Below are 57671 nucleotides of genomic sequence, written 5' to 3'. Positions count from 1 at the left end.
TACGATTATTGACGGTGAGACTTTGCGTAAAATCTTCACGCCCGGAGAGCGTCAGGTAGAAACGGTGCCAGTCAGCCTGTTCCTGCGCGTAAAGACCCGTTTGGGTCTCTGTTTCGTTGGTATTGGTCGTGGTGCCGTAAGCTGGCCAGGAAACCGGGTTATAAACCGGATTATACAGGTCGAGAGAGGGCGCCGTCTTCTGCCCACGACGGAACGCCATGAAGTCACTGCGAAAATCCACGCCGGTGAGAAGTTCATGATGAACAGGCCCGGTCCTGAACTTCAGATCAGAACGCGTGTCGAGCGTGACGTTGTTATAATTCGAAGATTGCAGCAGAGCCTGACGCCTCAGGGTTCTCTGGTCCGCAGACAGGGCAACAGCCGTCACGTATCGGTAGGAGGCATCAATATGCGCATAACGCATATTCTGGCTGAGGGTCCAGTTTGGCGTTAGCTGACGTGTAAAGCTGTATCCGATGGACGCCTGACGCTTTGAATAGACGTCGAAGTCCGCATCACTGTTCAGGAAATTGCGTGCAATATATCCATACGGGCTTGCATACAGCGTTCCGTCCGCGGGAAGAAACTGCGACGTGGACCCGCCATCGACCTGCTCATAACTGGCAAGGATCGTAAAATCCGTCTTGCTGTCAGGACGCCAGCTTACCGAAGGCGCAACATAGATCTCGTTGTTCTTGATATTCCTGGCATACGTGTCCGATTTCCGGATCAGTCCATTGAAGCGCCACAGAAGTGTCCTGGAGGCATTGAGCGTTCCCCCGACATCTGCTGCGCCCTGAACACGGTTGTAAGACCCGGTCTGGAACGTCACCTGATTCTGCAGGTTCAGCCGAGGGCGTTTGCTGACAGCATTGATGATCCCGCCCAGTTGCCCCGAACCATACAGCGCAGACGAGGCTCCCCGCAGAACATCCATTTCCTCAAGGCCCCACGGCTCAATGCTGTAGGAAAAGGAAGTCGTGGCGTCGGGAGTCCGTGTTCCATCAAGGTAAATATCCGGAGCGAAGCCACGGATCGTACCAAAATAGCCACGGGGATCGTCCTTGGAGCCGTAATCAGACACACCAGCCGCATACCGGACCGCTTCCCCGATACTCCGGGCGTTCAGCATTGTCATGCGGGCCTGCGTAATGACGGTCAGATTTTGCGGAACATCTTCAAGAGCGGTCGAGGTCTTGGTAGCCGCATTTCCACCTGCGGCGAGCAGCCCCAATCGGTTGGCGCGCACCTGAAGGTGCTCTTCACCAGCCCTGGCAGAGGAATGGATTTCCCTTCCGGTATGCTCGGCCGGGTGTGGCAGCCCCTGATGTGACTGACCTTCATGGGCATGCGGCTGGTGCCGTGGAGGGTCCTGTTCCGGCTCCTGCGCAAAGACCGGCCCCGAAGGCAGCCCAAGCAACACTGTTGCACAGGGAATAAGACACGACCGTACCCGCACCGCGAAATCTCCGAAAAGCGAGCGGTGAGATAACACTAATGATAATTATTCTCAACAAATGAAAAGCAGGAAATTCCGAAAAATCTTCGTAATTTCCATCACTTTTCAAATCATTGCCTACGGCACCGCATTGTAACCAGACGGAAACGCCTGCTTACGCCTCAACCCCCAGCTGTCCCTGGAAGTACAGAAGCGGTGCTTCATCCCGGACGGTGATGCTGGTTGGACGCGCCATGAAGAGCGCATGTGTGCCACCCTGGAACGTCTCCACAAGCTCACAATGCATCTGTACCAGTGCGCCATCAATGAAAGCCGTACCATCTTCTGCCCGTACCACAACGTCTGATCCAAATTTGTCTGCCGTGCGGCTGGCGAACAGCATGGCCACGTCCTTATGGCTGTTGTTCAGAATGCTGAGACCGAAACGGCCTGCCTCAGCAATCGCCTTGTAAGTCGAGCTGCCACGATGCAGGCAGATCAGCAGCAGCAGCGGGTCTAGGGAAACAGATGTCAGGGCGCTGATGGTCGCCCCTTGCTCGCCTTCGCTTCCCTTGGCTGTCACAACAGCCACACCCGTCGCGAAATGGGACATGGCCCGGCGAAAGTCCTGCTCATTCAGTATCGTCATGACAACTCTCCTGCCATCGTCGGAATCCTTGGTTCCGGCACCCTTACAGGAGAACCCTGGTCGTCACCAGAACCTGAACAGCAGGCCCTGCTTCAGAAATGCGCTGTCATGGGATGCGCGCCCATCCGCCCGTTTTCACGATCAAGGGCCGTAATGGCGGCCATATCAGCCTCATCAAGCGAGAAATCGAAAACATCCAGGTTTTCGGCCAAACGCTTAAGATTTGCGGATTTCGGAATCACGATGAACCCGCTTTGCAGATGCCAGCGAATGATGACCTGCGCTGGCGTACGTCCAACATGCCGGGCGATCGCGCCAATCGTCGCATTCTCAAGCAGTTGCCCCTTCCCTAGCGGACGCCACGCTTCCGTACGGATATTATGCTGCTCGTTGAAGGCCCGAACCGCCTTCTGCTGAAAGAACGGATGAAGCTCAATCTGATTGACCGCCGGAACTACACCCGTTGCATCCATGATGCGCGCCAGGTGCTCAGGCTCGAAATTCGACACACCGATGGACTTGACGCGCCCCTCTTTCTGCAACGCAACAAGTGCTTTCCACGTCTCGACATACTGTCCCTGTTCCGGCATGGGCCAGTGAATGAGATACATGTCCAGAACCGGGCGCTTCAGCAGGCGACAGCTCTCTTCATAAGCGCGGATTGTCTTGTCGTATCCCTGTTCGTCATTCCAGACTTTCGTCGTGACAAACACTTCCGGGGAACCGACAAGGCCTTCGCCAACGCCACCCTCGTTCTGATAAAGCCGAGCCGTATCAACAGAGTGGTAGCCGAGCTTTACCGCCTCCCGAACGACATGTGCCGTCTCCTCAGGGGGTGTCTTCCAGACACCCAGACCAAGCTGTGGAATAACGCGCCCATCGTTGAGAGTGATACGCGTCTGGTTGTCCATGTAGGAAACCGGATCAGTCATGAAAAGCTCCTCGCCGAGTATCAATGCTCTCTGCCGAACGCCGCCTTACCGATACCGGTTCAGACCTGTTCAAGCAGATGATAGAGCTTGCGGCTCAGTGCATCAGTGCTGAACGGTTTGACCAGCAGCGCGCATCCCGGCTCCAGCAGTCCTTCGTCCAGAATATTCTGCTCAGCATATCCGGTTATGAACAGGACTTTCAAACCCGGAAATTTTTCCCGCATCAGGATCGCAAGCTGCCGCCCGTTCATCCCGCCTGGCATGCCAATATCCGTAATCATCACATCTGGCTGAACGGTCGGCAGACGATCCGTCAAGTCCATCGCTGAAATGGCATCTTCAGCCATCAGGACCCTGGCGCCCAGCTCCGCGACCACGTCACTCACAATCAGCCGGACAGCGTCTTCGTCATCCACGATCATGACCAGCTTTCCGGCCAGCCAGGGTGAACCGCCCGGTTCCGTCACGGGAGTATTTTCGACGGCAGGTATCAACTCAGCCGGCCCATCATATCTCGGCAGAAAGAGACTGACGGAGGTTCCCTCGCCGAGATGGGACCGGATGGACACCCCACCGCCGGACTGACGGGCAAATCCATAGATCATGCTGAGCCCAAGACCCGTACCCTTACCTTGGGGCTTGGTTGTGAAGAAGGGATCAAAAGCCCGTTTGGCTGTTTCGTCGGACATGCCACACCCGTCATCTTCAACCTGAAGCAGCACATAGTCCCCGGGCGGCACGCCGAATTCATGCGCAGCCCCACCTCCCAAGGTGGAATTACTGGTCGAAATCCGGAGCTGATTGCCCTTTTCCTGCATGGCATCACGCGCATTGATACAGATATTCAAAATGGCGTTTTCAAGCTGGTTGGGGTCAATCCGCGTTGTCCAAATTCTGGATGCCAGCTGGAAATCGAGGGAAATGGCCGGCCCGACACTTCCCTGCAACAGGGCTTCCAACCCGCTTACCAGTTCATTGACGTCTGTCGGTACAGGATCGAGCGGCTGACGGCGTGAAAATGCCAGCAGACGATGCGTCAGGGATGAAGCCCGGCGGACGGCTTCCTGCGAGGCTCCGATATAGCGTTCCAGGCCAGTCGTCCGGCCTTGTGACAGACGCATATCCAGCAGTTCGAGACTGCCCCCGATCCCTGCGAGAAGATTATTGAAGTCGTGCGCCAGACCGCCCGTCAGTTGCCCGACAGCCTCCATTTTCTGAGACTGGCGAAGCTGCTCCTCAAGGTCGTTACGCTCGGTAATGTCACGCCCTACGCCATAGATACTGTCGCCTTCATTATTGAAGTTCCAGTTGTAGATCCGCCAGGTACCGTTGCGATGAAGCATACGGACGTCCAGCCCAAGATCAGACCAGGGTGAACCGTGATGAGCCCGATCAAAAGCGTCCCGGACGGCCGCCTGATCGTCGGGATGACACAGCGCATCAATCCGCAGTCCAACCAGCCCTTCCTGCGCGTAACCCAGTGCGCGCAACCAGGAGGGGCTGACAGCAAGGTAATACCCATTGCGGCTGATGATGACGAACAGATCCTTGGCGATCGTCCATAACCGGTCACGTTCCCGCGTCCGCTGGCGGATCCGCTCTTCCAGCATCACGTTCATTTCCCGGAGCTGCTGCTGCGTTTTGGCCTGACGCATGGCAGCATGAGTACGGTCCGCGACAGCACGCGTAAAAACGATTTCCTCCTCCGCCCAGACATGCGGAACGGAGGAATGGACGCACATGACACCAACAAGACGCCCGAACTTGAAAAGCGGAACATTCATCACCGCACGAATATTCATAAGTGCGAACCGTTCCGTGTGGGCCGCCGTCAGCGGATCCTCCTGCACGTCGGATATGGCAACTGTCCGGCCGCGGGCCAGCAACGGACCGTACTCTCCATAGTCACGGAAAGCATGGAATCCCCGGATGGACGCCTGCTGATGCACGTTGGTGCCTTTACCCAGACTGACCGTACGCATCGCGCCGATCAGCAATCCGGTTCCGGCTTCATCAACAGTCCCGTAAGCTGCGCAGGTCACGTTCAGTTCCCGGCACAGGATCTGGGCCGCCACACCTTCCATTTCGTCGGCATTCTCAAGCGCGCGCAGACGATCTCCAAGCTCGACAAGAGCTGTCTGGCGGAGGGACTGCCGTTTACTCTGGTCAATATCGAACACAATGCCAGTAAAGCGGATTGCCCGGCGCTCTTCGTTCAGGTCACAGCGCCCGTTTCCTTCAAACCAGCGCACGCCGGACGGTGTTTGAACACGGAATTCGAATTCACATTTCCCGCCAACACGTACGGAATTCGCGATTGTCTCCGCGACACGCGCCTGATCTTCCGGCTCGATGGCTTCATAGAATGCCGTGACTGGCACACCCTGTTGAAGAGCCTTGGCATCCAGACCCAGTGTTTCTGCCAACCGGGCATCACCGATCACAAGGCCGGAGTTGTCATCCCAGACCCAGGTTCCCGCAATCGCTCCGGCGTCCAGGGCAAGCTTGAGCCGTACCGCAGACTGGTTCACCTCTGTCAGATCACGCCCGATGGCCAGCAGCTTCTGGACCTCTCCATCTTCATCAAAGACGGGGGTGATGGCGACATCCCAGAAACGACGATTGCCACGCATTGTCATGGCATATCCCTGGAAACGCCCTGTCTCACCAGCGATGGCGGCATTTACGGCCAGTACCGCGCGGGCTCGCGCCTGCGACCGCCACAGATCAACCCACGGAATACCGTGCAGAATGATCGGACTATCCAGTTCCATGGCGCGGATGCCGCCTTCGTTGACGAAACGGATGCAGCCTTCGCGGTCCAGAATGTGAATACAGTCTGGGGAACTGGAAAGAAGCAGGCGGGTAAAAGCCTCACTGGACCGCAAGGCTTCCGCTGTCATAGTAGCATTTGACAGATCGACGATGACGCCAACGCAGGACAGATCGTCACCAACTATTTGATCGTCGTCCATCCATGCCCGCATGAGCAGATGCCGAACCATGGTTGGTCCATGCTCGTGAGACACGATAATGCGAAACCGAAACTCGCAGCTTCCTTCCTGGCGGAGTTCTTCCTCTGCCACGGTTTCGTAAGCTTTCCGGTCTTCAGGATGAAGGTGGCTGTAAAAATCTTCCAGCGGTACGCCCATGGCCGTTTGAGCGGGTGAGAGCCCCCAGATCATCGCAAAACGCTCATCACCGGTAACAACGCGTTTCACAAGGCTGGCACGGAAAAAACCCATCTCCGCAGCTTCGGCCATGCGTTTGATGCGGCGCTCCAGCCTCCTGAGCTGATCTGCCATGACAACAGGGGAAAGATCCGGCTCGGGCCTGAAAATATCCCGGGCATACTGCTCACACAATGCCCGCACGCTCTCCAGCCCCTCACCTGTCTGGCGGACGCACAACCACACTTCCGGTGAGCCCGTATGAACAGACAGCCGACAGATTGAAGGAGCTTTCCGGGACGAGGTCAGGGCCTCTAGAAGACGGGCATCACCAGCAGATGCGAGGATCCATTCCTGCGCTTGCGCCTGAGCCACAAGAACAGCAGCCCCTCCGCCAAGAGTAGCGGCGAGCATAAGACAATGGTTGATGGAGGAGGACTGAAAAGCCGAGCGGGTCTGGCGCATTTCCGAAGACAGAAGTTCTTCTTCGTCGGCCAGTCGTCCTTCTTCGCTGCTCATCATGCATTCCCCGGTCACCCTCTGCCCAATAACGAGACAGTACTATTATTCAGCATAGCATCTCTGCAGCGGCTCGTCCCGCTACCGTATGCGCTCTTTTGCAGAACGCTGGTGCGACTTTGCACGGTATCAGGCGTTTTCACCTTCACAAACATTTCACCTAAAGGATATCGCATCATGCTGGGTATTGATCTGAGCGGCCGCACCGCCCTCGTGACCGGCTCCACCGGCGGAATTGGTCTGGCCATTGCCCGCCGCCTGGCAGAAGCCGATGCTACGGTTATTATCAATGGCCGCAAACAGGACACTCTTGATGGAGCACTGGAAACTTTGCGCGCACATGTTCCCGGTGGCAGCTTTCGCAGTGTGGTTGCGGATGTCGGTACGGCAGAAGGCTGCGATGCCCTTGTCTCTGCAGAAAGTCAGGTGGACATTCTCATCAACAATGCCGGTATTTTCGGCCCAAACAATTTCTTCAAAACGACGGATGAAAGCTGGCAGAAGCTCTTTGAAATCAATCTCTTTTCCGGCGTGCGTCTTGCACGAGCCTATATGCCGGGAATGAAAGAGCGTAACTGGGGACGCGTTCTGTTCATTGCGTCTGAATCCGCCCTCAATATTCCCGTTGAAATGATTGATTACGGCGTTAGCAAGACGGCCATGCTGGGGCTGGCCCGTGGACTGGCCAAGGACATGTCCGGCACGAATGTCACCGTCAATTCGATCCTGCCCGGACCGACATTATCGGAAGGCGTTGAAGCCATGCTGAAAGCCCAGAATCCGGACAGCACCCAGCCTGTTACCGAACTGGCATCGGATTTTGTGAAGAAGCATAGACCCAGCAACATTCTTCAGCGCATGGCAACTGTAGATGAGGTGGCGAATATGGTCGTCTATGCGGTCTCTCCCCTCGCGTCTGCGACAACAGGTGCGGCATTGCGTGTGGACGGCGGCACGGTCGATACGATCTGAAGCCCGCAGGCAGCGCGACTGAAAAACCCGGGCCCTGACTGGACCCGGGTTTTTCTGTTTTCAGGCTCAACCGCGTCGGGCAGCGGAGATTTTCTGGTCAGTTCGATACTGGCTGAGTGCATAGACGGACCAGATTGCCGCCGGAATCCACCCGATGACCGTCACCTGAAGGAACAGGCAGATAATCCCCGCGAACGGACGCCCAATGGTGAAGAACTGAAGCCATGGCAATAGCAGTGCCAGAATGAGACGCATAAAATGTTCCTTTCCTTTGACAGGTTGAGCCATTGTTCGCGAGGAGCGCCGCAGATGCAACACCGACCTAGTTTGCGCCCCCGTCCCTGCATTCTCCTTCATCGCGGCAGATCAGTTCCAGCAAAAGTACGGAATGGCCTGTGACGGTGTATTCGAACTTCTGCTCGAAGACCTCTTTTTCGATTTCCGCTCCCGCATCCGGCTGGTTTGTATCCAGCAGAAGCTTCCAGCGACCCTCGTTTGTTTCTGGCAGAATAAAAGGAACGGAATCTTTCCATCCATTGAAGACAATCAGGACCGTTGCATCCGAGCCCCGCCTCACAATGCCGCTTCTCTGACTGCGACCATCTATCATGAGCCCAAAACACTGATCGTGCTGCCAGTCTTCCGGCATCATCAGCCCACCGGTTGCCGTGACCCAGCTTAGCTCCTGAACGTCCAGTTCCTTGTTGTAAGCCTCCGTAAGGAAGCGACTGCGGTGCAGGATCGGATAGCGATGCCGCAGTTCGGTCAGGCGTTTTACAAAAGACTGAAGGCGCCTTCCCTCGTCGCTGATGTCCCAGTGCAGCCAGGAAATTTCACTATCCTGACAATAGGCGTTGTTATTGCCCTGCTGCGTGCGACCAAACTCATCTCCCGCCACAATCATCGGCGTTCCTTGAGACAAAAGCAGAGTAGACAGCATATTCCGGCACTGACGCCAGCGAACGGCATTGATGTCAGGATCGTCCGTTGGGCCCTCCACACCGTAGTTGTAAGACCGGTTGTCTGGCGAACCATCTTTCCCGTCTTCGCCATTCGCTTCGTTATGGCGTTCATTATAGGACACGCAATCCATCAACGTAAAACCATCGTGAGCCGTGACGAAATTCACGCAGGCCCATGTGCGACGCCCGCTGTGGTTAAACCGGTCAGGGCTGGCAAGCAGTCTGGGCGCCAGTTCTGCCGATTTGGCTTTCCCTCGCCAGAAATCGCGTGTCGTATCGCGGAATACATCATTCCATTCCGCCCAGCCCGGCGGGAAATTCCCGACCTGATAACCTCCCGGCCCCACATCCCAAGGTTCGGCAATCAGTTTGACGTGAGACAGTATGGGGTCCTGCTGGCAGACGCGAAGAAACGTGGAATCATTATGGAAGCCGTCTTCTTCACGCGCCAATATCGTTGCAAGATCAAATCTGAACCCATCAACACCCATTTCTTCAACCCAGTATCGCAGGCTATCCGCCACGAACCGGATGCAATTCAGATGGGTCAGGCTGAATGTATTTCCAGTACCCGTTTCGTTTATGTAATGTCTTTTACTATCGGGCATCAGACGATAATAGGAAATATTATCCAGACCACGGAAAGAGAGCGTTGGCCCAAGCTCGTTTCCTTCCGCCGTATGGTTGTAAACAACATCCAGAATGACTTCGAGACCAACCTCGTGACAGGCCCGAACCAGAGCACGAAATTCCTGCGTAGCGCTATACGGATCGGATGCGTAATGGCTTTCCGGTGAAAAAAAGCCGATTGTATTGTATCCCCAGTAGTTGCTCAGGCCCTTATCCGCCAGAAACTTACTATTGACGAAACTCTGCACCGGCAGGAACTCGACCGCTGTTACACCCAGTTCCCGAATGCTTTTCAACAGTTCCGGGTTGGAAAGACCGGCATATGTTCCGCGAAGTTTTTCCGGCACATCCGGGTGCAGTTTCGTATAACCCCTGACATGCATTTCGTAGATGACCGTATCAGTCCATGACGTATTCGGATGGTCGAAAAGCTGAGGCGTTGGATCGATAATGATCGCTTTCGGCACAAAAGGCGCACTGTCCGTAGCGCTAAAACTCAGATCCTTGTCTGCGTGCCCCAATTCATAACCAAAAAGGGAAGGATCCCATTTCAGATCTCCCTGAAACGCTCGAGCGTAAGGATCAAGCAACAGTTTGTTCGGATTGAAACGATGCCCTTCATCAGGCTCGTAAGGACCGTGAACCCTGTACCCGTAAAGCTGTCCGGGTTTGAGGTCCGGAACCCAGCCATGAAAAACATGATCGGTGTATTCCGGAAGGCGGATCCGATCTGTTTCCCTTACACCGTCATCCTCGAAAAGGCAGACTTCAACCGCTTTTGCATGCGCTGAAAAGACTGCGAAATTGACACCGTCATTTTCAAACATGGCCCCCAGACGGTTGGGGCTTCCTTCCTGTAATCCCTTCTGGCGCGAACTGCTCATACTTATTGTTCCAGAAAAGACGCGAGCCGGTTTTCCTGCCCCCTGGCAGAGCCGCGCAGCCTTCAAACCAGTAACGCGGAAAGAGCCTCTGCAAGAGGCGATAACTTATCCGTGATGCCGGTTCCAACACACCCTGTCAGGCGTTGTGCCATCAGAAAGCCAAAATCAGCGAACGTCCGCGAATAAACGGGTCGGACAGCAAGAGGGGGGTGTGCAATGCTCAAGAATACGCCCGTTCCGACAAAACGGGAGTTACAGCTCCTGTCGGTCGCTGCAGAGATGTATCCCTTCGTCAAAACCGGAGGACTGGGAGACGTCGTTGGCTCCCTGCCCCCCGCGCTTGAAAAACATGCCGTCTGCACACGGACCCTTCTGCCCGGCTATCCCTCTGTTCTTCGCGCCCTGTCCGGCAAAATACAAACGGCCCGGATTGATAACGTTCTTGGGCATACTGTTACGGTCTGGCACGGACGAGCAGACAGCAACACCGTGTACGCCCTTGATGTACCCGAACTGTATGACCGGCCAGGAAACCCCTATCTTGATTCCTCCGGACAGCCCTGGAGCGATAACGGCATCCGTTATGCCGTTCTGTGCCGCGTTGCCGCGCTGATTGCCACGGGCCTACTGCCTGAATGGCAACCTGATGCCGTTCTGACTCATGACTGGCACGCCGGACTTGTGGCTCCCTATCTGCATTATATGGAGAAACCTACCCCGCCAGTTGCACATGTCATCCACAATCTGGCGTTTCAGGGGCTGTATCCACGAGAGATGCTCCATCTATTTGGCCTGCCTGACGCGTCTTTCACGCCCGAGCAGATCGAATATCATGGTCAGATCAGCTTCATGAAAGGCGCGCTTCAGCTCTCAGACAGGCTGATCAGTGTCTCTCCAACCTATGTCGAAGAAATCCAGACCCCGGAAGAAGGCATGGGCCTGGATGGCGTGCTCCGTGCGCGTTCGAGCGTTCTCACGGGCATCCTGAATGGCGTGGATCTTCACGAATGGAACCCCATGACAGATTCGTCTGTCTTTTTCCCCTATGCCGTCGGAGACATCATGGCGCGCAGGGCTAACAAGCGTGTCTTTCAGGCGGAATTTGGCCTTCCCCAGAAAGCAGATGCCCTGTTGCTGGGGATGGTCAGTCGCCTCACAACCCAGAAAGGCGCTGATCTTCTCGCACGTGTGGCGCCACGCCTGTTTCAGGAGAATATCCAGCTCGCAGTCGTGGGAACAGGCGATGCAACCATCATGCAGGAGTTTGCAGCTCTTCGGAGCCGCTACCCTGACAACTTCGTCTGTCATCTCCGTTACAGCGAAACGCTTGGGCACCGGCTGCATTCTGCGGTGGACGCCTCGCTGATTCCGTCGCGTTTCGAACCCTGCGGGCTGACGCAGTTTCACGCGCTCCGTTACGGATCAATTCCCATTGCGGCACGCGTTGGAGGTCTGAGCGATACAATCATTGATGCAAATTCCGCTGCGGTCTCGGAAGGCGTGGCGAACGGCATTCTGTTCTCCCCGACGACGGAAGACATGCTGTATCTCGCCATTCGCCGGGCTCAGACACTGTTTCGCCAGAAAGCCGTCTGGGCACGGATGCAGCGCAACGGTGCACTGCATGATGTCTCATGGAATGGAAAAGCCGCTCAATATGCGCAGCTTCTCCAGGAAATGTCCGGATACGAAACAATCATGACCGATACCGGTACTGACATCGCTCCAAGGCGCGCCGATCCCAACTCAGCCCGTCCGCGCCTGTCGCGCCAGGTTGCCCGTATGCCCCGCTCGGCAGCGGGTACGACGACGTCGTCTCTTGTTCCATTTCCACCGCGTACAGGCACCCGCCCCTGAAAGTCTCCTCTATGCTCGCTCGTACGGTCAATTCTGCACTGCAATCCATGATTGACGCTCTTATGAATGGCCAGTGCGGAGACCCTTTCGCACTGTTGGGACGGCACCGTGACAATCGGCAGGACATTGTCAGGGTCTTCTATCCTGATGCCGTGGAAGTTCATCTGATGATGGAGCAGTCGTCCGGGCAAACCATTGAAAAAATCATGCGCCGCATTGATGACCGTGGGCTGTACTCGGCAACACTGCCGCGTTCGGCGCGGTATCATCTTCGCATCCGCTGGGCAGACGCCTGGCAGGAAACTCATGATCCCTACAGCTTTGATCTGCTGCTCGGAGACATGGATCTTTATCTGTTTTCGGAGGGAAAGCATCAGCAGATTGACCGTATGATGGGCGCCATCCCGATGACTGTGGATGGTGTGTCAGGCGTTCGCTTTGCAGTCTGGGCACCCAATGCCCGACGTGTTTCTGTTGTTGGTGATTTCAACATCTGGGATGGCCGAAGACACTGCATGCGTCTCCGTCACGGATCAGGCGTCTGGGAACTTTTCATTCCTGGCGTGCAGGCCGGAGAACGATACAAATACGAAATAGTATCCCATTCCGGAAAAGTGCTTCCTGCCAAGGCTGATCCTTACGCAAAGGCCGCCGAACTGCCGCCTGCAAACGCCTCCGTTATTGCTCCCCCTGATGCGTTCGAGTGGCATGATGACGACTGGATGACCGCTCGCCATATTCGGCAGGCCAGTACGGCCCCTCTTTCAATCTATGAAATTCATGCCCCTTCCTGGCGCCACCCGCAGCACGGTCATGAAATCATCAGTTGGGATGAACTGGGGGATACGCTCATCCCGTATCTTCAGGAACTGGGCTTTACACATCTGGAACTCCTTCCGATAGCGGAATATCCCTATTCCGGCTCCTGGGGATACCAGCCGCTGAGCCTCTATGCCCCGACGGTGCGCCATGGATCGCGTGCGCAATTCGCGCGGTTTGTGGATCGGTGCCATCAGGCAGGTCTGGGCGTCATTATTGACTGGGTTCCTGCGCATTTCCCGGCCGATCAGCACGGTCTCAGCCAGTTCGATGGGACACATCTGTACGAACATGCCGACCCGCAGGAAGGCTATCATCAGGATTGGCACACGCTAATTTACAATTATGGACGCAATGAGGTCTGCGGTTTTCTGGCAGGCAGCGCTCTTCACTGGTTGGAACAGTTCCATATCGACGGTCTGCGCGTCGATGCCGTCGCGTCCATGTTATATCGGGACTACAGCCGCAAAAATGGAGAATGGCGCCCCAACATTCATGGTGGCCGCGAAAATCTCGAAGCCGTCAATTTCCTGCACCATCTCTCTGAAACACTTCATGGCCTGCACCCGGACACACTCCTGATTGCTGAGGAATCAACGTCCTGGCCCGGTGTAACCGCACCAGCGCGGACAGGTGGTCTCGGGTTCGATTACAAGTGGAACATGGGGTGGATGCATGACACGCTGCGCTATATGGAGCGCGATCCGCTCTGGCGGGGATACCATCCCTCGGACCTCACATTCGGCATGGTTTACGCCTATTCTGAGCGCTTTATTTTGCCCCTTTCCCATGATGAGGTTGTTCATGGAAAAGGATCCCTTCTGGCCAAGATGCCCGGGGATGAGTGGCAAAAACACGCCAATCTTCGTGCGTTTTACGCCCTGATGTGGGCCTATCCGGGCCGCAAACTCCTGTTCATGGGAGGGGAACTCGCCCAGCCACAGGAATGGGATCACGAAGGAGAACTCGCCTGGTATCGACTGTCCGACCATTACGGGCGCGGTGTTCATGACACGATCAGCTCTCTGAACAGACTTTATCGGCACCTACCAGCCCTCCACGCCCTTGAGGACAGCTACGAAGGTTTTCGGTGGATCATCGCGGATGACACCCAGAACGCTGTTTTTGCATGGCTCAGACAGGCTCCCGGATCGCCACCAGTTCTGGTTGTCGGAAACATGACACCAGTCCCTCGCATGGACTACCGCATTGGCGTTCCGTGGGGCGGTGTATGGCGGGAATTGCTCAATACCGATGCACAAGCCCTCGGTGGCAGCAATCTTGGCAATCAGGGACAGGTCCATGCGCAGGATATTCCCGCTCATGGCATGGCACAGTCCGTCGTTCTGACACTGCCGCCACTGGCCGTTCTCTATCTTTCTCCCGCCTCCTGAGAAAAAGGGTCTATCCCCATGCCTTCATTCAGGTTCAGGAACCGCTTCGGTGCGGACCTCATCGCTCCGGATCGTACGCGTTTCACGCTCTGGGCACCGTCTTGTGACAGGGTCGTGGTTGAGGTGGAAGACCTTGCGCCCGTCACAATGCGCCGCCATCCAGACGGAACATTTACAGCGGACGTTCCCTGTGGCGCAGGGGCCAGATACTTCTACAGGGTTCGGGATGAAATAACGGTTCCAGACCCTGCCAGCCGTTTTCAGCCCGATGGCGTGCATGGACGCAGCGAGGTTCTGGACCCGGAATCATATGACTGGAAACATCCGGACTGGAAGGGGCGCCCCTGGGAAGAGACGATCATTTACGAGACGCATCTCGGTCTTGAAGGCAATTACGAAGGTATGAAAGGCCGCCTTCAGGAACTGGCCGACCTTGGCATCACAACCGTTCAGTTCATGCCCGTCAACAGTTTCAGCGGGCACTGGAACTGGGGTTATGACGGTGTTCTCGTTTATGCGCCAACACCGGCCTATGGGTCCCCGGATGACCTCAAGGACCTGATCGATCATGCCCATTCACTGGGCCTGATGGTCTTTCTGGATGTGGTCTATAATCACTTCGGCCCCGACGGAAATTACCTTCTGGAATACGCCAAAGGCTTCTTTGACCCGCGCTATGATACGCCGTGGGGCGATGGCATTGATTTCCATAATCCGCTCGTTGCCGACTTCTTCATCGACAATGCTTTGTACTGGCTGATGGAATATCGTTTCGACGGACTACGGATCGACGCGGCATGGGCCATTACGGATCGGAAATGGTTCTATAAACTCCAGAGCCGTATCCACAAAACCATCGAAAAAGGACGTCATGTCCATCTCATTCTTGAGAACGAAAACAACGATGCAGGACTGCTGCGTGACGGTTATTCGGGACAATGGTGCGAGGACTGGCATCACACCCTCACCGTCATGCTCAGCGGTGAAGACAAGGGATTTTTTCTGCCCTTCCATACGGAAACAACCGGCCTTCTCAAGCGGGTTCTAACGGAAGGATTAGCCTGGCAGGGCGAATATTTCCCCCCGCGCAAGAAGCCGCGCGGCACACCCAGCAGCGATCTTTCCCCCACCAAGTTCGTTACGTTTCTCCAGAACCATGATCAGATCGGCAATCGCCCTCTTGGAGAGCGGTTGATTACCCTTTCGGACCCCTCTGCCTTTCGCGCGGCATATGCCCTGCTTCTGCTTTGCCCCATGACGCCGATGCTTTTCCTTGGGGAAGAATGGGGTTCCACAACACCATTCTATTTCTTTTCAGATTTTCATGGCGAAATCGGTCAGAAAGTCGTTCTCGGGCGCGAAGAGCAGTTTGCGGAGTACTGCAACCTGACAGACCCGGAAATCCTCAAGACACTTCCTAGTCCCATAGATCCAAAAACCTTCAGACTGTCCAAACCGGACCGGCTCCAGCGTGAAGGCCCCTCAGGGCAGGCATGGCTGGCAATGACACGGGAACTCCTGTCACTTCGGCACTCGAAAATCACACCCTATCTGAAAGGTGCCTACAGTGCCGGAGCCGATATTCTGGGAGACAAGGCTGTTGTTGCACGCTGGACGCTGGCAAATGGTAGTCTGCTAACCATTGCCGTCAATCTTGGAAAAGAGGGCGTTGCTTTTACAGACCCCGAAACGGTGTTCTACGAGACAGTCCTGAACCGCCACCCCGGAAAACTTCCAGCGGGGAGTCTGGTCGCAGGACTGGATCGCCCTCTTTAAAAAGAGGATCGTCCTTACAGCGGGCGATCGCTCTTGCTGGACGCGGTCTTCTCGCTGAGCCATCCGCCCTGAAATCCTGCGCGTTCCAGACCATCGCGCAGGTATGGGTTCTTTTTCATCACGTCCCATACAAAGCCGCTGCGCCAGTTTTCCAGCATCAGCAGAATAGGCCCCTGATCAATCCCGAGCTGCTGCCCGTCCACCCAGTAGTCGTTCTTGTCCTTGAAGGACGGATTGAAGGAATCCAGGAAGCCATACTGGTTATAGATCCGGCTTCCATAACGCTTGCGCATTTCTTCCAGAGCTGGAAGCGCAATTTCCGGTGCAAAGGCGATGGACCCACCGGCCGCAGTCGGAGCAATGGTGCCGTCATCCAGAATGTAATCCCGTCCGGCCCCACGCGCACTGTACGCCAGATAATGACGGGGCTTACCGTTGTAATCCTGATGGGCATCACCCGGGCCGTCACAGGCCGTCAGACCCCAGATATTCTCACCGTAATCTTTCCAGTCGCCCGGATTGGCCTGTGCATAGGCGCGCTGCGCATACACGGCTTCACGTCCGTTCTGGAAATAATCATCATTATGCTTGCGATTGAAGTCATCCTGAATGCCGCGGAAATCGATCCAGGATTCACTGTACTGATGACCAAACATCGGCGCGAAATTCAGGAGCTGATGTCCCTGGAAGTCACCCCACTGTCCGTCATAAGTTGCAGTCCAGGTCTTCCATGTGTCAGCGGGAAGAGGATGCGTCGGAGAAGCGATAGCCAGAAGGTAGATGATCAGACCTTCATTGTAGCCTTTCCAGTCCGTCGTGATGAAGTTGTTCGGCGGAGACCAGCCCATGCTGAGCCAAGGGCCATGGGCTTTCATCCATGTCCAGTCGATCCGGCGATACAGACGGTCCGCAATATCGCGGATTTCTTTTTCTTTCGCGTTGTCCTGATCATAGTAGGACTGTGCGAACAGAACGCCGCCCATCAGAAGCGTTGTGTCTACGCTCGAAAGTTCAGACCAGTCCGCAACACGCAGGCCCGTATTCGGATCAAGGAAGTGATAGAAAAATCCCTTGTAGCCGGAAGCACCTGAAGCCTTGTCGTTCTGCGGCAGATTGATGAGAAACCTCAGCGTTGTCAGGGTACGATCAATGGCCTGATCGCGTGTAACATAGCCGCGTTCAGCACCGATGCCATAAGCCGTAAGCCCAAACCCCACACTGGCAATGCTGGCCGCACCATTGGGAAGCGGTGAGCGATCCGGTACCAGTCCGTTCTTAGGATTGGCCATGTCCCAGAACCATTGGAACGTCCGGTGCTCCAGGTCTTCCACGAAAGCCTGATCGGTTTTGGTCAGCGCGGCCGGATTGGCTGCCTGAACAGGACCGGTATTCGCGGCAAGCGCAGTTCCTGAAGAGAGGGCAAAATGCACAACCCCTGCCATCGCTCCAGTTCGGAGAAGACGGGAGGAGGAAGCACAGAACCGTTGTCCTGCACGTCGTGCTGTCGAGAGAAACCTGCTGCCTGGCGCAGGCTGCATCCGAAAGTCAGTGCTCATATGGTCACCATAAGCGCAGACGACGTATCACTTGAATGTGGTGTTACATCACAAGATCGTGATGATTTTAACCCGCAGAAAACTGCCGATATTAATGAATATGATGGGTTCCGAAACCTGAGAATCAATACTATTTTGCAAGCTTCCGTTACACGTGCGATTCCCATCCGCCGAGGAAACTCACTCTCCAAGAAACCGGGCTGCAATTTCTGCTGTCACGAAGGCCGCAATCATTTCAGGTCTTTTGTCCCGAACGCCGAAATCCCCGATCGGGCAGACCAGCTTATCAATCTGCTCCTGCGGAATGTCGATCGCCCGGAAAGCGCTTTCAAAACGCTTGCGCTTCGTCCGTGAGCCAATCAGACCCACGTATCGCAAATCGTTTCGTGCCAGTGCTGCGCCCGTAATCAGCGCATCCAGCGTATGGCTCTGTGTCAGAACCAGAACGCCAGACCCGGCAGGCGTCGCCTCAAGAATGGACTCCCAGTCAGACGTAACCTGCGCGTCAACAGTTGGCGGAACCGGCCCGAATTCATCCTGCCGTGCATCAACCCAAACGAGCCTTAACGGCAACAGTGCAAGAGACTTTGCCAGAGCCCGCCCGACATGCCCTGCCCCGAACAGGATCAACTGAGGCAGCCCTTCCCGCTCTGTCCACGCCTCGCGCTCAAGCGCACCCATGTCCACGACACGCTCGATACTGACGGTGACTGCACCGCCACAACACTGGTTGATGGCCGGCCCCAATGGAATATGCCGCTCAAGACGACCTCCGCGCTCCGTCAAAAGAGTACGGGCCTCTGCCATGCAGTCCCACTCCAGACGGCCGCCGCCAATCGTCCCAACCTGCTCGCGCGACGTCACCAGCATGTAGGCCCCGGCTTCACGCGGGGTGGATCCCTTGGCAACCAGAACCGTGATCCTGGCCACCGCCTCCCCCGCATCACGCCAGCGGCGGATGGCTTCCAGCATGGTCAGTCGATCTCGCCACGCAGGCTCATGGCAGTACGCAAAACCTGTTCCGGCGTGGCGGGCGCATCAAGCTGCGGACAGGTCTTGTAGTCATTCAGGCTGGCGAGAGCATCTGAAATGGCCTGAAGGACGGCCACACCATGCACAAACGGTGGCTCTCCTACCGCCTTGGACCGGAAAATCGTCTCCTCCCGGTTCGGCATGTTCTCAAGCAGCTCCACGTTGAAAATACGCGGACGATCGGAACAGGCCGGGATCTTGTAGGTGCTGGGTGCATGTGTCCGCAAACGACCAGCGGGATCCCAGACCAGCTCTTCCATTGTCAGCCAGCCCGCGCCTTGCACGAAGCCCCCTTCGATCTGCCCGACATCAATATCCGGATTCAGGGACTGCCCGGCGTCATGGAGAATATCCACGCGGTCCATGGTGTTCTCACCCGTCAGCAGATCAACGGACACTTCCGCACAGGCCGCGCCATAAGCGAAGTAATAGAACGGACGTCCCCGCCCTGTTGCCGGATCCCAGGAAATCTTGGGCGTTTTGTAAAACCCGTTGGAAGACAGGGAAATACGGGCGAAATAAACCTGCCAGGCCAGTTGCTGAAAGGTCATGACGTCTGACCCGACATGCACGCCATCAGGCAGGAACTGCACGTCTTCCTCAGCGACATTCCACTTCTCGGCAGCAAACGCGATCATGCGACGCTTGATCTTGGTAATGGCATCCAGAACTGCCATGCCGTTCAGATCCGCCCCGGAAGACGCAGCCGTTGCGGATGTGTTGGGAACCTTGCCAGTTGTGGTGGCAGTAATGCGGACCCGGTCGGACGTCAGCCCGAACTCACGCATGGCAATCTGCACCATTTTCGTGTGCAGACCCTGCCCCATTTCGGTCCCGCCATGGTTCACCTGCACGGAACCATCCGTATAGACATGAACCAGTGCACCAGCCTGATTGTAGTGTGTCGCCGTGAAAGAAATGCCGAATTTTACCGGCGTCAGAGCAATCCCGCGCTTGATGTAACGGCTGGTTTTATTGAAAGCGCGGATTTCTTCCTTGCGCTTGGCATAATCACAGCGTCGCACCAGTTCCGTAACGATTTCCCGGCTGATCGAATCTTCCACCGTCATGTGATACGGCGTGATGTTCCGATCTGTCGTTCCATAGAAATTGCGCAGCCGCACCGTAACCGGATCAAGTCCCGTCGCAAATGCAACTTCTTCGATCACGCGCTCTGCCGCGACAATACCCTGCGGGCCACCGAACCCTCGATAGGCCGTATTGGACTGCGTGTTGGTTCGAAGTGGCTCGGAACGAAACCGCACATCCGGATAGAAATACGCGTTGTCTGCATGAAACAGCGCACGATCCACGACAGGACCGGACAGATCGGCGGACCAGCCACAGCGGGCGGCCAGAACCATATCGACTGCCAGAATGTCGCCGTCATCCGTGAAACCGACATCATAATCGACGACGAAATCATGCCGCTTGCCGGTCATCATCATGTCGTCATCACGGTCCAGGCGCATCTTGGCAGCCTGGCCGGTCAGATCAGCCGCAATGGCCGCCAGACAGGCCGCAGCATTGGCTTGTGTTTCCTTACCACCGAAGCCCCCGCCCATCCGGCGCACTTCTGTCGTAACAAGGTGGTGCGGCCGGCCCAGAACGCAGGCGACCAGGTGCTGCGTTTCAGATGGATGCTGCGTGGACGACCAGACACGCATTTCCCCAGCCTCACCCGGCTGAGCCAGAGCGGCCTGCCCTTCAAGATAGAAATGCTCCTGCCCGCCCATCGTAATACGGCCAGACAGACGACGCGGCGCAGCAGACAACCCGGTATCCACATCACCGCGTTTCATGACCAGCGGGCGCCAGACCAGATCGCCACCAGCTTCCCGCGCCTGAGCGACGTTCAGGACGGCAGGCTTTTCTTCATACTCGATCTTCGCAAGCCGGACGGCCTGACGGGCAGCCTGACGGGAGGTCGCCACCACGGCGAACATGGGCTGCCCCCAGTAATAGACATGATCCGTGGCCAGCAGGGGCTCATCATGAGCATGAACCGGGCTGATCTCGTTTTCGCCCGGAACATCCTCGGCCGTCAGAACACGGACCACGCCCGGTGCAGACCGTACGGCGGTCAGATCCATGGAGACGATCCGCGCATGAGCCTTGGTGCTCAGCCCCGGAACAACATGCAACATGCCTTTCGGCTCAGGCATGTCGTCGATGTAATTTGCGCGCCCTGTCACATGCAGCATCGCGCTTTCATGCTTCATGCTGGTTGATGCAGCACCCTGAACCAGCGTCTTGCGAACCTCAGACATGGGCCAGTCCTCCGGTTCGAGCCAGGCGCGCCTGCGGGCCACCGGTTGTTTCTTCAAAGAAACGCGTTAACAGGTTGGCCGCAACCGTGCGGCGGTACCAGTCCGTCGCACGCATGTCGGTCAGTGGCGTGAAGTCCTGTGCGATAGCAGCACGTGCCGCTTCAAGTGCCTCTTCATTCCAAGCACGTCCCAGCAGCGCGGCTTCCGCCTGTTCGGCCCGCTTAGGGGTTGCTGCCATGCCGCCATAAGCCAGACGCACGGACGTGATGATGCCGTCAGCATTCCGCTCCATCATGAAGGCCCCCAGAACAGCGGAAATATCCTGATCGAAGCGTTTGGAAATCTTGTAGGCCCGGAACTGCGCATTCTGCGGAGGAACCGGAATGGTCACGCCTTCCACGAATTCACCCGGACGACGATCCTGTTTTCCATAAGCAATGAAATAGGATTCCAGCGGCAAAGAACGACGCTCATTACCCAGACGCAGATGAAGCGTGGCCCCGGCGGCAATAAACATCGGTGGTCCATCACCAATCGGGGAGCCGTTCGCAATATTTCCACACACCGTCGCGCTATTGCGAACCTGCGTTGAACCAAGACGACGGATCATTTCGCCTGCATCCGGCAGCAGCTCTGCAATGCGGGGTTGCGCTTCCTGATACGTCACGGCGGCTCCGATCGTGAGACCTTGCGCTGTTCGTTCCATCCGGCGAAGTTCTGGCACACGGCCAATGGCCACGACATGCCGAAGCTGCCGCATGCCTTTCGTTACCCACAGGCCAACATCCGTAGCCCCTGCAACGATGGTGGCGTCAGGGTTCTGTTGCAATGTTTCAGCCAGAACATCCACATTTCCCGGTACCGTCAGCGTGCCTTCCGGACCGGAAAGCTGCACGGTTTCACCATCATTCAGTTCAACCAGACGCTCTGAAATGATCTGAACCTGTGCATCAAAACGATCAGGCCCCGCAGTCATGGACTGCTTCATGGCGCGCACGATGGGGGCGTATCCTGTGCAGCGACACAGATTTCCCGCCAGTGCATCATCAATCTTCGCGTCATCATCCGTCGCGCCCGGCGTCTTGCGATAGGCCGCCATGGACATAACGAAACCGGGCGTACAGAAACCGCACTGGGAGCCATGCTGCTCTACCATTGCGGCCTGAACCGGATGTGGCGCATCCGGCGTACCGAGATCTTCAATCGTATAGACCTGCGCCCCATCCAGCATGCTCACGAACTGGATGCACGCATTGACTGCACGCCAGACCAGCCTGCCCTGCTCCAGACGCACAACCAGAACCGTACAGGCACCGCAGTCCCCTTCGTTGCAGCCCTCTTTTGTTCCGGTCCGGCCACGCTCACGCAGCCAGTCCAGCAGCGTCAGCGTCGGAGAGATGCCGGTCAGCGCACAGCGTTCGTCACCAAGATAGAACTGAACGGCCTGTCTCATCACATCTGCCTCCCTGAACGCGAAACCTGCACTGACAAAAGAAAGAATTCTGGATGGACTGGCAAAATGCGACCCTGAAAAAAGCGGGGAATCCCGGATATGGAAAGGGGAAGACTAGCAGACTCGTGCACTATCGCGGGCGTTGCCGTCCAGTACCAAGATACGCATGATGCGTTGCTTTTTCGAGAGCGCACTCAATCGAAAGTCACAATATAAAAACACCCGGCACGATGGCCGGGTGTTTGCGGGGTTCTTGCAACAGAAAAATCAGAACTTTGCTGAGACGGTCCCGAAAAACTGTCGGGGAGCAGCGACGAACAGATTTGCATTGTCGTCCCCGGAGACAGAAGCGGCGCCATATACGCCACCAATATAATCCTGATTGAACAGGTTCGTGACACCAAAAGACGTCTGGAAGTTCTGAACAAACCCGATTTTTCCGAAATCATACGTCGCAGTAAGATTAGAGGTCCAGTATGCGGGAATTTTCTCGTCGTTTGTATAAGTCATGTAACGCGCACTGGTATAAGTCGTATTGAAATTGAACGTCGCACGCTTCCACGTATATGTTACGTTCGCCTTGTACATGAACTTCGGATAATAGACCTGATGATTTCCCTTGATACTGATGTAACTACCATTATAGGGCAGTCTTGAATTTTCATAGGTTGCGTTGTTCCAACTGAAACTGTTGGTAATAGCCAATCCGGAAAAGGGCCGGATCGTACCCGCAACATCGGCCCCATTCATGGTTTCATGACCCACATTCATGAAGGCGCTGTAGGTATTCCCCGTTGAGCCGCTCGTGATACCAGCCAGCCGGTTATAATAATCCGTATGATAAAAATCCGCACTGCCGGAAAAGAAGTGCGAGTTAAAGCGATACCCGACAACGTAATTCCACGTCCGCTCCGGACGCAGCGTCTTCTGGTTTGCGTTAAAAACAGACTGTGCAGAATTATTGGAATTCCCCAACCCACCCCAGGCATTTCCGCTTCCACTCTGCGCGCCATAGTCATAGGCGCGCATGTTCTCGGCAATGTCGAAATAGACTTCGTGCTGGTTCAGGAAATGATAATCGAAATTGAAATGCGGCAGAAACGCATTGGCAGCCGTCAGGCTTCCGGATGCTGGATGGCTGTAATAAACGCCCCAGTCTGAAAGCGTGCTCGAATTATCAATGCTGGTACCACCATGGGTCGTCTGAAGAAGAGACCTGAACCCGGCTGTCACCGTCATTTCAGGAAGAATATGGTATGTGTCCTGCAGGTAGAACTGGAAGGTATTGGTATTGAAAGAGTCTTCCCACCACTTTGTACCGTTCTTGAAGTTTGAAATGGACGAATGTGGTTTATCCACCCCATCCTCATACATTTCCATCGGGTAATTAAAGCGGTCGTTCTCGTACCAGATACCCGTCTTGATATCGTTATGATGGCCGGCCTGAATATCGAAATTCTGCACAAACCCTAGTCGCCGCACATCCGGATGCCCGGTTTCCATGACCATCGGAACCTGAGAGGTGGGCGACGTCAGGAACGGATTGGTCGCACTGTAATCGCCGTTCGAAACATGCGCGTAAGCAATCGTCCTGGAATCCACATTCGGGAAAAGCTTAAAATCTCCCGTAATGGCAGACATGTAATTCCGCTGTGTCTGGGTTCCGTCATAGGCGTAATCGCCAATTTCATCATTGGACAGAATGCCTTCCAGATTGCTCGGGACACCGCCATTCTGGGCGTAGGTCGCGTATTCCTTGGCCAGTTCATAATTCGGTTTGAGATAGGTCGTATTACGCCCCATCTTCTGCCACATGTTTTTGGTCAGGCTGAGGTAATTGTATTGCTCGAAATTTGAATAATCGAAAATGGCTGTAATCTTGCCGCGGTCTCCAACAGGTTGCACCAGCTTGAAATTGGCCTGCTGCTCCTGCTGATCTCCGTAGCCTTTCCAAAGATCCTGTGCTGTGCGGGCATAAGCGGCATAAAATTTCGTCCCGCTTGCATTCAGCACACCACTGTCAGCCCGCGCAAATGTGCGAAAACCGTGGTTGCTGCCGAAGAGCTGGCTGATACGGCCACCAGCCTTGTTTTCCGGATCACTGGAGGTGAACGTAATCGCCCCACCGAGGGTCTGTGCAGACGGTGTATCCAGTGCTCCCGCCCCCTGAGACATAGTCAAGCTCTCGATATTTTCCTGAATTTCCATCTGGTCAACGCCAAGGCCGTTCCAGTTATGAAAGCCTTGGCCGCCCATCGGAATACCGTCCAGGGAAACGCCGAGCTGGGTCTGATTGAAGCCGCGCACATAGAGCGTATTCGCCACAGTATCGAGACCGAAAGCATCATCGGATGCAAAATTAGCGCCCGGCGTGGTCAGGGCCAGCACCTGCATCGGACTTGTACCCGCGACGAAATGGTCCAGCGTCTGGCGGTTGATAACTTCCACCGCACTATGCGGTCCACTCCGATGCGCCCGAACAGTCACGGCTTCCGATCCCGATTGGACGGACGGCTTAGGCCGGCTCGCAGTCGTTTTTGACTGAGGAGATACTTTTTTTGTCGTGGTCGCGTGATGATGCCGGGGGTTCTGGATAGCCGCGCTGGCAGAGCCTGCAATCAGACCAGCCAGAGCAACGCCGGACAGAAGAAGCCGAGATGCTCGGGGCATTGGGATTCCGTTTCATTGGATATCAGACCCGGCATTGGAAAGTTTTTATTCTTAGTGTGTCAATTTTATATCGTATGATTTCTGACTCTGCAGTGCCATCCGTTGCAATTTCGCAACATGGAAAATTATGTCCTTCTGAGAAGGGACGCCAAGGCTGGCCAGAGTTCTGCCTGCTCCACAGCACTCACCGTAAAGCGCAACATGGTGGACGGTGCCTGCGTGGATGAGAAAAGCGTCCCAGGCGCCAGCAGCATCCCAGCCTCAGACGCAGCGCGCGCCACCGCTTCTGAATCTTGCCCACAATCCGCCCAGACAAAAATTCCCGCCGGTGGCAGATACGGTACGTTCAGGCCACAGGCCATCAGCGCATCAACGCACTTCTGCCGCGCCTGATTGACCTTTTGCCGGAGCCTCAGCAGATGCCGCCCGTAATGCCCTTCCCTGAGCAAACGTGTCATGACGTTTTCTCCAAGTTGCGGCGTACAGAGACCTGCCAGAAGCTTGAGATCAATCAGACGGGCCACCAGATCCGGCCTCGCAGCCAGAACGCCAACCCTCAGTCCGGCTGCCAGCGTTTTGGCATACCCGGTGACGAGAATGACGCGTTGCAGACGGTCCATGGAGGCAAGACGAATGGCTGTTCCATCATAGAAATCCGCGTAAGTATCGTCTTCCAGAATCATGAAATCATGCTTCTCGGCGAGACGAAGCACATCATGTGCAGCGGCGGCTCCCAACGTGTAGCCCGTCGGGTTATGGACCACACTGTTGATCAGAAAGAGCTTCGGACGATGCTCCGCAGCCAACTGCTCCAGCATCGCCAGATCCGGACCTTCCCGCCGCCTGGGAACACTGATAATCCGCGCGCCGTAAGCGGCAAGACGCCCGAAAATCAGAGGCCATCCGGGGTCTTCGACCAGAACTGTGTCACCCGGCTGAACCATCATCCGGAGCACAAGATCTATTGCGTGGGTCACACCTGCCGTTGTCATCAGATGATGATCCGGATGCGCCGCTATGCCTTGTGCACCCAACATCGCAGCGATGTGTTTACGCAACTGCGAGCTCCCCTGCGGATGACCATAGTGCAGAAGCCCCTCGACATCTGAACGGGCACTAGCCCGGATGGCACCCGCCACAAGATCAGCATCCAGCCAGTGCGGCGGCAAAACACCTGATGCCGCTGTGAGCTTTACGGACGTTCCGGTTCCAAACATTTCACGCAGGAGCCATGTCACATTAAGCCGGGAGGGCTCTGTCTGCTTCTGCACGACAGCTTCTGCCACCACCGGAAGTTCCACAGGTGGCCGCACGAAGTATCCGGCACCCGGCCGGGACAGGATCAACCCTCGGGCCTGAAGACGTTCATAAGCCTCTATCACCGTATAGCGGCTCAAACCCGCGCTTTCTGCCATTTTACGGACCGACGGCAGGCGACTGCCCGGCCTGAGCATATGCGCGTCGATCCGCCCTGCCAGCTCGGCTTCAAGCTGTTCGACCAGGGTTCTGTCTGCCCCACGAACGGGCTTCCAAACCGGCAGAATTCCGGATGGCGCAACGGAAACTGGCATGGTCAAACCTCCGGTACAGTCTGAAAGAATGCTACCAGATTGTACCGGTACTGTTCCGGTAGCAACTGCCATAGTGCGCAGGACGATCCCGTCTGCAACAGGAAATTCCGTCATGCCGACTTACTGGCAGGCTTTCGCGCCGCTCGTTCTCTTCACGTTTGTCGCCTCCGTAACGCCCGGACCGAACAACATGATGCTGGCCTCTTCAGGGCTGACACATGGCTTTCGGAAAACCATTCCGCATATGCTAGGCGTGGCACTCGGCTTCGTCGTGATGGTGGTTCTGCTCGGGCTGGGCCTGGGAAGCCTGTTTGAACATGCACCATGGTTCTATGTGGCTCTGAAATATGCGAGCGCGGCCTACCTGCTCTGGCTGGCCTGGAAGATTGCCATGTCGTCTTCCACACCAGACGCCAATGGCAGGGGTCAGCCGATCACCTTTCTGCAGGCTGTCGGCTTTCAGTGGGTCAACCCGAAAGCCTGGGTCATGGCTGTGGGAATCATTGCAGCATACGTGCCCAAGGAAGGGTTCTTCTTCAACCTCGCCATTGCTGGTCTGATCTGTGGCCTCGTGAACTTTCCGTCCGTGGCACTCTGGGCCGGATTTGGCGCAGGCATGAGACGCTGGCTGCATCGCCCCCTGCTGCTGAAAAGCTTCAATTACACGATGGCCCTGCTTCTGGTGGCGTCCCTCTATCCGCTGGCGTTCGAAACAGCGTCACACTGACACTCAGGCCACTAGCGGATAATGACACGCTACGCGCCGCCCCGTTCCACAAGGCTGGAGACTGGGGCGGTCCGTCGCACATTTTGGCTGCGCGATCGGGCATCGTGTGTGGAAGCGACATCCTGACGGCGGATTGACCGGGCTGGGAACATCGCCTTTTAACGGCGGCGGCAACGGACGATCCGGGCGCGGAACAGCATCCAGAAGAGCCTTTGTGTAAGGGTGAGCCGGACGATCCAGAACCTCCAGTCCGTCCCCTTCTTCCACGATGCTGCCCAGATACATGACAGCAATCCGGTCCGCCATCTGTCGGACAACGGACAGATCATGGGAAATAAAGACGCACGCCACGCCCAGCGACGCACGCAGATCCCGGAACAAATTTACGATCTGCGCCTGAACCGAAACATCAAGCGCGGAGACAGGCTCGTCCGCAACCAGAAGATCCGGCCCCAATACGAGCGCACGGGCGATATTCAAACGCTGACGTTGGCCACCAGAAAATTCGTGTGGGTATCGGTCGGCCACCGAGCGGGCCAGTCCCACCTGATCCAGCAAGTCATCAACGCGGGCGCGAATGTTCTTGCGACCATGAATCCGGAGGGGTTCGGCGAGAGACTCCCCTACCGTTCGGCGGGGATTAAAGGCCGCAGAGGAGTCCTGAAAGACCATCTGCATCCGGGCACGCCACGGGCGCAATGCACGGTCTGACAGACCAGAAATCCGTTGTCCGTCAAACAGAACCTCGCCCGAGGTGGGATGGGTCAGACCAATCAGCGTACGCCCGAGAGACGACTTGCCACAGCCGGATTCCCCGACAAGCGCCAGAGCCTCCCCCCGATGCACCTGAAGCGATACATCCGAAACAGCGTGCAGCACACGGCCACCGCCCAGTCTGTATTGTTTCTCAAGCCTCCGGGCTTCAAGAAGAACACTCATGCTGCGTACAGGACACATGCCACGCGCCGCCCTTCCTCTGTTTCGATCAATGCCGGACGGACTGCACAGTCTGGCCGCACAAAGCTACATCGCGGGGCAAATACACAGCCGGACGGTCGATTTTCCGGGGTGGGTGGCTGTCCGGGAATGGTTGGAAGCCGCTCAGGCCTTGGCCCTTCCAAGGGTGGGATGGCGGCTAGGAGAGCCTGTGTATAAGGATGCAGTGGACGGTCGAGAACATCCCGCACCGGACCACGCTCCACCACCAGCCCGGAATACATCACCGCAACATGCGTGCAGGCCTGCGCGACCACGCCCATGTCATGGGTAATCAGCATCACGCCTGCGCCCTCATCCCGGATTTCCCGCAAAAGCGTCAGGATCTGGGCCTGCACCGTCACATCGAGGGCCGTTGTGGGCTCATCCGCAATCAGCAAATCGGGAGAACAGGACAGCGCCATGGCAATCATCGCACGCTGCCGCAGCCCCCCTGAAAGCTGGTGGGGATAGCGCTTGGCCGCCATTACCGGGTCGGGCACGCCCATTCGCCCCAGAAGCTGCACCGTCCGGGCGCGCGCTTCGCGTCGACTCAGAGGCTGATGCAGCCGAATCTGCTCATCAATCTGCGCCCCGATGGAACGGACGGGTAGAAAAGCCGTCATGGGGTCCTGAAAGATCATGGCAATCCCTGCGCCACGCAGCTTGCGCATGGATTTGTCAGGCAGACCGACAAGATCCTGTCCGGCAAACACGATCTGACCAGACGCTCGAAGGCCGGGCAAAAGCCCCATGACACTCATTGCCGTCAGACTTTTTCCGGAACCGGATTCCCCGACCACACCCAACGCCTCACCGGCCTGCACCTGAAAGGACACGCCTTCCAGAAGGCGTCGGCCATCCGGCAGATCCAACTTCAGGTTCTGAATATCGAGCAAGGAATCAGCGCCCATGTTGCCCCTCCCGAATGCGCGGATCGAGCAACGTATAAATCCCGTCCACCAGCGCGTTCGCAATCACGACAAAGATCGCGGCGTACATGACCGTTGCCATGATGAGCGGCAGATCGAGGGTAGCGAGGGCCTGATAGGTCAATCGCCCCACGCCCGGCAGGGCAAACACAACTTCCGTCAGGAGTGCGCCACCGCCAAGCAGCTGTGCAAAATCCAGCCCGAAGAGCGACACATAGCTTAACCACGACAAACGCAGCCCGTGCCACAGCCAGACACGAGCAGGTCCTGCCCCCTTGGCCCGAGCGGTACGAATAGAGTCCTCACCCATGGCGGACAGCAGTTCCGAACGAAGGATGCGCGCGTATAATCCCATAAAAGACACAGCGAGTGTCAGAGACGGCAAAAGCAAAGATCGCGCCCAACCGAGCGGGTTTTCCGTGAGCGGCACATAGCCCAATGGTGGCACCCAGCGGAACATCCAGGTGTCATGCCAGCGGCTCTGCGTGAACAGATTCACGACCTCGCCCAGCCAGAAGACCGGCATGGACAAGCCAATCAGCCCCAGCACCATCAGAAACCGGTCCACCCAGCTATCACGCATTACAGCGGAGACAATTCCAATTCCCAAAGATCCAGCTACCCAGAAGAACGCTGCCCAGACCACTAAAGACAGCGTCACGGGAGCGGCAGAAGCGACTTCCGGCACGACCTTCTGACCGTGATTGACGAAAGACGTCAGATCGCGGCTGACGAACAGCTTCTCCATCATGCGCACATACTGAACAGGCAACGGCCGATCGAACCCGTATTCCGCCCGCACGCGTTCCATAACCTGGGGGCTCGCTCCACGCCCGGCGATGCGTGCCGTCGGATCTGCCCCCGGCGTGGCAAAGAAAATGCAAAATACCAGAACGGAAATACCGAAAATGACGAGAGCCATCTGGCCGATACGGGACAGAAGCGCTGCGATCATCGTCCGGCTCCCTTCGGGTCCAGATAATCGCGCAGGGCATTTCCCAGAATGTTCAGGGCCAGCACGGTAATGACGATGGCAACACCTGGAGCAATCGCCACAATCGGGCGCGTATAGAGCAGCCCTTCGCCGTCCTGAATCAATGTTCCCCAAGAAGCCGATGGTGCCTGAACACCGAGCGACAGGAACGACAATGCCGATTCCGCCAAAAGGCAGAGCGCCATGACCAAAGGTGCCAGAACAACCATGGACGGCGCCAGATTGGGCAGGATTTCACGTCGGAGAATACGAAAATCAGACGCCCCCATTCCCCGCGCTGCCATCACAAACTCGGCCCGTGATAAACTCAGGACACGAGCACGCAACGGACGGGCGGCATAAGGCACATAGACCAGCGCAATAATGCCGATGGGAATCAGGAAGCTGTCAGCACCAAGCGTCACGAACCCCAAATGAATCCCGTGGCCGACCGTAACAACGGAAAGGGAAATAGCGAACAGATAAACCGGAATCGCCCAGAGAATATCCAGAAGCCGGGACAGCAGAATATCCACCCATCCCCCAAAATATCCTGCACAGATCCCGATACTGCCCGATAGACACAGACACAAAAACGCCGCGGCGGACGCGATCAGAAGGGAACTTCGCCCCCCATAAAGAAGGCGCGACGCCACATCCCGTCCCTGAGAATCTGCACCCAGACTATAGGCACTCGCAGACCAGTCCGGCCCCAGTGGGGTCAGACCAAGGTGAAGCGGATTGTCATTGGGCTGCATCAGGTCGAGCGTCTGCCCATGACGCACGGTCGTCCCGGCAACGTTGGAAGAAAACGGGTCCACGCCAGCCATACGCGCATAAAGGGGCGCGCACAGGCTTGCCAGAACAACAAGCCCCAGTGCCGCTATGGCGAAGATGACGTCCCTCTTCACCGAAAGGGCACGGACCATTCGCAAAAAACCGTTTTCCCCCACGCGCACTCCCATCCGATGAACTGTTCAGGATTCCGTTCTAGCTGACAGTTCAGGGAAGAGAAGAGCCGTGAGGGAAGAAACGTGAGGTATAAGTTTCAGATCGGCTTCAAAACAGTCCGGGCGTGCTGGGCAACACGTCGCCGCAGGGCAGAAAGATCCGCCACTGTTTCATTATGCAGCGCGCGAACGCTTTCATGGGCTGCATAGAACCGGCGTGCGCCCGTCGTGCTGACAAGAATGGCAACGCCAAGAAAAATACCGTTGATTTCGATAACCGTAGAACCAAGCATGATGTCGAACCTTCAGGTGCCCGACATGTCTGTGCTGTCGGGAAATTACGGAAATAGGGAAAGGGGTTTCCGGGCGGCGGAAACACGGCAGCACGACGGCTGCCAGCTACACATTCGACACATCATGGAGATGCCCTTCTTATGGAGGTCGATGACGCCCCCTATTAGGCAGGAAAGGATCTGAGCGTCAATATACAACTTTTAACAATGAATATTTACGATAGAAATGTTTTATACAACATTACGTTATCGTTGTTTTATTGAGAAATTCCAGTCTGCCCTTTTTCAAGTCCTGTGATACAGAAATGCCATGAACAAAAAGGTCGTGTCTTCCCCCGCTCCGTTTGAAGGTTATGCCGCTCCACGTGGCAGAGTTTACAACTCCTTTCTGGAAACTGTCGGGGGCACGCCGCTCGTCGCCCTCCCCCGTCTGACCGAGCAGGAAAAGCTGCACGGACGGCTGCTTCTCAAGCTTGAATTTTTCAACCCGCTCGGCTCTGTCAAAGACCGCATCGGCGTTGCCATGCTGCGAGACGCGGAAACACGGGGCCTCATTACACCAGGCCGGACCGTTCTTATTGAACCAACCTCCGGCAATACAGGCATTTCCCTTGCTTTTGCCGCCGTGGCGCTAGGCTACCGCCTGATCGTCACCATGCCGGAAAGTGCCTCTACCGAGCGTCGGAAGATGCTGCGCCTGATGGGTGCGACAACAGAACTCACTCCCGCCAATGATGGCATGGCTGGTGCCATCCGTCGCGCGGAAGAACTGATGGAAACACTTCCGGACGCCTGGATGCCGAGCCAGTTCGAGAACGACGCCAACCCTGCTGTTCATGAGCAGACTACAGCGCTCGAAATCTGGAATGATACTGCCGGACAAGTGGATATGGTTGTTGCCGGTCTTGGTACCGGTGGCACGGCGTCCGGCATTGCGCACGGTCTGAAAAAATTCAGCAAGGCCATCAAGGTCATTGGTGTGGAGCCCCGGGAAAGTGCGGTTCTGCATGGCGACGAACCCGGTCCGCACGGCATTCAGGGCATTGGACCGGGCTTCCAACCGGACACTCTGGATCTCCGCGCGCTCGACAGCGTCATTGAAGTTTCGGAGCAGGAATCCCTGACGACGGCTCGGCTCTGTGCCGCCGTTGAAGGTATCCCCATCGGGATTTCCTCCGGTGCAGCCCTTTATGCAGGGATGTCTCTGGCCAAGAAGGCCTCAAGCCGCGGCAAGACCATTGTCGTGATCGCGCCCTCCTTTGCGGAGCGCTATCTCTCCACACAGCTTTTCGACGGGCTGGCATAACAACATTATAATATAGTTGTTTTATTTAATACTGATCTATGTTCGTTATTAATCCAGACATTCAATCCTGATCGGGAATCGTCCGGTCAGGCTTCTGGAGATCACGGGCATGAATCTTTTTTCCGGCCGCGCTACCGCTCTGGACCTTACGGCAAGTGCCCGCGCGCTTTCCTTTCAGCGCTCTTCCGAAGAAACGGTTCTGGCCGCTGAATTTCACCGCATCAAAGAACACTTCACGCCGCTGCTCGTCCCCGGACTTTTCAATTCCGGCCCACATCACTGGCAGACACGCTGGGAGAGCGCATTCGGCCTCTCCCGCCTTCACCAGACGGACTGGGAAAACCCAACACCCGAAGACTGGGACGCAGCCCTGACAAACGCAATCCAGCAGGCAGAAAAGCCCGTTCTTCTGATTGCACACAGTCTGGGTGCAGTTCTGACGGCCCGTTGGCTTGCACACCATGATACGTCCAAAATCGCAGGAGCCTTTCTTGTGGCACCAGCAGATATCGAACATACAGCGCACCCGGAAGCCGCCCGCATCCGCGCTTTCGCGCCCTTACCAGAAGCCCCGTCGCCTGTTCCAATGGCCCTGATGGCCAGCCGGAATGATCCATGGCTTTCCAGCGAACGCGCTCGGATCCTGGCCAACCATTGGCAGGCCGAATTCACGGATGCCGGCCTCACCGGGCATGTCGGCAGCGATGACTTCCTGGGTCTCTGGAGCCACGGCGCCAAGACCCTTGTGTCCTTCGTTCAACGCCGCCTTCAGACGTCCTAGGAGCGCTTTGCTTCAGGCTTCCAACGGTTGAGAAGAAGCGAATTACTTACGACCGAGACCGAGCTCATCGCCATGGCGGCCCCCGCGACAATCGGGTTCAACATTCCCAAAGCCGCCAAAGGCAGACCCAGAAGGTTGTAAATGAACGCGAAGAAGAGGTTCTGACGGATCTTGGAAAGCGTCGCACGAGACAGGGAAATCGCATCCAGAACGCTTGTCAGTTCGCTCTTCATCAGCACGACATCAGCCGTATCAAGTGCAACAGCCGATCCTGCACCAATGGCAAAACCGACATCCGCAGCAGCCAGCGCCGGCGCATCATTGACGCCGTCCCCGACCATCCCGACGACTCGCCCCTCAGCCCGGTAGCGTGCCACACCTTCCGCCTTATGCTGTGGCAGGACGCCAGCCAGATAATCATCCACACCGACCTGCCGCGCCACAACTGCGGCGGTCCGCTCATTATCGCCCGTCAGCATGACAACCTTGATGCCACGCGCCTTGAGGGCCGCAACCGTCGAAACAGCATCAGGCCGCAGGTTGTCTCCCAGAGCAATAATGCCCAGAAGCTGCCCGCCCGTCGCAACAGCAATGACCGTCTGCCCCTCGCTTTCCAGAGCATCCACCGGCAAGGCCGTCAGGTCATATCCGGCTTCGGCGAGATAACGGGGAGAACCGAGCAACGCAGGCTCACCTTCAAGTTGGGCTTCAACGCCCAGACCTGGCACGGCCTTGAACCCGTCAACGCTCAGAATTGTCGCGTGGTGCGCAGCCCCATGATCCACAATCGCACGGGCGAGCGGATGCTCGGAATTCTGTTCCAGCGACGCGGCTACTGCCAGCAGGCGCTCCACTGACACTCCATCAACAGGGTGCAGACAACTCACACCAGGTCGCCCCTGCGTCAGCGTTCCGGTCTTGTCGAGAATGATCGTTGAAAGTTTTTCAGCACGTTCCAGCGCATCAGCATTCCGGAACAGAATCCCGTTCTGCGCGCCTCGCCCGGTGCCCACCATAATGGCCGTCGGGGTCGCAAGCCCCAGCGAGCAAGGACAGGCAATCACCAGCACGGAGACTGCTGAAACCAGGCTCCACGTTGCAGACCCCGTCACAAGCCAGCCGATCAGGAACGTCACAACAGCAAACGCCACGACTGCCGGAACGAAGATCCCGGACACACGATCCGCAAGCCGTTGCACATTGGCTTTCGACCCCTGCGCCTGCTCGACCATACGCACAATCCGCGCCAGCGCCGTATCAGAACCCACACCTGTCGCCTGGACCCGCAGCACGCCATTCGCATTGATCGTGCCGCCAAAGACGTCACTTCCGGTCTGTTTCAGAGACGGTACGCTTTCGCCGGTCAGCATGGCTTCGTTGACGTCCGAAGATCCGTCGAGAACAGTTCCATCCACCGGGATGCTCTCACCGGGTCGGACAACAAACACGTCTCCGACATGCATATCCGCTACCGCCCGATCAACCAGAACGCCATCACGTTCTACATGCGCAGTCTGTGGTTGAAGCTGAAGCAGGCTTTCGATCCCGGCACTCGTGCGGACCTTGGCACGCGTCTCCATCAGCTTGCCCAGCGAAATCAGGGTAATGATCGCGCCACTGGCTTCAAAATAAACCGGCTGATCCAGACGGAACAGGACGACAATCGCGCTGAACAGATACGCAATGCTCGTTCCAAGAACGACCAGCACATCCATATTCGCCGATCCGCCACGCACCGCATTCCAGGCTCGGCGATACAGATGCGCTCCGCAGACGAACTGCACCAGTGTGGCACTGACAAACTGCACGGCCACCGGCACGGTTTCCATTCGCCCCAGCAGCATCCCGAACATTTCAACGAAGAGCGGCAGAGCCAGAATAAACGTCAGCAGGAAGCGGTTACGCTCTTTCCGCCAGACGGCCTCACGCTTTGCTTTCGGATCTTCACGCTGACCGTCATCAAGACGGGTCGCTCCGAAACCCGCTTTCGTAATCTTGGCCGCCAGATCTTCCGGGGTAACAATGCCAGGAATATAGGTGACATGAGCGCGTTCAGCCGCATAATTCACGCTGCCCTGAACGGAGGGCATACGGCTCAGCACTTTCTCAATCCGCGCCGCGCAGGCTGCACAGGTCATGCCAGTAATCGCGAAATCCACACTCTGTTCGTCAACAGAGAAACCGGCCTTACGAACAGCAGCGACAACATTTCCAGCATTTGCTTCCGGTCCGTCCAGATCAACCTGAGCCCGCTCGGAAGCAAAGTTGACAGTCGCATGAACACCGCTCTGCCGGTTTAGCACTTTTTCGATTCTCGCAGCACAGGCTGCGCAAGTCATCCCACCAACTGGAAAACTTATTGTCTGGACCATCTGAACATCTCCTGAGCTGGCGAGAGTCGCGAAACCAGCGGCTCCGGAAAACGAAAGAGGAATATACCCCTATATGGTATTATGAAGAACCTGAATCGTCATGCCCTGCTGGGAAAGAACAGCTTCCCGGTCATGAAATCGCTTCAGGCCTGAATGATGCGCCACACTCATGAGGGTCACGTCCGGCAAAAGCGCAAGAAGGCGCGTATAAAGAAGCGCCTCATTGTCTTCATCGAGCGCTGATGTTGCTTCATCCAGAAAGAGCATCGCAGGCCTGGTCAGAAAAACACGGGCAAAGGCCAGACGCTGCTGCTCGCCAGGGGAAAGCACGTCACTCCATGCAGCTTCGCGGTCCAGCTTTGACACGAGGTCTCCCAGATTAGCGGCCTCCAGAGCAGTCTCACACGCATCCCGTTCATATCGATCAGGCGTAGCCGGATAGCTGAGGGCCTGCCGAAGCGTCCCCGTAGGAACGTAACTTCGTTGCGGCAGAAACATGGCTTCGCGCATGTTAAAGGAAACACTTCCCGCCCCGCAGGTCCAAAGCCCCGCCAATGCTCGTAGAAGCGTACTCTTTCCCGCTCCGGACGCGCCCCCGATTATCAGACGCGCCCCCGTTGGGATTGTCAGATCCCCAACAGTAGCAATCCGCGATCCATCGGCGCGATCAAGAACCAGATCCCTGATCTCGATTTGCCCCTGCTCCACCGGTGTACGGACAATCCCACCTTCGGGGCGTCCCGTCACAACACGCTCGAATTCACTCAGACGCTGAAGGATGGAGCGTAGAGTGGCCAGATCCGTATAGTTTTCGATGAACCATTGCAGGCTTCTGCGCACATTCATGAACGCCGAATTGATTCGGGAATACAGACCAAACGTCAGCGTATGCGCCAGAAGCTTCGGGATCAGCAATGCCCACAGGACGATATTGATCCCGCCCGTATAAAGCTCGACCACGGTATTGGCACGCCACGTATACGTCATCACGCTGCGCCAGTTGGTCGCAATATGGTGCAGACATTCCGAAAGCCGGAAATGCTCTGCACCTTCACCACCATAAAAAGCAATCTGTTCCGAATTCCGGCGCACATCCAGCAGAGCCGCACGCAGATCGGCATCATAATGCTGCTGGCGATAATTGGCACTGACGAGCGGGCCACCTGCTTTTTCCAGAACCAGAGAAATCAGCAGAATGGAAAATGTCGTCCCGAAAAACATGTAGCCCGGAACGACGATGTGCCAGCCTTGCCAGACAAAAGACAACGTGCCGCCAATCGTCCAGAGGACAACCGCGAACGACAGAAAAGTCGTGACCGCCTGGATGGCGTCCAGACCGAGCCGTAATGTCCAGACCGTCATCTGCGCCAGATCATCCGCGATACGCTGATCGGGGTTATCGGCCCGGTTTTCTCCATGTTCCAGATGATAATACGCATCATCGGACAGGTATTTTCGCAGATAGACCCGCGTGTTCCACAGACGCCAGCGCATGGAGAGAACCTGCGTCATGTATTGCTGGATGACGCGCATCCCCGCACTCAACCCCATCATCATGAGATAGATCGGAATAAGCGCGATACAGGCTTCGACTTTATACGCGAACATCGTATCGAAAAACGTCTGGTCCCATTTCCCGAACCAGACAGCAACCTGCACATCCAGAAACGACAGACCGATAATTCCCCCCAGAAGCCCCAGTGCTTTCCACCGATCTTCTGATCGCCAGTAGGGGAGAAGAACCCTCCAGTCCGAAAGGGAATGCTGGGGGGGCGGGTCTTCAGTACGTGCCACGAAGCGTTGCCATGAAACTGCGGGGAGCGGCCGGGAAATTGAGCCGCCAGACGCCACTGGCACGTTCATAATAATAGCGGTTGGTCAGGTTGTAGGTATTAAGCTGAAGCTTAAGATGTTTGTTAAAGCGATATCCGACAACGCTGTCGAGCGTCATGTACCCCCCTTGAACTGTCGTCGCATAACTGCCCCTGAGGTTGCTGTATGCATCCAGTCCAACACCAAAACTCAGCCCTTTCAGACGGCCCTGCTGTGCATTGTAATGCACCCAGGATTTGAACATGTGATGCGGTGAAAAAACGCCCCCGAAATCGGAAACTTTCGGGTTGGAAACCTTGGTATCCAGATATGTGTATCCAACAGACACATCGAGCCCCGGCATGATCTGCCCATCAACCTGCGCTTCCCAGCCCTGCCGGCGAATAGGGCCAGTCGTGATGTAAAAGTTTGTGTGATCGGGATCCTGAACGGGCTGATTGACACTTTCCATGCGGAAAAGTGCAGTCGAAAAATTCAGGCGACCGTGGAAATACTCACCCTTGAAACCTGTCTCGACCTGATTGCCCTGCTGCGGCGTCAGGCCGTCCCCATTGTAGGTCAGACGCCCGACAGAAGGTGTGAAAATACTGGCATAGCTGGCGTACCAGGAAAGGTTGGGTGTGATCTGATAGACCGTCCCCAGATAGGGCGTAAGCTGACCGTGAATATTGGCGGTCGTCTTCCATGGTCCTTCCGGAGAAGGACTGGAAACTCGCGTTTTTTCGGAAAAGCGCGATACACGTCCGCCAAGAATCAGGGACAGATGGCGGATCACTTGAAGCCGAAGCTGTCCGTAGAACCCCCACTGATAGGCGTTGTCATCCGCTCCTTCCGCACCATCCGCAGCATTATAGGTGATGCTGCCCGCAGGGGGCGCCTTCACAACCGCCGTATTATTAATGCTGACATCAGAATACTCCGTATCCGACGTAACAGCACCATACCCAACATGCGTATTATAGGCGTTGTAATTGAAACCCAGAAGCAGGTGATGCGTGCGGTGCAGAAGCCGGAAACTACCTGTGGCATAAACATCGGCTGACCGGGACGTATTGGTTCCGCGATTGGGGAAGGTCCCACCATCCACATAACTTGTCAGGCCCGTCCGCGCATTCGGAAGAGTGTCAGGAGCATTATATGACGTGTTGTAATTCTGGTCATAAAAAGTCCCACGAGCTGTGAGCGCCCAGTCTCCCCAGAGCTTCTGCGTCAGAGACGCAATCGTCTGCTGGGTCATGTAATCACTATATCCCCAGGGTGGCGTTGGATTTGCATCCCTGCCCCCATACCAGAGGGTACGTGTCGTTGTGACTGGCAATCCGTAATACGGTGCGTCAATGTTTTGTTTCTGCGCTGCATGAGAGACCAGAAACGTGGTGGACGGCGTTATATCCCATTCCAGAACACCGTAAGCCTGCCAGCTTCGGTTATGGGCATATTTGTAGAAGTAATCGTTATCCTGAAAGAGATCGGCCGTACGGAAACGCAGTGTTTTGGAGTGGTTCAGCGGAATAGTCAGATCCATATCCGCGCGGTAATTATTAAAGCTGCCAACCGTCGCATTTCCGCTTGCCGCGAAATCCTTCCCGGGCTTCTTCGTAACCTGATTGACCACGCCGCCAGCCCCGCCCGCGCCTTGCAGCAGGCCGGCTGACCCACGCATGACTTCGATCCTCTCATACATGGAAAGATCAAAACTTGCGTTGTTTAGTGTTCCCGCCGCATTGGGCGTTTCATCAATCGAGGTGGTGAGTTGATAGCCGCGTGAATAGAAATTGCTATTGGCCGTCGATCCTGGGAGAACACGGATACCGTTGATCTGACGCATGGCGTCCGTCATCGTCAGCATGTTGGAATCTTCCATCCGCTGCTGTGTGATTACGGAAATCGAGTGCGGAATATCCTTGAGGGCAACAGGCGTTTTCCCCCAGGCTTCCACAGCCGGAGCCGTATAGGAGCGGGACGTTCCATAGACGCGCAGATTTTCCGTGCCACCACTCACAACGGACGTCTCGTCATCATTTCCTGAGGGGCTGGGAGTCGAAGGCTGGGAGAGTGCAGGAAGAGCAGAGGCCTTCCTGCACGTCTGTGCAATTTTGGAACCTGCCCCCTGAACATCATGGCAGCGGGACACTTTCTGACGGCCCTTTTCACCAAACTCTGAGGCCTGTGCATCGGGAATACCCCCCATCACCAAGGTTCCGCAAATCAGGGCTGAACCGGAAACAGAGAAAAGAGCGGACCGCCGCAGCGTGTTTACGCTGTGATGTGTCATGAAACCCGCCCAGAAATGATAAGACTGCCGCATGATCTGTTTCACTTTAAGAATATTATTCTGCGACATGACACCCGGTACTGGTTTCACCTGTTGAACCGGATGCCTGTCTATCGCGCGCCCTCAGGAATGAGAAGGCAGACGCGCGCTATGGAACTGCATCAAAGCCTGTCTCTTCAACGGCTTCGCGCAAACCTGCCACGGTTGTAACAGTCGGATCATAGGCAATCGTCACCTGGCCACCATCCAGAACGACAGCCACGGCGGAAACACCATCGACACCCTCCAGCGCCTCTCGAAGACGCTTCGCACATCCTTCACAAGACATTCCCTCAACCGTCAGATGTGCTGTCTGTGTCATGACTTCTTTGCCCCCGATACCCAAACATTCTTGGAATTCTGCGATTCCATTATACCCCCTTTGGGTATGTACTTTTTCCTTAGGCAATTCAGAGAGAGTTTTGAAATTAAAATCGTTAATGGAACGAATTAAAATTTATATACGGTGGGCGGGTATCCATCAAAAACACCTCTCACCAGAAATCGCTCTTCCATTTATTCCCTGCCCCGGTATAGGATCGAGCCACAAAGCAGACAGAAGAAATCGGCTGTCTGTCTGGAACAGGGATCTGAGATGCTCAGAACGCATACCCGGAGATGGCTTGGTCTGATCGCCTGTCTGCTGATGCAGATCGGAGTGATGGCTGGTGCATTTCCGGCTCATGCCGCAACCCGAGCACACACCATGACCATGGATCACTGTACATCCATGACACAATCCGCTTCCGTCAGTTGTGCCCAGCATGACATGCAGAACATGACGTCAGAGGCTTCGCCCCATCATCATGACAGTCACGGGCAAGGCTGCTGCCATATTCATGCGACGTCAGCAGAGCCCGCACTGGCGCTTGCACATTTGACGCCGCTTTCCACTCAGATCGCCATTTCCGGGCGCTTCGTTCAGTCTGGCCATCCGTCCCTGTCTGGCACAGACTGGATCCCCACCCCCCCTCCCCCCAAATCGCAGCTGTCCTGAAACGTCCCGATCCGTAAGCGTGCGGGCCTGTCATGGGTCTGAATACGCTGCGGCTTTCCTGCACCGTTTCCCGGTTTTCAGCACATGCACAGTTTTTCCAGTCTCGCACGCGGTTTGACGCGTCGTCGCTTCGTCACAAGTCTTGGCGCCGGGGCCTGCCTGAGCGCCCTGCCTCAACAGGCAAAAGCCGAAGGTCGCCCGTCTTCCGGCTGCCTGCCCGCAATGCCGTCCAATACATGGGACCTGGAGGTCAGCCGCACGCATGTTTCCCTGGATGGAAAATCCATGCATGCGCCCAGCATTGGCGGCACTGTCCCTGGTCCCATCCTGCGCTGGAAACAGGGTGAGACCGTCACTCTGAATGTCCGGAATATGCTGGATGAAACAACCTCGATCCACTGGCACGGAATTCGAGTACCAGCGAATATGGACGGCGTACCCGGCCTGAGTTTTGCGGGCATCCCACCCGGCGAAACCTTCACCTATCGCTTTCGTCTGCATCAGAGTGGCACATACTGGTATCACAGCCATTCCAACATGCAGGAAGCGATGGGCCTGTATGGCGCAATCGTCATTGACCCAATCCGTCCTGACCCAAATGTCTGTGACCGGGATTATGTCGTCTTTCTGGGGGAATGGACCGATGTCATGCCCCATGACATCGTGAACAATCTCAAAATGCAGGACGATTATTACGTCTTCCGCCAACGCACGGCTGCGTCCTTCCCGAAAGAAGCCCGGGAAGCCGGAAGCGCCATGGCCGCACTGAAAGACAGGCTCGCCTGGTCCCGGATGAACATGGCGGCGACCGACATCGCGGACGTCTCCGGCGCCATTTACACCTATACGCTCAACGGCCATGCCCCGGACATGAACTGGAACGGTCTGTTCCGCCCCGGCGAGCGCGTGCGTCTGCGGTTCATCAATGGCGCCACCATGACGCTGTTTGACGTCCGTATTCCGGGTCTCGAGATGCTGGTCGTTCAGGCGGATGGAAACGATGTCGAGCCGGTTCCGGTCGATGAATTCCGGATCGGGGTAGCGGAAACCTATGACGTCATCGTGCAGCCAAAGGAAGACCGCGCGTACACAATCTTTGCCCAGAGCGAGGATCGCACAGGCTTTGCCCGCGGAACACTGGCCCCTCGCGTCGGCATGAGCAGTCTGATCCCGCCCATGGACCCCCGCCCTGTCCGCACCATGGTGGATATGGGCATGGGAGAAATGAAGCCGGGCGAAAGCATGGATCACATGTCCATGTCCGGCATGGACATGAAGGGGATGGACCACATGCACATGGCAGGTATGGACATGAGCCATATGGGGCACATGGCCATGCCGCAAATGGAAGTGGACGATCCGGGGCCACCTCCCATCAACGTAGAGAACCAGAACGTCGCCATGATGCCCATGGACCGAACAGGCAGCCCAGGGGACGGACTGGAGAATAACGGCCGTCGTGTCCTGAACTATAAACAGCTTCGTGCCACACGGCCCGGCGCAGACCCGCGCCCACCCTCACGGGAAATCATCCTGCACCTGACCGGCAATATGGAGCGCTATATCTGGGGCTTCAATGGCAGGAAATTCTCGGAATCCGGGCCGATCAAACTGAAAAAGGGCGAACGTGTCCGTTTCACATTAATCAACGACACGATGATGGAACACCCGATCCATCTGCATGGCCTCTGGAGCGAACTGGAGAACGGCCAGGGAGAATACCGCCCTTACAAGCACACCATCATTTCCCAGCCTGGGTCCCGCATGAGCTATCTTGTCACAGCGGATGTCCCCGGCATGTGGGCCTATCACTGTCACCTACTGTACCACATGGATCTTGGCATGTTCCGTACCGTGGTGGTGTCATGAGAGCCGTGTTGGCAACAGTGCTGTTCCTTGTTGGGGCTGGGACAGCGCATGCGAAAGACAGCCCGCAATATCAGGCCGCAGACGCGCCTGTTCCAGGAGCCGTCACGCATCTTGGCAATATCATGCCCGTCATGATGGACCAGAGCAGCTGGTTCCACGGTATTCTTGAACAGGCCGAAGGGCGTTACGCACCATCTGGCACTGATTTCCGCTGGGATGGTGAAGTCTGGTATGGCACGGATTATGACCGCCTCTGGATCAAGTCAGAAGGCACCCTTGAAAAAGGGCGCCTGAGCGACGGCCAGCAGGACATTCTCTACAGCCGCGCCATTTCGACTTACTGGAACCTTCAGGGCGGCGTCCGCGTCGATCTGGATGATGGCCCCACGCGGACCTGGGGCGCCTTCGGCATACAGGGGCTGGCCCTTTACCAGTTCGAGTTTCAGGCCACAGGCTATGTCAGCGATCGGGGACGCTTTGGCGCACGCGTCGAGGGGTCTTATGACTTTCTGCTGACCAACCGGCTCATCCTCCAGCCTCAGGCCGAGTTCAATCTTTACACAAAGTCAGATTCGTCCCGACTGGCAGGTGCTGGCCTGTCGGACGTGGATGCCGGTCTACGGCTGCGTTACGAACTCTGGCGCAAATTCGCCCCTTATGTGGGCGTCACCTATTCCGGCCATCTGACGCAGGCCCGCAGGATTGTGCGCGATCAGGGCGAAAAGCCCGGTTCGGTCCGCTTCAGCCTCGGTATCAGAAGCTGGTTCTGATTTTCATATCTTTCTGGAGTTTTCATCATGACAAAAACCCTCTCCGCTCTTGCAGCCCTGCTCTTTGCAACAGCAGCCCAGGCTGCCCCCGCATCAACGCCCAAGCCGTCCTCAACAACGCCGGCTGACCCGCTTGCAGGCCTGAACATGGATCAGCAGATGGAGCTCTGCGATCGTCTTGAAACATCGAAAAAGCAGAACAAGCCGCTTTCGCCAAAAATGCAGCAGCAGCTTAAGGCGTGTCAGGCCATGAGCATGGAGTCCACACCTGGCCCAGCCCCCGACGCCACACAGGACCGCTAAACCTTTTCTCAAAAAAGAAGAGGCGTCAGCGCATCATCCGGCGTACGACCTGCAAAAGCTCGTCAATCGCCTCTTCGCCCCCATCCTCCTGCACAGCTTTTCTGACGCACCCATTGGCATGCGTGGACAGAATCTGGATGGAGACACCGTCCAGTGCAGACTTGATGGCGGAAATCTGCGTCAGAATATCCACGCAGTAACGGTCATCCTGAATCATGTTCAGAACGCCACCAACCTGGCCTTCAATGCGGCGAATACGGTTCAGAAGTGCCTTTTTCTGCGGCTGTTCAACGCGCTTTTCTCCCGCTGTCTCACTGGTGGCACAGTGAACACACCCTTCTGTCGGAAGTTCGTCATCGTTTGTTGTTACAATACTCATGGGACACAGCTCCTCTGCGGTCATGCCGTAGGGTGCATAGCACCCCTGCGTTCCTTACGGCCATGCCGGAAAAGGCAACACGCCCTGTCACCTCAATCAAACTCTCTTCCTTCCCATTAAAAAGTCCAGAGAAACTGCGGTCAGATCTTAAAAAGGAAGATGTGGATGCAATTAATTCTCATCTCTCTCTTCCCGACTTTGCCCGATGAGCCTATCTAGAGTGCAGTCAGCCTCTCCTGAAGAGCGCTGGTACGCACTGGGATATGAAGCTGATGTGGTATCTGGATACGCTCCCCAAGGGGAATTACGCCATTATTGATCGGGTTGAAGAGCGGACTGCGGCTGATCCGATCAGTGCGCGCCTGTGTGAACTCGGCTTTGTCCCTGGCGAAAGTGTCAAAATCGTCGCGACCGGGCCAGTCGGCGCAGATCCTATTGCTGTCACTCTCGGAACCTCCCGCTTTGCCCTTCGTAAAGGGGAAGCCGCCCGGATCGTTCTCCGACGACCCGTCTGACACGTACCATGGCCTCTCCGACACCGTCGCTTCAGGCAGACTCCACGCTGCACATCGCGTTGGTAGGAAATCCCAACTGCGGCAAAACTTCACTGTTCAACCAGTTAACTGGCAGCCGCCAGAAAGTCGCGAACTACGCTGGTGTGACTGTTGAGCGGAAAGAAGGGTTCTTCTCCACCCCGCAGGGCCGCTCTATCCGTGTTCTGGACCTTCCGGGAGCCTACAGCCTTTCCTCCACCAGCCCTGATGAAGATGTCACGCGAGATGTCTGCCTTGGTCGGCATCGTACGGAGACACGCCCCCAGCTTCTGATTGGCGTTGTCTCTGCGACCAATCTTCGCCTGCACCTGCGTTTTCTGCTGGAACTCCGGGAGCTTGGCGTCCCCATCATTGTTGCCCTCAACATGATGGACGAAGCCAAACGTAACGGCATGTCCATCGACATTGCAGGACTTGAGCGCGATTTGGGCATGCCCATTATTCCTGTTATCAGCCTGCATAAACAGGGTGTTCAACCCCTCCTGGAGGCCTTGGATCGCCCTGTCCCACCACCTCCCGCCCCCTCGCCATCAGGTGCGGATCTTCACGCTGAAGTACGCCGACTGATCCAGACCTATGTCACAGACCGCTCCGCAGGGCAGGAGAGGCTGGTGGATCGTCTTGACCGCTGGTTTCTGCACCCCGTCTGGGGGCCGGTCATTCTGCTCGTTGTTCTGTTCGTCATGTTCCAGACCGTTTTTGCATGGGCCCAGCCCCTCATGGACGCTCTGGAAGGCGGTATAACCATGCTAGGCGAGCTGCTCCTCAGGCCATTGCCTGACGGGGTTTTGAAAAGCCTTCTGGCCGATGGCGTCATTGCTGGTGCAGGCATGGTTATCGTTTTTCTGCCACAGATCCTGATCCTCTTCCTCTGGATTCTGGCGCTGGAGGAATCCGGCTACCTGCCCCGTGCCGCATTTCTACTTGATCGCCTGATGGCTCTTGCCGGGTTGAGCGGACGCTCTTTCATTCCTCTGCTGTCGAGCTTTGCCTGCGCCATTCCCGGCATTATGGCGGCCCGAACCATTCAGAACCCGCGTGACCGGCTGGTAACGATCCTGATCGCTCCATTGATGACGTGTTCGGCACGTCTGCCGGTTTATACGCTTCTGATTGGCGCATTTATTCCACACAAAACCGTTCTGGGAGTTCTGGGGCTTCAGGGACTGGTCCTGTTCGCGCTGTATGCCGTCGCCATTGTGAGCGGTGTGATCGCAGCCCGTATCATGACGCGTGGCGTCAAATCTGAAGAGCATCCGCTGCTTCTGGAACTGCCGCCCTACCGTCGCCCGAACCTGAAAAGTCTGGCGTTAGGGCTCTGGCAGCGCGCGGTCATGTTCCTGTCGCGCGTTGGAACAATCATCGTTTCGCTGAATGTTCTGCTCTGGGGACTGTCCAGCTTTCCGCTTCCCCCGCAAGGGGCTACGGGCGCAGCCATTGATTACAGTCTGGCTGGACGGATTGGCCATCTGATGCTGACAATTTTCGCCCCAATCGGTTTCAACTGGCAGATCTGCGTATCGCTCATTCCGGGCCTAGTGGCCCGTGAAGTTGCAGTGAGCGCGCTGGCGACCGTTTATGCTCTTGGCGTCAGCGAAGATGCAGCTCCCGAAAAGCTTCTTCCCCTCCTGTCCAGCCAATGGAGCATTGCAACTGCATTGTCGCTTCTGGCGTGGTATGTTTACGCACCCCAGTGCATTTCCACCCTGGCTGTCATGCGCCGGGAAACGCGATCGATGAAGATCGTTCTAGGTGCAACCGCCTATCTTTTCGGGTTGGCATATTTCGCCGCATTCGTCGTTTTCCATCTGACCAAAGCCATCACAGGAGAAGCCTGATGATCGAGACTATCATTGCCGTGCTGCTGGTCTCTCTTGCAGCGCTTTACTGGTACACACGCCTTTTCCCGGCGAACTGGGGAAGGCTGAAGCTCTCCCTGGGCCTCCAGAGCCATATTCCCGCCAAGGCACCGTCCAAAGGCTGTGATAACTGTTCTGCTTGTAGTGGCAAGTCCGGCGGCTGCCACTGAAATCGAACCCTAGAAAAGTTTCTGCACTTTTCTGGACAGACGGCATGCGTTCAGTGAATTGCCAGCATGTCAGGTATGACTTTTCACGGAAACTGCAGCGCGAGAGCAGATAGCCAAATTCTGGCTATCTGCTTTATCGTAACCTCAGAAATCTGACTTTTCTTGGCTAGAAATAAACTTCTGAAATCTATCTCAGAGGTCCACCCGCAGTCGGCCACCAACCATTCGGGGCGTTCCCGGAATTCCAAAAATTCCGTTCAACCCTGTCTGACGTGTCACATCATAATGACGGTCCAGAACGTTGTTCGCATAGGCTGAGACAGACCATTTCCCACTTTTCGGCGCAAAGGTCAGACCAACATTCATCAGGAAATATGCGGGCATCCGGTACAGGTTGTTCCCGGGAACATCGACCTGAGACCCACGATAGCTGTAGTCGATGTAAGGCGTGAGCGTCCAATGTGCATCCAGCTTCGCCTTGTAGGATGCCGATCCTTCCAGGGTCAGCTTGGGAATACCCATATCAACACCAGCATAGCTGCGATAAAGCGCCATCAGCTTGCCGGTCTTGACGTAGGTTGCCGCCACAGCGGTTGTATCAATCGCGCTGTAATCATCATAATTTCCGCGCTCATAACCAAAGTGCTGATGCAGCAACAGCCCGGGAATGGGATTGGCATCAATGCCCAGTTCCACGCCCCAGATCCGGCTCTTGGAAATATTTACGTACTGCCCGACTACGCCGTAGTTCGGCACCACCGCCAACCCCGCGACCTGCTGGCCATGATAATCATACCAGAACGCATTGCCATTCACGCGCAGCTTGTGATTCCAGTAGTCGGACTTGAAACCAACCTCATAAGCCAGCAGGGATTCAGGCTTGGTGGGCGTAAGCTGCGAGGCCACAACCGTATTGTTGGCTGTAAATCCGCCTGGCTTGAAGCCTTTCCGGATTGAACCATACAGCATCAGGTTGTCGAGCGCCTGATATTCAAGTCCACCCATCCCGGCAAACTGGTTTGTCAGAGCGCCACGCCGCCCATAATGAGTGTCGTACGGGGTCGGATACACAGCCGTATTATAGCGCATCGTCTGCATGTTATAGAGGTCACGATCGTCGGACTCATGCGTAATTCCGGCCCGCACGTGCAGCCGTTTCGTAACCGTGAAACGCACATGGCCATACTGGCTGAATGCCTGCTGGTCCTGGTTATAACTCGTGCGCTGGATGTAAGGCCGTGAGCCCGAACCGGTATAATCGTTGTAAATCACTGAATGCATCTGCGTGCGGTCATAGTACATGCCCACATCCCATTGCAGCCGGTCATGCGGATTGTGGGATGCCAGCTTCACCTCCTGTGAGAACAGATTGGCATCCGTATTGACGTCATCATCGTAGATTGCGTAGCCCGTGCCATCCAGATCCATCAGATTATGCACATACATCTGCTGAAACGCGGTAATCGTGCTCAGGTCAGCGAACCCCAGAGACCGGGTGAAATTGATACCCGCCCCCCAGAACGTGTTGTTGTAGGACGGCTTGGTGCCTGCCGAATTCCCCGTGAGCTTCAGAAATGCCGGCGTAAAGCCCCAGCCCGTTTTCAGATTGTCCTGATAGGCAGGTGTATTGCGTGCCAGATCCTGGACATTGAAGGCGCCCATCGCCTGTGAATTATCCTGCACCCAGTTGCCACTGAAGACGATGTTCGTCTTGTCATCCGGCTGCCACGCAATCTTGGCACGAAGACCACCTTTGTTGGCGTTTCCCAGGGATTGCCCGGTATTGATGTTCTTCTGAAAGCCACCTCCCTGCTGTGTGAAACCGGCGATACGATACTGGACGTTGGATGACAGCGGCCCGGACACATAGAGATTGGTAATGCTGCGATTATACGTCGCGATGTCTTCGGATGCGCCGTAATGGAAGGTCTTCGTCGGATCCGCCGTCTTGATATTGATTTCACCTGCAGTGACTGTCTGACCATGCGTAAAACCCGACGGACCAGTGTTCACATCCACGCCGGACATATCGAACATCGCCGCACCGGCCATATATCCGATGGGGAGCGCCACGCCGTCCACGTATGTCATCACCGATGGGGTGTTATTGGCGGTAAAATCGTTCAGCCCCACACCGCGCAACGTGAAGTTTACCGCAGAACTTGAACCCTGCGGCTGCACAGTCAAATTAGGTGCCAGGTTCATCAGCCCCTTCACATCTGTCACCTGATGTCGGGCGAGTTCAGTTGCATCAATATGGGTGACAGAAACACCCTGATGCTGTGTCGCCAACGGTCCGAGGGCATTTTTTGTTCGATACACCCGGATTGATTCCGGATCGGAAGAGGGGTTTGCATGTCGAACGCGCGCTTGCGAAACCGCAGAAGAACCATGAGAAGTCGCTGCGCGACTGACAGCAGCACGCCCCTTCGTTCCATGCCCGCTCTTTTCGATCGTGGTGGCTGCAACTGCCGTTATTGGCAACGTCAGGACCAATGCGGTTGTACACAGAAGAATATTGTTTAATCGGAACATTTCAGGTCTCCCCGGAACAACACCGGCTATCAGAGGGTGTAGCAGCCATGCGAAGTGCATGATGGATTTCAGGGCGGGATCCGGACTTCATCAGTCCAGGCATCCCGCAAAATTCTGGAAACTCAGTACGTGCTTTCGATCTCTTCGAGAGAGAGGTTTACGGTCGACGGTCCAAAGACCAGAATGGACAATGCGCCGAAGAGAAGGATCAGAGCCGTCATGCCGAACACGCCCGCAAATCCGGCCTTTGGATACAGCGCTCCAATCAGAAGTGGCGCAGCGATCGCCCCAATACGACCAATTGCTGATGCACTTCCCATTCCCGTCGCACGAAGGGCTGTCGGGAAAATTTCGGGCGTGTAGGCATAAACCCCGGCGAACGTGCCATTCATAAAAAATGACAGCAAAATTCCTGCAATCAGGATACCTGTCGATGACGACACAAGCGCCATACTGGCAGCGCTGATCACGGCAGCCCCCAGATACGTCACGATTGTCGTTTTTCTTCCGAAATATTCGTTACAGAAGCCAGCGCTGAAATAGCCGGGGATCTGCGCTACACAAATGGCAATAGAAAATCCGAAGCTATGCGTAATGGTGAAGCCACGTGCGATGAGCAGCGTCGGCAACCAGGAGAAAAACGCATAATAGCTGAACGTGACGGCCAGCCACAGAACCCAGCTCATCGCCGTGATACGCCATAGCTGGGCACGCCAGAGCCCTACAAATTGTCCCGCAAAAGATGTTTTAATGGATGGGACTGACTCAGCTTCATAGGATGGCGATAGGACGCCAATGTTCTTTTCAATCTTGCAAAGAACAGCATGAGCAGTATCGCCTTGTCCGGTAGCCAGCAGCCATCGTGGGGATTCCGGCAACGCACGGCGCCACCACAACAGCATAACCACCGGACACGCCGTCAAACCTATTGCCCAACGCCATCCATTTTCCGATCCCGGCACCAGCGCGTAGCCCAGCAAGGATGCAGCCACAAATCCAAATGAGAAAAACCCTGCCAGTGCGCCAGTGAAAATTCCGCGATATCGACGCGGTACAAATTCCGAAAGATAAGGAGCGATAATGGCAGATTCAGCGCCCGTTCCAATCCCAGACAAAACACGCGCCAGTACAAAACCATGCCAGGAAACACACAGCGCCGAGATAAGAGACCCAACGCAATAGCAGGCAAGCGCCCACATCATGACAGAGCGCCTTCCCCACCGGTCTGCGACCGCCCCAGCCGTCAACGCGCCAATGAAATATCCAAAAAATGCTCCGCTCCCCAAGAGACCGAGCTGGGCCATGGACAGGCCCCATACATGCTGCAGGGCGGGCATGACGAACGCGAGAATGGCGCCATCAAGCCCGTCGAAGCAGTATCCTGCACCGCCGAGAAGCAGGAGCCTGTAGTGAAAGCTGGAGAATGGGAGACGCTCCAGTCGGTCTGCAATGGACATGTGTTTCTATCCCGGAACGATGTAGAGTGTTGAAGCGCAGTTCTGCCCGGTTACCCTGAACGCCCCGGAATATTCACGGCGACAGGGCAACACAGACGAACCTCGGTAAAGAGCTTCGATATTTCGGAAATGCTTACCCGACGATCAGGTCTTCTTTTCTGTCGGGATATTTCGTGAGCACTTCATACCCGGTTTCCGTCACCAGAACCGTATCTGAGTGGCGATAACCACCTTTACCGTTCAGATAGATGCCTGGCTCGATACTGAAAATCATGCCCGGCTGAATAACGTTGTCTTCGCCCAGCGCCAGGAACGGCGCTTCATGACTTGTCACGCCAAAACTATGTCCGGTGCGATGCAGGGGCGTCTCGTATCCTGCCGCATGAGCAATAGCCTGACAGGCCGCATCAATTTCCGAACCAATAGCGCCAGGTTTGAGCATGTCATACGCCTTGAGGCGCATTTCCATCATCGTATCGAAAGGCCGTTTTGTATCTTCGGGAATGCTGTTGAGGAAAAACGTCCGCTCGATTTCAGCGCCATAACCGTTGATCTTGCCAGCTACCAGCCCCAGAAACGGGCCGCCTGGCTCGCATGTTGCAGTCAGGCAGGAGAAGTTATGCGGATCATCCGTAAAAGCCGGTGGCTGAATGAGACCAGCCGCATGACTGGACATGACATTATACTGCGGTGATTCCGTCAGACAGCGCTGATAAAAGTAAGACGTTACGTCGCCAATGGCATGAGCGACCATTACACCCGGCTTCACTTGCCCTAACATCATCGCCAGCGCTTTTGTCATCACGTCACTTGTCCAGGCAATCCGCGATATTTCGTGCGCTGACTTGACCTCACGGATCTCGTCAATGATGTTCAGAAGCTTAATCGGGTTCCCGATCTGCGCTTGCAGATATGCTGGACAGGCGCCTTCAATCCCGACTGTTCCCTGTGTGGGCAGAGCGTCCGAAAACCGGTCAGACCAGCGTTTTCCGACAACTGCGGGAAACTCAGCATAGTCCAGAAGCGTCAAATCTCCGACCTTGTGACGCAGCACATGCGGGACTTCGAGAACCGGCACAACGAAGAACGTTTCCGTCATCGTCAGAATCAGAACGAACGGGCGTTCATGTACAAAATTCGCGAAATTCGTCAGGTAATAGACATTATCCGGATCGAAAGAGACATAGGCGGTCAGGCCGGCCTGCTCCATCTTTTCACGAACCCGGCGATGACGTTCAGCGATCTCAGGCGCGGAAACCTGTGCAGCGGTGAGAGGCGGCATCGTCATGTTTGACCCTATCTGTCTGGAACCAGCTGCCTTCCCTCCGGGGTGAGCTGCTGGTGAATCTACATAAAAGCAATACAACCTACTTGTTTTATAAGCGTCAAGAAAATTATTCTAAATCTGCAATGACCCTCTTGGAGACAGACTGTTCGTGATCCGCCGCGTCTTCAGGCCGGACGTGCCGCAATCCTCAGAAACTCCGTGCGTGAAAACTGGCGCCACACTTCGAAAGAACGCGCCAGATTCTCCACAGGCACCCCACGCGCGCGCTCGACAGCCAAGCCTCGGAGCAAGGCCGAATTGAGCAGCCGCAGTTCGACAAAGCGCGGATCTGGTGGTGCCATACGCTGCCCGGAAAGCCAGCGGGTCATAAACTGATCAATGCGCTCAAGAACGGGCGCCGTCACAGCTTCCAGATCAGGATCGCTCCGGCGTGCCAGCTCAATTTCCACTGTCGCCAGAAATTCCGGCCCGTCCGTAACCAGCCGCCACATCGTGTCCAGCATGGCATCTACACGCTGCTCAGGTGTGGCCTGCATACTCAGTGCCCGCCGGTAGAGCCGCGCGCGCTTGAGTGCATAATGGCGCAGAACAGTCGCCATAACCTGCGACTTGGTTGGAAAATGATGCTGCAAAGCTCCAAGGCTGACATTTGCCGTCTTGGAAATGCGCTGGATGGTTGTGGCCGCGTACCCTTGGGTCTGCAACAGCATGACCGTCGCCTCCAGAATTTTGGCGCGCGTCGCAGCACTCCGATCAGCTTGGGTGCGCCGACGGGGCAGCAGGAGACTGGAAGGTGAAGGAGCGGTCATAGGCCTTAAGATCAGGGGATCTATCGAACAACACTTTCGATACGGCCCTGATTCTTACAGAAGCAGCCGCAGGTAGGGAATACTCAGCACCAGCACCGTCAGGGAACATCCAATCACCGTCTGGAGACAGTCACCTGGCCACCTGATACACAATATGCGGGCAGTTCGCCCCCATCGACCTGTTTGTGATGTGCCCGACCTCACGACAAAGTCGAGCGTTGCTTTTCAGATGGATTGTGCAGACAGCTTCGCTTTGGCCGCATTAGAAACGGGTCTCCCGGCCAAAATGGGTAAAACCTTATAAAAGATCAGACAACCGCCATCAGCGCTGCGTTACCACCTGCCGCCGTTGTATTAGTGCTGCAAACCCGTTCCTGCACCAACCATTCCATCGGATAGTGACCATGCTCGTCAGGGGTATGGAGACATACGACAGGCCCCTGATCGGACTGAAGCGCAGACAGAACCTGTTTCCTGATCGCCTCGTCTCCGTTGCAAAGCGCGATATCACACTGGGTACTGCCTGATACCGGCAGGACATGCGACAGAAGCCCAACTGGCGGTGGTGGCAAACGACGCCATATTTCTGCAGGAATAGCGCAGACATTTCCAGCGGTCAGAGCATCCGTGACCTGTTGGCACACGTCTTCAAGTGTCGGGCCTGCACAGAGAACTGTCCCACGCGCCGTCAATGTATAGACGTTTTCTTCGCCAACAGGTCCAGGAAGAGTGAGTTGAGCCCCCAGCAGCGTTCCGACACTGGCTTTTGCCCGGAAGTCGGGGACGATTGCCCGGAGCCATTGGCCAGCGGCATTCAAAACAACCGGCAAATCCCGTCTGGAAAACCCTTTGATCTCGGGACGATGTGCGAGAAGACGACGCAGATAAAGCGGTCCACCTGCCTTGGGGCCGGTTCCCGAAAGGCCGTGCCCTCCGAAAGGCTGAACACCGACCACTGCACCCACAAGATTACGATTGATGTAGATATTGCCTGCGTCAGATGCCGCTTTCAGATCCTCGATTGTTTTATCAATCCGCGAATGGACACCAAATGTCAGCGCATATCCCGTGTCATGGATGTTTTTCATCACTTGCGGAAGTTCATCCCGCTGGTAGCGGACAACATGCAGAACCGGGCCGAAGATTTCACGCTGAAGAACTGAAAGACTGTCAATTTCAATCAGTGTCGGCGCGACGAAGGTTCCGTTTTCACAGTCTGCCTCAAGCGGTGACTGATGAATTCTGAAACCTCGCGCACGCAGCTCCTCGATATGACGCAGGATACCAGCCTGCGCCTCAGCACTGATGACCGGGCCAACATCCGTCTCAGGCAGTGAGGGATCACCCGTTCGCAGTTCGTCCATCGCGCCCTTGAGCATGGTGAGGACACGATCTGCGCTGTCGTCCTGAAGGCACAGCACACGCAGAGCACTACAGCGCTGCCCCGCACTGTCAAAAGCGGACGACAGAACGTCTGCAACAACCTGCTCGGAAAGGGCGGAACTGTCCACGACAAGAGCATTCTGGCCGCCCGTTTCCGCAATCAGCGGGACGGGCGAACCATTCGGATTCAGGCGTTGGGAAAGCTGCTTTTCGATCAGCTTGGCAACTTCCGTTGACCCCGTAAACAGGACGCCCGTCACCCGTGGATCTGCGACCAGCGCCGCTCCAATGTCACCTCCCCCCTGCACAAGCTGCACGACCGCTTCGGGGACGCCAGATTCATGCAGACAACGGATCGCTTCCCTGGCAATCAGAGGCGTTTCTTCAGCCGGCTTGGCGAGAACACTGTTGCCGGCAGCGAGGGATGCGGAAACCTGTCCCAGAAAAATGGCAAGCGGGAAATTCCACGGGCTGATACACACCACCGGCCCGAGCGGAACAGCCGTACCGTCAGCAAAGTCACGTCGGATTTGTGCAGCATAATAGCGCAGAAAATCGACCGCTTCCCGGATTTCAGAGACAGCATTCGCAAGAGTCTTGCCCGCCTCCCGGATGATGAGCCCCATCAGACGCGGCATATCGTCTTCGAGATGGCTGGCAGCCTTTTCAAGACACGCCGCGCGCTCTGAAACAGGCGTGTTCTTCCAGACTTCAAAGCCGTCCTGCGCTTTGCGGATCACGTCTTTCACATCCTCAACAGATGTGGCCTGAATAAAGCCGACCTTGTCCTGCCTGTTGGCGGGATTGGTAATAGCCTCTCCTGTCTGCGCGCCAAAAGTCGTTGGAATACTCAGTGTCAGCCCAAGAGCTTTCAGGGTATTTTCATCAGAAAGATCAAGCCCGCGAGAATTCTGGCGCTCGGGCTGGAACATATCCAGAGGGAGCCGAATTGCACCGGCAGGGAGGCTGGCAGCCAATGTGACCGGATCCGTGATCAGTTCCTCGATCGAAATAGCCGGGTCTTGAATACGGTTTACGAAAGACGAATTGGCTCCATTCTCCAGCAGGCGACGCACGAGGTAAGCCAACAGCGTCTCATGCGTCCCCACAGGCGCGTAAACCCGGACAGGTCTGTCCAGCTTCTCAGGGCCAACAACCTCCTTGTAGAGTGTCTCCCCCATGCCGTGCAGGCACTGAAATTCATATGACTCTACGGTGAAGTCAGGGTCGGCAAGGGCATGAATGCTTGCCAGCGTCTGGGCATTATGGGTCGCAAACTGCGGGAAAATAGCATCTGAGGCCGCCAGAAGCTTTTTGGCGCAGGCGATATAGGAGATGTCTGTGTGAACCTTCTGCGTAAAAAGTGGAAAATTCTCCATTCCTTCCACCTGGGCCCGTTTGATCTCGCTGTCCCAGTATGCACCCTTTACCAAACGCACCATCAGGCGATGATTTGTCCGGCGGGCCAGGTCGATGATCCAGTCAAGAACAAACGGCGCGCGCTTCTGGTAGGCTTGGACCACAAAACCAATGCCCTTCCAGTCCTTCAGGGCGTCGTCGTGGCACAGAGCTTCCAGAAGGTCGAGCGACAGCTCAAGCCGTTCCGTTTCTTCAGCATCAATATTGAAACCGATATCGTACTGACAGGCCAGACGCGCGAGTGCTGTAAGACGTGGTCCAAGTTCCGCAAGAACCCGGTCTCTCTGAAGGCGGCTGTAACGCGGATGCAGAGCTGAAAGCTTGACGGAGATTCCCGGTCCCCGATAAACACCAGCGCCAGCTGCCGCTTTGCCAATCGCATGAATGGCCAGTTCATAATCACGGTAATACCGGTCTGCGTCCGCCATGGTCGTGGCAGCTTCACCCAGCATATCGTAGGAATACCGGAAGCCCTTTGCGACCAAAGGCTTGCTGTTTTCTAGAGCATTTTCGATGGTCTGACCGGTAACAAACTGCTCTCCCATCATGCGCATCGCCAGATCCACACCTCTGCGGATTACAGGCTCACCACATCGTCCAATCAGGCCTTTGAGGCTTCTTGGAAGCGTTCTGGTCTGTTCCGCAGACAAAACTTTTCCAGAGACAACCAGCCCCCATGTCGCGGCATTCACGAACAGGGAGGACTTGCGACTGATATGCTCGTGCCACTGGCCACTTCCAATCTTGTCACGGATCAGAGCGTCACGTGTTGGCAGATCGGGGATACGCAGCAGGGCCTCGGCAAGGCACATCAGCGCCACACCTTCCTGCGACGACAAATCATATTCCTGAACCAGATCCTGCACGATACCACTACTGCCGGACTGGCGAAGCGCCTCAACCAGACGGCGTGCTGTCTGGCGTGCCAGCACAGCCTGCTTCTCATCGAGTGCAGCCTCCCGGGACAGCACTTCCACACGACCCGCTTCCGGAACACGGATATGATCGGTAATGGCCTGACGCAGCAGGGAACGCGAAGGAACGGTGGCAGCAAGCGACGCAAAAGATGTGGTCATGAGGGTACCGCTGGTTTGATTGTCCTTCCCAGATATTGAAACGCTCACGAAACAGGGAATGGTATTTTACCAAAGACAACGAATTAAGTTCGGTATATTGATTTTTTGGAAAATTATATTTGCAGGCAGTTTCCTAATGGACGACATGGATCGCAGAATTCTGAGACTTTTGCAGAAAGACGGCCGTATCACAAATCTGGATCTCTCCCGGCAGATCCATCTCAGTCCCGCCGCCACCCTTGAACGCGTCCGTAAGCTGGAACAAAACGGCGTTATTCGGGGCTACATGGCGCGCATCGACCCAGAGACCATCAATCTGGGGCTGCTGGTCTTCATTCAGGTGACGCTGGATCGCACCAGCCCCGATATTTTTGAGTCTTTTTCGAAGGCTCTGAAAACCATTCCGCAGGTCTGCGAATGCTACATGGTGGCGGGAGGTTTTGATTATCTGGTGAAAGCGCGGGTCAAGGACATGGCCGCGTATCGAAATTTCCTTGGAAAGACCCTGACTCGCCTGCCAGGAGTGCGTCAGACCCATACTTATACTGTCATGGAAGAAATAAAATCCGACCCTGAACTTCCCTTGTTCTAAGAACCCTTTTGGAAATTCACGGATGAGCGTTTCGGCTTGCGGGGGATCCTGGCTATCCGGCCCCTCTGCTCTGGCGTCCACACCCAGCGTTTGAATCACATCAGACCGATTTTCCAGACAGGCTCAAAGAGCTTTCTATTAATGGACGACGCCAGCCACTCTAGGCTCAGGACTCATAGCCAGAAGATGACGGTTGCGGCG

General features: G+C 56.0%; 42 protein-coding genes (1 of these 42 running past the window's edge). 15 read left to right on the top strand and 27 right to left on the bottom strand.

Translation table 11 applies throughout. The features are described from left to right. The 4 genes from B7444_RS02985 to B7444_RS02970 form a co-directional block, all read right to left on the bottom strand. Window positions 1-1459, bottom strand: the 5' portion of a protein-coding gene (locus B7444_RS02985) for a TonB-dependent siderophore receptor (RefSeq protein ID WP_231502805.1). Its footprint begins 758 nt before the window's first position; 1459 of the gene's 2217 nt are visible here — the first part of the coding sequence; its start codon is at window positions 1457-1459; its stop codon lies off the left edge, out of view. Between the two features lie 154 nt (window positions 1460-1613). Further along, on the bottom strand, window positions 1614-2087 hold the full coding sequence (locus tag B7444_RS02980; protein WP_007283438.1) for a flavin reductase family protein: 474 nt from the start codon (window positions 2085-2087) through the stop codon (window positions 1614-1616). 92 nt (window positions 2088-2179) lie between these two features. Further along, the gene (locus B7444_RS02975; RefSeq protein ID WP_007283439.1) at window positions 2180-3019 is read right to left on the bottom strand and encodes an aldo/keto reductase; all 840 of its coding nucleotides are present in this window, start codon (window positions 3017-3019) and stop codon (window positions 2180-2182) included. Window positions 3020-3078: 59 nt separating this feature from the next. After that, the gene (locus B7444_RS02970; RefSeq protein ID WP_007283440.1) at window positions 3079-6711 is read right to left on the bottom strand and encodes a PAS domain-containing protein; all 3633 of its coding nucleotides are present in this window, start codon (window positions 6709-6711) and stop codon (window positions 3079-3081) included. Window positions 6712-6885: 174 nt separating this feature from the next. Here B7444_RS02970 and B7444_RS02965 point away from each other — a divergent pair, with 174 nt between their 5' ends. After that, window positions 6886-7680: an SDR family NAD(P)-dependent oxidoreductase gene (locus B7444_RS02965; protein ID WP_186810568.1), complete on the top strand. Its 795-nt coding sequence runs from the start codon at window positions 6886-6888 to the stop codon at window positions 7678-7680. 66 nt (window positions 7681-7746) lie between these two features. On the opposite strand, the gene B7444_RS02960 is transcribed toward B7444_RS02965, so the two are convergent. Continuing rightward, entirely contained in the window at window positions 7747-7935 is a 189-nt protein-coding gene (locus B7444_RS02960; protein ID WP_010503854.1) for a YqaE/Pmp3 family membrane protein, read from the bottom strand. 67 nt (window positions 7936-8002) lie between these two features. Then, a complete protein-coding gene (glgX, locus tag B7444_RS02955; protein WP_007283443.1) occupies window positions 8003-10156 on the bottom strand; it encodes a glycogen debranching protein GlgX in 2154 nt (717 codons plus the stop codon). Between the two features lie 216 nt (window positions 10157-10372). On the opposite strand from glgX, the gene glgA reads away from it, so the two are divergent. Genes glgA through treZ form a run of 3 tightly spaced genes read left to right on the top strand, consistent with a single transcriptional unit; the run spans window position 10373 to window position 16002 of the window. Next, a complete protein-coding gene (gene glgA, locus B7444_RS02950; protein ID WP_007283445.1) occupies window positions 10373-12013 on the top strand; it encodes a glycogen synthase GlgA in 1641 nt (546 codons plus the stop codon). A gap of 11 nt (window positions 12014-12024) precedes the next feature. Next, window positions 12025-14226, top strand: a complete 2202-nt coding sequence (gene glgB, locus B7444_RS02945; RefSeq protein WP_007283446.1) for a 1,4-alpha-glucan branching protein GlgB — start codon at window positions 12025-12027, stop codon at window positions 14224-14226. 18 nt (window positions 14227-14244) lie between these two features. Further along, entirely contained in the window at window positions 14245-16002 is a 1758-nt protein-coding gene (treZ, locus tag B7444_RS02940) for a malto-oligosyltrehalose trehalohydrolase (protein WP_007283447.1), read from the top strand. Window positions 16003-16016: 14 nt separating this feature from the next. Here the strand turns inward: treZ and B7444_RS02935 are convergent, their stop codons facing one another. The 6 genes from B7444_RS02935 to B7444_RS02910 form a co-directional block, all read right to left on the bottom strand. Further along, the gene (locus B7444_RS02935) at window positions 16017-17444 is read right to left on the bottom strand and encodes a glucoamylase family protein (RefSeq protein WP_007283448.1); all 1428 of its coding nucleotides are present in this window, start codon (window positions 17442-17444) and stop codon (window positions 16017-16019) included. Between the two features lie 294 nt (window positions 17445-17738). After that, window positions 17739-18530, bottom strand: a complete 792-nt coding sequence (gene xdhC, locus B7444_RS02930; RefSeq protein ID WP_007283449.1) for a xanthine dehydrogenase accessory protein XdhC — start codon at window positions 18528-18530, stop codon at window positions 17739-17741. 2 nt (window positions 18531-18532) lie between these two features. Beyond that, window positions 18533-20860, bottom strand: a complete 2328-nt coding sequence (gene xdhB / locus B7444_RS02925; protein WP_007283450.1) for a xanthine dehydrogenase molybdopterin binding subunit — start codon at window positions 20858-20860, stop codon at window positions 18533-18535. Continuing rightward, window positions 20853-22313: a xanthine dehydrogenase small subunit gene (gene xdhA / locus B7444_RS02920; protein WP_007283451.1), complete on the bottom strand. Its 1461-nt coding sequence runs from the start codon at window positions 22311-22313 to the stop codon at window positions 20853-20855. Before xdhA ends, xdhB begins: the two co-directional genes overlap by 8 nt. 267 nt (window positions 22314-22580) lie before the next feature. Beyond that, window positions 22581-24983: a TonB-dependent receptor family protein gene (locus B7444_RS02915; protein WP_035729362.1), complete on the bottom strand. Its 2403-nt coding sequence runs from the start codon at window positions 24981-24983 to the stop codon at window positions 22581-22583. 125 nt (window positions 24984-25108) lie between these two features. Continuing rightward, window positions 25109-26554: an aminotransferase-like domain-containing protein gene (locus tag B7444_RS02910; protein WP_007283453.1), complete on the bottom strand. Its 1446-nt coding sequence runs from the start codon at window positions 26552-26554 to the stop codon at window positions 25109-25111. 112 nt (window positions 26555-26666) lie between these two features. On the opposite strand from B7444_RS02910, the gene B7444_RS02905 reads away from it, so the two are divergent. After that, window positions 26667-27281, top strand: a complete 615-nt coding sequence (locus B7444_RS02905; protein WP_035729365.1) for a LysE family translocator — start codon at window positions 26667-26669, stop codon at window positions 27279-27281. A 3-nt stretch (window positions 27282-27284) separates the two neighbouring features. Here the strand turns inward: B7444_RS02905 and B7444_RS02900 are convergent, their stop codons facing one another. From B7444_RS02900 to B7444_RS02880, 5 genes are all read right to left on the bottom strand, one after another. Next, window positions 27285-28220 carry an ABC transporter ATP-binding protein gene (locus B7444_RS02900; RefSeq protein ID WP_007283455.1) on the bottom strand — a complete coding sequence of 312 codons (936 nt, stop codon included), beginning with the start codon at window positions 28218-28220 and terminating at the stop codon, window positions 27285-27287. Further along, window positions 28217-29170 (bottom strand): ABC transporter ATP-binding protein, encoded by a 954-nt coding sequence (locus B7444_RS02895; protein WP_007283456.1) that lies wholly within the window; start codon window positions 29168-29170, stop codon window positions 28217-28219. The genes B7444_RS02900 and B7444_RS02895 overlap by 4 nt, the downstream gene beginning before the upstream one ends. Further along, complete coding sequence (locus tag B7444_RS02890; protein WP_007283457.1) at window positions 29160-30143, bottom strand: ABC transporter permease; 984 nt, start codon at window positions 30141-30143, stop codon at window positions 29160-29162. Before B7444_RS02890 ends, B7444_RS02895 begins: the two co-directional genes overlap by 11 nt. Further along, entirely contained in the window at window positions 30140-31090 is a 951-nt protein-coding gene (locus B7444_RS02885) for an ABC transporter permease (RefSeq protein ID WP_007283458.1), read from the bottom strand. The genes B7444_RS02890 and B7444_RS02885 overlap by 4 nt, the downstream gene beginning before the upstream one ends. Before the next feature lie 119 nt (window positions 31091-31209). Next, window positions 31210-31404, bottom strand: a complete 195-nt coding sequence (locus B7444_RS02880; protein WP_007283459.1) for a hypothetical protein — start codon at window positions 31402-31404, stop codon at window positions 31210-31212. A gap of 310 nt (window positions 31405-31714) precedes the next feature. Here B7444_RS02880 and cysK point away from each other — a divergent pair, with 310 nt between their 5' ends. Next, window positions 31715-32710: a cysteine synthase A gene (cysK, locus tag B7444_RS02870; RefSeq protein WP_007283460.1), complete on the top strand. Its 996-nt coding sequence runs from the start codon at window positions 31715-31717 to the stop codon at window positions 32708-32710. Window positions 32711-32819: 109 nt separating this feature from the next. Beyond that, entirely contained in the window at window positions 32820-33491 is a 672-nt protein-coding gene (locus B7444_RS02865) for an RBBP9/YdeN family alpha/beta hydrolase (protein WP_007283461.1), read from the top strand. Here the strand turns inward: B7444_RS02865 and B7444_RS02860 are convergent. The 4 genes from B7444_RS02860 to B7444_RS02845 form a co-directional block, all read right to left on the bottom strand. Further along, a complete protein-coding gene (locus B7444_RS02860) occupies window positions 33488-35863 on the bottom strand; it encodes a heavy metal translocating P-type ATPase (protein ID WP_035729370.1) in 2376 nt (791 codons plus the stop codon). The genes B7444_RS02865 and B7444_RS02860 overlap by 4 nt on opposite strands. Before the next feature lie 69 nt (window positions 35864-35932). Further along, window positions 35933-37657: an ABC transporter ATP-binding protein/permease gene (locus B7444_RS02855; protein WP_007283463.1), complete on the bottom strand. Its 1725-nt coding sequence runs from the start codon at window positions 37655-37657 to the stop codon at window positions 35933-35935. Continuing rightward, the gene (locus tag B7444_RS02850) at window positions 37644-40040 is read right to left on the bottom strand and encodes a TonB-dependent siderophore receptor (protein ID WP_007283464.1); all 2397 of its coding nucleotides are present in this window, start codon (window positions 40038-40040) and stop codon (window positions 37644-37646) included. The genes B7444_RS02855 and B7444_RS02850 overlap by 14 nt, the downstream gene beginning before the upstream one ends. A 79-nt stretch (window positions 40041-40119) precedes the next feature. Then, a complete protein-coding gene (locus tag B7444_RS02845; RefSeq protein WP_035729378.1) occupies window positions 40120-40332 on the bottom strand; it encodes a heavy-metal-associated domain-containing protein in 213 nt (70 codons plus the stop codon). Between the two features lie 273 nt (window positions 40333-40605). On the opposite strand from B7444_RS02845, the gene B7444_RS02840 reads away from it, so the two are divergent. The 4 genes from B7444_RS02840 to B7444_RS02825 all read left to right on the top strand — a co-directional run bounded on the left by B7444_RS02840 (window position 40606) and on the right by B7444_RS02825 (window position 43949). After that, the gene (locus tag B7444_RS02840) at window positions 40606-41007 is read left to right on the top strand and encodes a hypothetical protein (protein ID WP_007283466.1); all 402 of its coding nucleotides are present in this window, start codon (window positions 40606-40608) and stop codon (window positions 41005-41007) included. A gap of 84 nt (window positions 41008-41091) precedes the next feature. Further along, window positions 41092-42876 (top strand): copper resistance system multicopper oxidase, encoded by a 1785-nt coding sequence (locus B7444_RS02835; protein WP_007283467.1) that lies wholly within the window; start codon window positions 41092-41094, stop codon window positions 42874-42876. Next, window positions 42873-43646, top strand: coding sequence for a copper resistance protein B (locus B7444_RS02830; protein ID WP_186810567.1), 774 nt, complete (start codon window positions 42873-42875; stop codon window positions 43644-43646). The genes B7444_RS02835 and B7444_RS02830 overlap by 4 nt, the downstream gene beginning before the upstream one ends. A 27-nt stretch (window positions 43647-43673) precedes the next feature. Then, window positions 43674-43949 carry a hypothetical protein gene (locus tag B7444_RS02825; protein ID WP_007283469.1) on the top strand — a complete coding sequence of 92 codons (276 nt, stop codon included), beginning with the start codon at window positions 43674-43676 and terminating at the stop codon, window positions 43947-43949. A gap of 25 nt (window positions 43950-43974) precedes the next feature. Here B7444_RS02825 and B7444_RS02820 read toward each other — a convergent pair whose 3' ends face one another. Beyond that, a complete protein-coding gene (locus B7444_RS02820) occupies window positions 43975-44328 on the bottom strand; it encodes a metal-sensitive transcriptional regulator (RefSeq protein WP_007283470.1) in 354 nt (117 codons plus the stop codon). A gap of 263 nt (window positions 44329-44591) precedes the next feature. On the opposite strand from B7444_RS02820, the gene B7444_RS02815 reads away from it, so the two are divergent. From B7444_RS02815 to B7444_RS02805, 3 genes are read left to right on the top strand one after another with little or no spacing between them, the layout of a single operon-like run. After that, window positions 44592-44843, top strand: a complete 252-nt coding sequence (locus B7444_RS02815; RefSeq protein WP_007283472.1) for a FeoA family protein — start codon at window positions 44592-44594, stop codon at window positions 44841-44843. A gap of 8 nt (window positions 44844-44851) precedes the next feature. After that, window positions 44852-46720: a ferrous iron transporter B gene (gene feoB / locus B7444_RS02810; RefSeq protein ID WP_007283473.1), complete on the top strand. Its 1869-nt coding sequence runs from the start codon at window positions 44852-44854 to the stop codon at window positions 46718-46720. Beyond that, complete coding sequence (locus tag B7444_RS02805) at window positions 46720-46911, top strand: hypothetical protein (RefSeq protein WP_007283474.1); 192 nt, start codon at window positions 46720-46722, stop codon at window positions 46909-46911. The genes feoB and B7444_RS02805 overlap by 1 nt, the downstream gene beginning before the upstream one ends. A gap of 192 nt (window positions 46912-47103) precedes the next feature. On the opposite strand, the gene B7444_RS02800 is transcribed toward B7444_RS02805, so the two are convergent. The 5 genes from B7444_RS02800 to putA all read right to left on the bottom strand — a co-directional run bounded on the left by B7444_RS02800 (window position 47104) and on the right by putA (window position 56878). After that, the gene (locus B7444_RS02800) at window positions 47104-49446 is read right to left on the bottom strand and encodes a TonB-dependent receptor (RefSeq protein WP_231502807.1); all 2343 of its coding nucleotides are present in this window, start codon (window positions 49444-49446) and stop codon (window positions 47104-47106) included. A gap of 122 nt (window positions 49447-49568) precedes the next feature. Further along, window positions 49569-50903, bottom strand: a complete 1335-nt coding sequence (locus tag B7444_RS02795; protein ID WP_007283476.1) for an MFS transporter — start codon at window positions 50901-50903, stop codon at window positions 49569-49571. A gap of 133 nt (window positions 50904-51036) precedes the next feature. Then, complete coding sequence (locus B7444_RS02790) at window positions 51037-52191, bottom strand: M24 family metallopeptidase (protein ID WP_007283477.1); 1155 nt, start codon at window positions 52189-52191, stop codon at window positions 51037-51039. Between the two features lie 164 nt (window positions 52192-52355). After that, the gene (locus B7444_RS02785) at window positions 52356-53000 is read right to left on the bottom strand and encodes a TetR/AcrR family transcriptional regulator (RefSeq protein WP_007283478.1); all 645 of its coding nucleotides are present in this window, start codon (window positions 52998-53000) and stop codon (window positions 52356-52358) included. Window positions 53001-53308: 308 nt separating this feature from the next. Next, complete coding sequence (gene putA / locus B7444_RS02780) at window positions 53309-56878, bottom strand: bifunctional proline dehydrogenase/L-glutamate gamma-semialdehyde dehydrogenase PutA (protein WP_007283479.1); 3570 nt, start codon at window positions 56876-56878, stop codon at window positions 53309-53311. A gap of 145 nt (window positions 56879-57023) precedes the next feature. Here putA and B7444_RS02775 point away from each other — a divergent pair, with 145 nt between their 5' ends. Continuing rightward, window positions 57024-57470, top strand: a complete 447-nt coding sequence (locus B7444_RS02775) for an Lrp/AsnC ligand binding domain-containing protein (protein ID WP_456303393.1) — start codon at window positions 57024-57026, stop codon at window positions 57468-57470. The last annotated feature ends 201 nt before the right edge of the window (window positions 57471-57671 follow it).

Origin of the sequence: Gluconobacter thailandicus F149-1 = NBRC 100600, assembly GCF_000964465.1 — a bacterium.
GTDB classification, from domain to species: domain Bacteria; phylum Pseudomonadota; class Alphaproteobacteria; order Acetobacterales; family Acetobacteraceae; genus Gluconobacter; species Gluconobacter thailandicus.
This window is presented reverse-complemented; position numbering and strand designations above follow the sequence as displayed.

What these genes read in the sequence shown, in the direction of transcription:
- B7444_RS02785 (WP_007283478.1), bottom strand. Translation starts at nt 53,000, where the DNA reads ATGACCGCTCCTTCACCTTCCAGTCTCCTGCTGCCCCGTCGGCGCACC.
- B7444_RS02775 (WP_456303393.1), top strand. Translation starts at nt 57,024, where the DNA reads ATGGATCGCAGAATTCTGAGACTTTTGCAGAAAGACGGCCGTATCACA.
- B7444_RS02820 (WP_007283470.1), bottom strand. Translation starts at nt 44,328, where the DNA reads ATGAGTATTGTAACAACAAACGATGACGAACTTCCGACAGAAGGGTGT.
- B7444_RS02935 (WP_007283448.1), bottom strand. Translation starts at nt 17,444, where the DNA reads ATGGCAGGGGTTGTGCATTTTGCCCTCTCTTCAGGAACTGCGCTTGCC.
- B7444_RS02970 (WP_007283440.1), bottom strand. Translation starts at nt 6,711, where the DNA reads ATGATGAGCAGCGAAGAAGGACGACTGGCCGACGAAGAAGAACTTCTG.
- B7444_RS02825 (WP_007283469.1), top strand. Translation starts at nt 43,674, where the DNA reads ATGACAAAAACCCTCTCCGCTCTTGCAGCCCTGCTCTTTGCAACAGCA.
- treZ (WP_007283447.1), top strand. Translation starts at nt 14,245, where the DNA reads ATGCCTTCATTCAGGTTCAGGAACCGCTTCGGTGCGGACCTCATCGCT.
- B7444_RS02795 (WP_007283476.1), bottom strand. Translation starts at nt 50,903, where the DNA reads ATGTCCATTGCAGACCGACTGGAGCGTCTCCCATTCTCCAGCTTTCAC.
- B7444_RS02910 (WP_007283453.1), bottom strand. Translation starts at nt 26,554, where the DNA reads ATGCCAGTTTCCGTTGCGCCATCCGGAATTCTGCCGGTTTGGAAGCCC.
- B7444_RS02965 (WP_186810568.1), top strand. Translation starts at nt 6,886, where the DNA reads ATGCTGGGTATTGATCTGAGCGGCCGCACCGCCCTCGTGACCGGCTCC.
- glgX (WP_007283443.1), bottom strand. Translation starts at nt 10,156, where the DNA reads ATGAGCAGTTCGCGCCAGAAGGGATTACAGGAAGGAAGCCCCAACCGT.
- B7444_RS02865 (WP_007283461.1), top strand. Translation starts at nt 32,820, where the DNA reads ATGAATCTTTTTTCCGGCCGCGCTACCGCTCTGGACCTTACGGCAAGT.
- B7444_RS02850 (WP_007283464.1), bottom strand. Translation starts at nt 40,040, where the DNA reads ATGTCGCAGAATAATATTCTTAAAGTGAAACAGATCATGCGGCAGTCT.
- glgA (WP_007283445.1), top strand. Translation starts at nt 10,373, where the DNA reads ATGCTCAAGAATACGCCCGTTCCGACAAAACGGGAGTTACAGCTCCTG.
- putA (WP_007283479.1), bottom strand. Translation starts at nt 56,878, where the DNA reads ATGACCACATCTTTTGCGTCGCTTGCTGCCACCGTTCCTTCGCGTTCC.
- xdhC (WP_007283449.1), bottom strand. Translation starts at nt 18,530, where the DNA reads ATGCTGGAAGCCATCCGCCGCTGGCGTGATGCGGGGGAGGCGGTGGCC.
- B7444_RS02905 (WP_035729365.1), top strand. Translation starts at nt 26,667, where the DNA reads ATGCCGACTTACTGGCAGGCTTTCGCGCCGCTCGTTCTCTTCACGTTT.
- B7444_RS02790 (WP_007283477.1), bottom strand. Translation starts at nt 52,191, where the DNA reads ATGACGATGCCGCCTCTCACCGCTGCACAGGTTTCCGCGCCTGAGATC.
- B7444_RS02840 (WP_007283466.1), top strand. Translation starts at nt 40,606, where the DNA reads ATGCTCAGAACGCATACCCGGAGATGGCTTGGTCTGATCGCCTGTCTG.
- xdhA (WP_007283451.1), bottom strand. Translation starts at nt 22,313, where the DNA reads ATGAGACAGGCCGTTCAGTTCTATCTTGGTGACGAACGCTGTGCGCTG.
- B7444_RS02975 (WP_007283439.1), bottom strand. Translation starts at nt 3,019, where the DNA reads ATGACTGATCCGGTTTCCTACATGGACAACCAGACGCGTATCACTCTC.
- feoB (WP_007283473.1), top strand. Translation starts at nt 44,852, where the DNA reads ATGGCCTCTCCGACACCGTCGCTTCAGGCAGACTCCACGCTGCACATC.
- B7444_RS02890 (WP_007283457.1), bottom strand. Translation starts at nt 30,143, where the DNA reads ATGATCGCAGCGCTTCTGTCCCGTATCGGCCAGATGGCTCTCGTCATT.
- B7444_RS02860 (WP_035729370.1), bottom strand. Translation starts at nt 35,863, where the DNA reads ATGGTCCAGACAATAAGTTTTCCAGTTGGTGGGATGACTTGCGCAGCC.
- B7444_RS02845 (WP_035729378.1), bottom strand. Translation starts at nt 40,332, where the DNA reads ATGACACAGACAGCACATCTGACGGTTGAGGGAATGTCTTGTGAAGGA.
- B7444_RS02830 (WP_186810567.1), top strand. Translation starts at nt 42,873, where the DNA reads ATGAGAGCCGTGTTGGCAACAGTGCTGTTCCTTGTTGGGGCTGGGACA.
- B7444_RS02815 (WP_007283472.1), top strand. Translation starts at nt 44,592, where the DNA reads ATGAAGCTGATGTGGTATCTGGATACGCTCCCCAAGGGGAATTACGCC.
- B7444_RS02885 (WP_007283458.1), bottom strand. Translation starts at nt 31,090, where the DNA reads ATGGTCCGTGCCCTTTCGGTGAAGAGGGACGTCATCTTCGCCATAGCG.
- cysK (WP_007283460.1), top strand. Translation starts at nt 31,715, where the DNA reads ATGAACAAAAAGGTCGTGTCTTCCCCCGCTCCGTTTGAAGGTTATGCC.
- xdhB (WP_007283450.1), bottom strand. Translation starts at nt 20,860, where the DNA reads ATGTCTGAGGTTCGCAAGACGCTGGTTCAGGGTGCTGCATCAACCAGC.
- B7444_RS02960 (WP_010503854.1), bottom strand. Translation starts at nt 7,935, where the DNA reads ATGCGTCTCATTCTGGCACTGCTATTGCCATGGCTTCAGTTCTTCACC.
- B7444_RS02900 (WP_007283455.1), bottom strand. Translation starts at nt 28,220, where the DNA reads ATGAGTGTTCTTCTTGAAGCCCGGAGGCTTGAGAAACAATACAGACTG.
- B7444_RS02800 (WP_231502807.1), bottom strand. Translation starts at nt 49,446, where the DNA reads ATGTTCCGATTAAACAATATTCTTCTGTGTACAACCGCATTGGTCCTG.
- B7444_RS02915 (WP_035729362.1), bottom strand. Translation starts at nt 24,983, where the DNA reads ATGCCCCGAGCATCTCGGCTTCTTCTGTCCGGCGTTGCTCTGGCTGGT.
- B7444_RS02980 (WP_007283438.1), bottom strand. Translation starts at nt 2,087, where the DNA reads ATGACGATACTGAATGAGCAGGACTTTCGCCGGGCCATGTCCCATTTC.
- B7444_RS02835 (WP_007283467.1), top strand. Translation starts at nt 41,092, where the DNA reads ATGCACAGTTTTTCCAGTCTCGCACGCGGTTTGACGCGTCGTCGCTTC.
- glgB (WP_007283446.1), top strand. Translation starts at nt 12,025, where the DNA reads ATGCTCGCTCGTACGGTCAATTCTGCACTGCAATCCATGATTGACGCT.
- B7444_RS02805 (WP_007283474.1), top strand. Translation starts at nt 46,720, where the DNA reads ATGATCGAGACTATCATTGCCGTGCTGCTGGTCTCTCTTGCAGCGCTT.
- B7444_RS02895 (WP_007283456.1), bottom strand. Translation starts at nt 29,170, where the DNA reads ATGGGCGCTGATTCCTTGCTCGATATTCAGAACCTGAAGTTGGATCTG.
- B7444_RS02880 (WP_007283459.1), bottom strand. Translation starts at nt 31,404, where the DNA reads ATGCTTGGTTCTACGGTTATCGAAATCAACGGTATTTTTCTTGGCGTT.